Raw genomic sequence first — 57,671 nt, 5'->3', positions numbered from 1 at the left:
GAAGAAACTAGTGAAAAGGGTAAAAGATCATAAATTGATTCTTTACCCTTTTTTTTGCTAATCAGAAATTCTTATTCATAAATTCTGAAACCATAAGTAAAACGAGAGTATCCACCAACAGAACTTGGCAAAAACCAACTTTTTCTAATTAAATATAGTTTTAATACCAGCTCTTTTGTTAATAGATAGAGTATCGCTTTCTTAAAAAAGCCCCTAATAAGATTAATTTGAAACTTTTTTAGGACAAGAACGTATATACTATATATTGAGGATAAACAAAATTTAATTAGATAGGTGATTTATTTGGGTTCTGCGATTTTAGAAATTGGACGATATGTTTTTGAAATTTATTATTGGTTGATTTTAATATCTATTTTTGGTTCCTGGTTTCCTCAATTTCAAACATCAAAACTTGGTGCTTGGGTTTACAGGCTAGTCGAACCTTATTTAGGCCTCTTCAGAAGGTTTATTCCTCCACTTGGGCCAATAGATTTTTCACCGATTATTGCAATATTTGCTTTCCGTTATCTTAGGGGATTTGCTCTTGAGGGTTTGCGCCAGTCATTAAATGTTCTTGGAGTTTAAGCAGAAATTTACATTCTGTATAGTACATTGAAGAAGCCACGAAGGATGAACCTTTGTGGCTTTTTTGTATTAGTTTTAAAATCTATTATCAAAAGAAAATAAGCAGTTTTTTTCACCATGCTTTAATTTTTCGGAAGTTTCTGTGGAGCCATCAGGTAAATCTACATCCTTTTCACAAAATTGTATAACGTTCTTCCCTTTTCTTATTACTCCATAATAATAACTTGTTTGAGGTTCATCTTTGAAAACAACTTCATAATGACCATGATAAACAGCTTTATTGATTAAATAGCTTGGTTCGACATAATGCCCCGTTATCAATTCCTCGTCTTTAATCCCTTTTCCCTCTAAATACTTCGGTACATATTTATTAACCAAAAATTTTGTATAAGGGTTGCCATTGTTTAAAACATAAAGAATATCTAAAGGCAGCCCAAGAATAAAAAAGGTAAATAGGACAATAATGGTGACTCGAATTCTACTTTTCAATTTCATCTTCTCAAAAGGCCCCCTCGAAACTACAGTGTAAATTTACACTTATTATAACCTATTACCCCGACTAAATAATAAATTAAATTAAATTTTCTAAATGTATTTTTTTACGGGAGTCGAAATATTTTTCAACAGTTTATCGCGTTATCGTGTTATAATGGTAAAAGTTTTTTCAAAGAAAGGTAAGTGTTTCTACTCATGCAATCGCGTAATAATAAAGCTCTTGTCAGCTTGCTATTCGTTTCTATACTTTGGGGCTGCAATTACCCCGTCAGCGCCTATTTACTTAAAGGGTTCTCACCCGTAATTTTATCAACAGTCAGGATTTGTTTTACATCTTTATTTCTTGTCATTACTGCCCTCTTTCAAAAAGGTATGCGTCGCCCGACTGCCAGTGAGTGGAAGTTCCTGCTTGGAGTCGGGATTTTTGGAACATTGTTTAATCAAACCTTTTACTTTACAGGCTTACACCATACTACGCCTGCGAATGCATCATTAATTTTGGCACTCGCACCGATTGCAACTATTCTTCTTGAAAGAGTTGTCTTTAAAATTAAATTAACTGCCAAGAAATCCCTTGGAGCACTGATCAGCCTAGTAGGAGTCTTTTCAATTATCAGCTTAGGAAGCGGTGGCTCTTTCGGCATTTCATTAGGAGATTTTAATGTATTACTAGCCATGCTAAGCCTATCTGTCAGTCTGCTATTTATCCGTGGGTTATCAAAATCAATGCCCTCTTATACAGTTACGGTTTATGCAACTGTACTTGGTAGTATATTAATGATTCCTGCTGCCGGCGTAGAGTGGATGGTATCCGGCACGATTGTCAGCCATCATCTTTATATGTGGGTAATATTAATTTGTGCAGGGATTCTTGCTCAGGGCATTGCCGGTTTTTGGTGGAATAAAGGGGTTGCGGAGGTTGGGGCTGGAACTGCTTCTATGTTCATGAACCTGCAGCCGTTTGTGGCGATTATTGCCTCCCACTTTGTTTTAGGAAACGCCATACTACCCGCTCAAATTGGCGGAGGCGTTCTGGTACTGCTCGGTGTTTACATTGCTAATTTACCTACCAAACCTGCTTTAGCAGTGGATCCAAATAAAAGTGCTTAAATTTTAGAGTCCCAAAATTGGATTGGGACTCTATTTTTATGCTAAGTAAAAAAGGAATCCTCCCGGGGATTCCTTTTTATTGCCTCACCCGAATTGATAACCATCATTTCTAAATGCACGACGTACAGAGTCAGATTTTGCCTCGCACGAAGGAAAAGCTCTTGCTTTTCCGATGATGTCCTAGTCAGGCGAGATGAAGGCACAATCTCGAGTTTCTTTACCCTTTTACTAGGTAAACCCTTTCCGGGCGTCCAACTGTTCCATAGGCAAGGTCGGCTTCGATCTTTTCTTCTGTTATAAGGTGTTCCAGGTATCTTCTTGCAGTTGTCCGGCTTACACCCATTTCCTTTGCTACAAATTCGGCCGTTAGACCCATGTTCGTTCTCCCCAGTACCTCAAGTACCTTTTCCAAAGTTAATGGATCGATACCTTTTGGCAAATAGTTTTTTTCCTGAATGCTTCCTTCTATTTCTTTTCGCAACAGTTTATCTACTTGTTCCTGTGTAACCTGCAAGTCCCTTTCCCTAAAAAAGGTTAGCTTCCGATTATATTCCTGGTATCTTAAAAGAGCTACCTTGAATCTTTCAAAAATAACTGGCTTAAGAATATAATCGAAAACACCTATAGTGATGGCTTCCTGAACTTTATGCATTTCCTTTGTTGCTGTAATCATAATAACGTCCATTTGCTTCCCTCGTATCTTGGTCTCTTTCAATAGATCCAATCCGTTCATGTCAGGGAAATAAACATCCAGGAGAAGCAAGTCCGGTTCCATCACTTCAATGAAGCTTTTTGCTTCCAAATAACTCGCTGCAATACCAATCGTTTGAAATCCTGGAATTTGTTCGATAAACCGTTTTTGAATTTCTGCTACTCTAAGATCATCTTCAACAATTAAAACATCAATATCTTTTATTGTGCTCATCCGACCACCCCCTGTTTAGGAATTGCAACGGTAAAAATAGTTCCTTTACCGATATGTGAAGAAAAAGTAATAGAACCCCCTAATGTCTTTATTGCTTCTTTAACTAGACTCAGGCCTATTCCGGCATTAGTATTTTTATTTTTCGTTGTAAATCCTTCCTGGAAAATCCTATCGTCATTTCCCTCTGTAATCCCTTTTCCATTATCCTCGACCTCAATGATTAGTTCCTTCCCCAAATCACTTAAAAAGAGGGTTACTCTCTTTTCGGTATTATTATTCTCCAGAACTGCTTCAAAGGCATTGTTGATTAGGTTCCCGATAATAGTCACTAAAGAATCACGATTTATTGCAGAAGGAACATCTCTAAAGCTGCTTCCCCTATCTACAGTGAAATCAAGCTTCATTTCACTTGCTAGGCTGATTTTACCCAAAATAAAACCTGCAAGGATTGGATCTGGTATTTCGGACATTAAAAAGCGAATGAACCCTTGCGCCACATCCACTTCCTTTGAAATAAAATCAATCGCTTCTTTGTAAGAGCCCAGTTGTATCAGACCAAGAATCGTATATAGCCTGTTAGAATATTCATGCGTCTGTGCACGAAGACCTTCTGCATAGGCTTTAACATGGGACAGTTCCTGAAGAAGCTTTGAAAGTTCGGATTTACTTCGAAGGCTAGCAACTGCCCCAATCACTTCCCCTTTTATATTTAGAATTGGAACTCGATTAGCCAGGAATACATCACCATGTATCATTATTTCCTTGTCATATTCCGCAATTCCTGTCTTAACAACCTCCAGAAGATGAGTGTATTCAATTACATCTTCTATTCTTTTACCGCGAAGAAGAATATCATTAGGAATTTGAAGAATTTTATGGGCCGTTTCATTTACCACCGTCATTCTTCCGTTTGTATCAATTGCAATAATTCCCTCATGAATAGACTCTAATATTGCATGCTTTTCCTGATACATCCAGGCAATCTCTTTTGGTTCTAATCCAAAAATAGCTCTTTTAATATTTAGTGAGATTAATAGGGCTGAAAGCAAGCCGCCTAAAAGAATAATGAAAGTGGCTATAAAGATTTTTTTTCGGATCTTTGCAACCTCTTTTTCTATGTCCGTCTGAAGATATCCAACCGAAACAACACCGATTATTTTTCCACTCTCAATAATAGGGGCCTTTCCCCTCAGGGAAGGTCCAAGGGTACCCGTTGATTCAGAGATGACAGATTTTCCCTTAAACACTCGGCCATTATCTCCTCCAACCATCTTTTCGCCAATTCGTTTCGGGTTTGGATGAGAATATCGCACTTCATCCCGATTACCTACCACTATAAATTCTGCTCCGACCTGTTTTCTTATCTGTTCTACTATCGGCTGAATGATAGCGGAAGGATTTCTTTGATGAAAAGCGTCCTTAATGGCAGGCATATTAGTAATTGTCTGGGCAACTGATAGTGCCTTTGTACCCTTCTCATGTTTAAGGTTCTCTTCCATTATATTTTTAAAAGTATAATCAAAAATACCACCCATCAGGATGATAAGAACACATATTCCAAGCATTAACTTTGTATGTAACCGCATAAATCACACCTCTATATTTATCTTATTAAAAAAAACTCCTTAAAAAAAGGAGTTTCAAAAATAATCTGAATTTTTATTTTCTATGCTTCTTCGTTGATAATCACATTTTTACCTCTCATTTTCATTAAAACAGGTATTAGGAGCCATAAAACAGCCATTACGAGAAACGCTAATGAAATGGGACGGGTTACAAATGGCCCATAATCCCCGTTAGAAATCGTAAGCGCTCGCCTCAAATTATTTTCAAGCATCGGTCCCAAAACCAAACCTAATACAAGAGGGGCAATAGGATAATCATGTTTGTTTAAAAAATATCCCAACACGCCGCAGGCAAGCAGCAGTAAAAGGTCATTTGTGGATACCTGAACAGCATAAACCCCAAAAATAGAGATGGCTATAATAAGTGGAATCAAATACTTCTTTGGTGTTTGAATGATTTTTGCAAATATCTTTACAAGCGGAAGATTTAAGATTAACAGCATGATATTTCCAATAAACATACTTGCTATTAAGCCCCATGCAACCTGTGGATGATCCTCAAATAACAAGGGTCCAGGCTGAACATTGTACATCATTAATGCTCCCATTAAAATGGCAGTTGTTCCAGATCCGGGGATTCCCAAAGTTAATAAAGGAATCATGGCTCCGCCTGATGCAGCATTATTAGCGGATTCCGGTGCAGCAACACCGGCAATCGTTCCTGTTCCAAATTTGGACGGATTTTTTGATATCTTTTTTTCAAGAATGTAGGAAAAGAAGGATGCTAAAGTTGCCCCTGCTCCTGGAAGAATTCCAACAAAGAAACCAAGTATAGAACCCCTCGCAATCGGTCCGGCTGATTCCTTCAATTCCTCTTTTGACGGGAATAGATTATTAATTTTTGCTAGGTCTGTATCCTCCTCTTCATTTTCTATAATGGTCTTAAAAACTTCTCCCAGAGCAAAGAGACCCACGGCAATAGTTAGAAATTCAACTCCTTGATAAAGCCAAGGAACATTAAAGGTGAAACGGGCAATTCCAGAAACATTATCAATACCAATGGTTCCAAGTAATAAACCACTCACAGTCATAATTAACGCCTTTGTTACGGACTTTCCTGCCAGTCCGCTAACTGCCCCTAAACCTAGAAGCATGAGGGAGAAGTACTCGGCAGGACCGAACTTTAGTGCAATATTAGACAAGGGCTTGGCAAGCGCTATCAGTGCGATTAGCGTGACAATACCTGCAACAAAGGAGCCAATAGCGGCAATAGATAAGGCACTTCCTGCTCTTCCCTTTTTCGCCATTTGATAGCCATCAAGTGTCGTTACCACCGAAGAAGATTCTCCAGGGGTATTTAAAAGAATAGATGTAGTTGAGCCTCCATACATTGCTCCATAATAAACTCCTGCTAGCAAAATGAGCGCACTTGTGGCCGCCTGTTCTGGAGGAAGGGATCCAGTTACAGATGCCGTTACCGGGATCAGAAGAGCTACTCCGCTCATCGGCCCGATTCCGGGAAGCACCCCTACCGCCGTACCAATTAAAACTCCTATAAAAGCGAAAATCAGATTATACCAGACAAGAGCCGTTCCAAACCCTTGAAACAAATAATCTAGTGTACTCATATTCTGTTCTCCTTTCTTTGATCAAAACCAGATTGGCCAGCCCGGCAGCGTCCCTTTTAACACTTCTACAAATAAAAAATAAACAATTCCGGAAAAGCCTGCTGCAATTACAGCCGATTTAACCCATTTTGTACGCTCCATCGTTTGAAAGCATATAAACAGAAACAGGAAGGTTGTAATCACGTAACCAATCGTTTCTAAAGTCAATATATAAGCTAGTGTTGCAGCCAGGATTATCAGTAAGGGCTTGTATTGAAGTTTCTCACTTTTTGATGTTTGTTTTTTGCCTCCAAAGGTTTCATAAAATAAACGAATACTTAAGATAACTAGAATAATGCCTAGGAAAAAAGGAAATATATCTGGTCCAACCACACTGCCATAGGCAGAATGGGCAATACTCCTGCTTCCAGCTATAAATAGAACTCCTACCGCTAAAAATAAGACAGCTGCTATACGATCAAATTTGATATCCACACTATCACCCACCTTCTTTATTAGAAAAACTTGGCATTCGCCAAGTCCTTTTTGGCGGATGCTCTAGTTTTAATTATCACGCTCAAATCGGCACATCCTGTGCCTTTCGCCTGACTAGGACTTCCTGTCCGTCGTGCGTTCAGAATTTAGGGATATAAATTCTGATTAGCTAAGTAATGGGAAAGAGAGGATAAACAACTCTTTCCCACTTAATATTACTTCTGCATTCCTAGCGATTTTAATAGATCTTTAACCTGGCTTTCCTGATCAACAAGAAACTTTTTGAAATCAGAGCTGTTCCTATACTCCATTTCCCAGCCCTGCGTTTCTACTTCTGTCTTCCACTCTGGAGATTTGACTAGTTTATCAATCGTCTTTTCCCAATAAGACTTAGCCTCATCGCTCATTTTTTCAGCACCAAAGATGCCTCTCCAAATGGTAAACTCCGCATCTATACCCTGCTCTTTAGCTGTTGGAATATCTTTAAAATCTCCACCTAAACGTTCAGAAGCTGTAACTGCAAGAACCTTAACCTTTCCTGCCTTTAGAAATTCCTTAACACTGGAAGCATCTGTACCGATTACATCTGCATTTCCGCCAAGTAAAGCAGTAATTGCTTCTCCCCCTCCATCATAGGAAACGTATTTAATTTTTGTTGGATCGACGCCATATTTATAGGCTGGGAGAATGGATATTAGATGATCCATCGATCCTGGTGCCGAACCACCTGCAAAGGTCAATTTCTTCGGATCCTTTTTTACCACTTCCAAAACAGATTTTAAGTCAGTATATTTAGAATCTGCCTTTACAACAATGGCTCCAAAATCCTTGGTTAACTGAGCCAAAGGTGTTGTATTTTTGTAACCGTAAGGACTATTTCCTTCTTTTTTGAGATTGTTAATAATAATTGGCGGTGAGCTGACAAACAACATTTCATTATTTTGAACCTGCTGGGTGGCGTATTCAGCCATAAATACAGCTCCTCCGCCTCCTGGCTTATTTTCAACGGTAAGTGGCTGCTTAACTAGTCCAGTCTCTCCTAATACTTTGGCAAAAGAACGTGCCGTTAAATCCCATCCCCCACCGGCACCAGAAGGAGCCACAACTGTGATGGCTTTCTTTGGATAACCTGTACCTACCTCTTTTTTTCCTGCCCCTGATACTTCTTTACTTGGAGCATTGCTGCATGCACCGAGGCTAAGTGCCAAAGCCCCAGCAACTAAAACTGAAGAAAACTTTTTGATTGAAAACATCCTTTAAATCCCCCTTTGTAAACGTTTTCTTAATTTTACAAAAGTTTAATAAGAGTTAAAGTTTATATATTTAAAGAGCATTAAAAACTTAAAACCTATTTTGTTCATTTTGTTCACGTTTCTCATCAAATTTTAATTTTTCCTCATAAACTGTTGACACATTACTAGATCGATAAGATAATAAGTTAAGTGATAATGATTTTCATTTGCATTTAAGACTTCTTTTTACGCATAGTCTTTTGCAGATATTCAAACTACTTAAGCCATTGGAGGAATTACATATGAAAGTAAATAAAAATAAAACAATTATTGCTGTACTAGTCTCCACTTCTTTATTAATCCCTGCCCTTTCCGGCTGCAGTTCTAATTCAGAAAAAACAAATGGAGCTCAGAAATCCCCTGCTGCCTCTAAAAAGGCGGATAAAAATGATGTGAAAGCGATATCCTCTTCTTTAAAAGCTTCACTTAACTCTTTTACCAATGCCTTAAACAAAGAAGACAATGAAAATATTAAAAAGACAGCAAAAAACTTAAATACAGAGTGGCTTGCATTAGAAAATAATATTCGGGAGTCTCACCCTCTTCTCTATACGGAAATTGAGAAATACCTTTTGCCCCTTTATGCAGGAGCCTCTCAAGACAATCCTGATAAAGAAACGCTTAAAACGTTAGCTAGTTCTCTAGATGAGTCGTTAACAAAACTATCAAATGCCAAGAAAGCGGAAGAAAGTAATTCCGCATCTTTAAATCAAGCTGTCGAGCAATATAAAAAATATGTTAATGAGGAAACCAGCCAATTGGTCCTCTCCACTCAAGGATTCACTGATGCAGTTAAGTCAAAGGACATTCAAAAAGCAAAAGCACTTTATGCAGAGTCCCGGGCCCATTACGAACGAATTGAGCCCATTGCAGAAAGCTTTGGAGATCTCGACCCCAAAATTGATGCACGTGAAGGAGACGTTGATCCTTCTGAATGGGGCGGCTTCCACCGTATTGAAAAAGCCCTTTGGAACAACGAGTCCCTGGATGCAATGATCCCTGTTGCCGACCAACTTAACAAGGATGTCCTTTCCCTTCAAGAGAAAGTCAAAGCAGTTCAATTAAGGCCGACAGATGTAGTTGCCGGTGCCATGGAATTGATTAATGAAGCAGCAGTTTCAAAAATTACCGGTGAAGAAGAAAGGTATTCCCGTATAGATTTAATGGACCTGGGAGCTAATGTTGAAGGTTCACAGGAAATCTATAAAGATATCCTTCCTGCTTTAAATGAAAAGGATAAGGAGCTTGCTGCCAAGCTGAATGCCAAGTTTAAAGAGCTAACCCTAATCCTAAATTCTCATAAAAAGAACGGACAATATGTTTTATACACAGAGCTAACACAGGAACAAATTCGCGAATTGAGCCAGAAATTAGGGGTTTTATCCGAATTAATGGGCCAAACAGCAAAGATATTACAATAGTAAGGAGTAAGTAAAATGTCCTCTGAAATAAAACCAAACACAGTTTCACGAAGAAATCTTTTAAAAGCTTCTGCGATTGCCGGAGTAGGTATGGCAATTGGAGCAAGTGGATTTGGTGCTGTTACAGCTATGTCGGATGTGCTTGAACGACCTTCAAGCAAGGATAAAGCCATCAAAAGTACCATTCCGTTTTATGGTGAACACCAGGCAGGTATTGCTACCCCACAACAAGGTTTTGCGTACATTGCTGCCTTCAATCTGCTAACGGACCAAAAGCAGGAAGTCATAAAGCTTTTTAAAAACTGGAGCAGCCTCGGCTATGCCCTTAGCATAGGCCAGGCAAATAAAGAAACAGGCTCTAATGATTTCCTTCCGCCAGCTGACACCGGAGAATCTGAGGACCTTTCTCCTTCTAATATTACGATTACCTTTGGGCTTGGATCTTCCTTCTTCTTAAAAGACGGCAGGGACCGCTTCGGAATTGCATCAAAAAAACCAAAGCATTTACAGGATATCCCTGCCATGCCCCGAGATGCATTAAAGGACCCCTTTATTGGCGGAGATATATGTATTCAGGTTTGTGCCGATGACCAGCAAATTGCTTTTCATGGATTACGAAATTTAATGAAATCAGCAAATGGCATTGCAGAGATAAAATGGATTCACTCAGGTTTCCTTAGCAGCCCAGATGGTAAAACTCCCCGAAACCTGTTTGGTTTTAAAGATGGAACAGCCAATGCACAGCCTCGTGATGAATCTGCGATGAACAGGATTGTTTGGGCAGGAGCTGACGAACCAGACTGGATGAATGGCGGGTCTTACATGGCTGTGAGAAAAATTCAAATGATGCTGGAATCTTGGGACCGCTCCTCTTTAAAAAGCCAGGAGGATACGTTTGGCAGAAATAAAAAGACTGGAGCTGCATATGGCAAGGCGAAGGAACATGATTCAGTTGATTTAAGCCAGTTGCCGCGCGATTCCCATACCAGGGTTGCGAAAGAAACGGGACAGGAAATTTTCAGACGCGCCTATTCCTACACAGAAGGAATGGATCCGACAACAGGAAATATTAATGCTGGCCTCATGTTTATCAGCTACCAAAAGAATCCTGATACTCAGTTTCTTCCTATGCTTAAAAATCTTTCTCAAGTAGACCGCTTAAACGAATATACCAAACATATTGGCAGCGCTATGTTTGCTGTTCCGGGTGGCATTCGTAAAGGTGAGTATATAGCACAAAACCTATTAGAAGCTTAAAAATGGCCAGCATTCGTTTGAATGCTGGCTTTCTTTGGCTAATCCTTTTCTATCTGTTGTCAATTTTGTGGTACACTTTAGTAATGAATTGGATGTAAACAGAGGTGCTCAAAAAGTGAAAACAATATTAGTTATTGGCGGCGGAGCTGCTGGCCTTTCCGCTATGTATGAATTAAATAAATGGAAGAAAGAAAATCAATCCGATCTAAGACTTGTCCTTGCTGAGGCGTCATCCCAGCTTGGTGGAAAAATTCGAACCGTCAAGGAAGGCGGTTTTGTTATCGAGGCAGGGGCAGACTCCATTGTGGCCCGTAAAGCAATTGGTAAGAATTTCATCAAGGATCTTGGGCTGGAAGAAGAAATCGTTTATAACGCTGCAGGAAGGTCCTTCATTTTCGTTGATGGTGAACTAAAACTAATTCCAGCTGATTCTGTGTATGGTATTCCGGCCAGCATTGAATCTTTGGCCAAAAGCACACTTGTTTCTGCTGAAGGAAAGGTCGAGGCTTTAAAGGATTTTTACACGAAAAATGAACGCTTTACAAAGAAGGATTCAATTGGAGACTTTTTAGAGTACTTTCTTGGAAAAGAGCTTGTTGAAAAGCAAATTGCTCCCGTACTTTCCGGTGTCTATTCCGGAAACCTTAGTGACTTAACCATTGGAGATGTTCTTCCTCAGGTCTTTGATTACAAAGAAAAGTATGGCAGTATCATTAAAGGGTTCGAGGAAAATAAAAAAGTCTGGCAAAGCGGCGGAAGCAAATTTATATCCCTTAAAGGCGGACTTGGTGCTATCATTGAAGCTTATGAAGAGCATCTGGACAGTACGGAAATTTTAAAAAATACGAAAGCAACTCGGATTGAAAAAGAAGAAAATGGCCGGTACAAGGTTGTTTTTTCAAATGGTGAAATCATTGAAGCAGACCATATTGTACTCAGCATCCCCCATAATGCTGCGGAAGACTTGATTGTGGATGAGGAACTGGAAAAAGAATTTGCCAGCCTAAAAAACAGCTCTCTTATATCGGTTTATTTAGGATTCGATATACCTGACAGCGAGCTTCCTGCGGACGGAACTGGATTTATTACTGCAAATACAGATGAACTCTCCTGTAATGCCTGCACCTGGACAAGCAGGAAATGGAAGCACACTTCACAAAGCGGAAACCTGCTCGTAAGGTTATTTTATAAAAGCAGCCATCCGGCATTCGCATCCTTAAAAGAAAAGAGCGACGAGGACCTTCTCCAAACTGCTAAGAATGATATTGTAAAAAGTCTCGGGATTACAGCGGAGACTGCGGCATATGAAGTAACCAAATGGACTGAGAGCATGCCAAATTATTTAATCACTCACCCACAAACAGTAGCTGCCCTGGAAACTAAGCTAGCAAAGGATTATCCAGGAATTTGGCTTGCCGGCTGCTCCTATTATGGGGTTGGTATTCCAGACTGCCTTGAAAACGGGGCAAACACAGCTAAGAAAATCTTAGAGAATATGTAATAATACAAAAGAGATGCCACGCATCTCTTTTGTTTTTTATATTATTGCTTAGTTTTAAATTCAAAGATATTGCTTTCTCCCTGCTCCATGTCCCCTGTTTTCTTTAAAGTGAGCTTCTGGTCGGCTGTTAGGTTTGTAAATAAAACGGCAGTTGTGGTGGATGGTACCTTATCTTTTATGGCATCCAAGTCTGCCTTTAACAGCTTCTGTCCCTTCTTTACTTGATCTCCTTCATTCACAAAGCTTTCGAATCCCTGGCCATCAAGTTTTACGGTATCCACACCAACATGGATGAGAATTTCATGGCCTTCACTTGTTTTAATTCCAACTGCATGTTTCGAAGGAAATAACATCATAATTTCCCCAGCCACTGGTGCTGCCACTGTTCCTTCAGCTGGTTCTATCCCAAATCCATCTCCCATTGCTCTGCTGGAGAATGCCTCATCTGGAATCTCTTCAATTGGAATTACCCTCCCTTTCATAGGAAGAATAAAATCCTCGCCTTTCATGGTGTCACAAGGCTTGGCATCCTCCACTTTTTTTGGCTTTTGAGCAGAAGGTGCTTCTCCATTCTCCACCCTGCTTTTCATGGCATCCGCAACAAATTCAACATCTGTTCCGACAATAACCTGCAGGTTTGTTTTATTAACTTTTATGATACCCCTGGCTCCATGACGCTTCAGGGCATCCTCTTTGACTTCATTCATATTATCAATAGTTAAGCGCAAACGCGTTGTACAATTATCAATGGTATTGATATTTTCTCTTCCGCCAAGATCCTGGATAAAGTATTGGGCCATTGTGTCATATTTATCGCCCCCTGTGGCCATTTCCATACGGTCTGTTTCGGACGTCTCGTCATCTTCCACACGACCCGGTGTTTTAATATCCAGCCTCGTTATAAGGAAATAGAAAACGAAAAAGTAGATAATCGCATAAATAATCCCTATACCAAACAAAAGCCATGGCTTCGTAGCTAATCCAAGATTTAAGAAAAAGTCAATTGCACCTGCAGAAAAACCAAAACCATGATGAATGCCCAATAAGTAAGTGACCATCATGGAGCTTGCTGTTAATACAGCGTGAATTCCATATAAAAGCGGAGATAAAAACATAAAGGAAAATTCAAGCGGTTCGGTGATGCCCGTTAGAAATGAGGTTAGGGCTATACCAGCAAGCAAACCCGCTGTTTTTTTCCGCTGCTCAGGCTTAGAAGCAGCAATCATAGCAAAGCCTGCTGCCGGAAGACCAAACATCATAATAGGGAAGAAACCAGTCATAAAAATTCCCGCTGATGGATCCCCTGCAAAAAACCGGTTCAAGTCACCAGTAGCTCCTTTATATTCCCCGAATACAAACCAGACAAGACTGTTTAATACATGATGGAGACCTACAGGAATAAGCAGCCTGTTAAGGAGCCCATAAAGACCAACACCTATAGCCCCTGCACCAATTATCCAGTGGCCAAGAGCATTTATAGCCGATTGGATTGGCGGCCATATAAACCCGAAAATCCCTGCTAATATGACCATAGAAGCTGCGGTTATGATCGGAACAAATCGTTTACCGCCAAAGAAGCCCAGCCAATCAGGCAGCTTTATTTTGTAAAAACGATTATAAAGACTTCCTGCAACAATACCTGAAAGTATCCCGCCCAAAATTGCCATATTGATGTCTTTGTTGATTGCTTTTGTACCCTCTGTTAGAACTAGATACCCAATTGCACCCGCGAGACCTGCTGCCCCGCTTTGGTCCCTTGATAAGCCAATCGCTACCCCGATCGCAAAAATAAGGGCCAAATTAGCGAAAATGGCGTTTCCGGAAGCTGCTATAAAGGGAATATCAAATAAATCCTTTTGTCCAAGCCTAAGTAATAACGCTGCAGCCGGAAGTACAGCAATCGGAAGCATTAATGATTTACCGATTCTTTGCAAAAAACCAAGCATATGTACACTTCCCTCTCAAGTTATTCGTATTTTTAATTGCATAAGTCCAACCTCTTAAGACAAACATAAGCATTATTAAATTCAGTTTAAAATATGTAATTTATGCATATTTTTACAAAAACGAAGGAGAGCTTAAAAAATGAATAAATCCTTCCTTATAAAAGATGTAACGATTTATGGCGAAAATGGACCTTTTAAAAATGCTTTTCTGAAAGTTTCAGACGGCATTATTTCGGAAATGGGAGAGATAGAGACACTCCAGGAAAAGGATGCAGATTTTGAGGTCATTTCCTTTTCCGATCATTATTCTTTATTGCCTGGATTTATTGATGTCCATATTCACGGCGCAGGTGGAGCTGATACTATGGACGCAACACCAGATGCCTTGACAGTCATGGCTGAAACACTTCCCCGTGAAGGCACTACAAGCTTTCTTGCCACGACTATCACCCAAAGCAGTGATGCCATTGAAAAAGCACTTGAAAATGCCGCCCAATTTATTAAAAAAAATAATGAGCCAGGAAAAGCCGAGGTTTTAGGAATTCATCTTGAAGGTCCCTTTATCTCTCCTAACATGGCAGGGGCACAACCCAAGCAATTTATTACCAGCCCTGATACCGATACTTTTAAAAAGTGGCAGGAACTTGCGTCAGGTCATATCAGGCTCGTTACTCTAGCACCTGAACAAGAAGGCGGGATTGAATTAACAAAGTATCTAAAAGATTTAGGAGTTATCCCTTCCATTGGCCACTCGGAAGCTACCTACCGACAAGTGTTGGAAGCAGTTGAGGCTGGTGTGAGCCATGCCACCCACCTCTTTAACCAGATGCGCGGTTTGCATCACAGGGAACCCGGCGTTGTGGGTGCCGTTTATTTACGAGATGAAATAATGGCTGAATTAATTGCAGATACGATACATGTCAGTCCAGAAATGATCAACATCTCCTACCGTCTGCTTGGAAAAGAGCGGCTTGTCCTTATAACCGATGCCCTCCGTGCCAAATGCCTTAAAAATGGCATCTATGATCTTGGCGGGCAGGAAGTCACAGTCAGCGATGGAAAAGCTCAGTTGAAAGATGGCACCCTCGCCGGCAGTATTCTTAAAATGAATGAGGCCATTATCCATATGCTAAAATTCACCGATGCAAATCTTATCGATTTAGTCGAAATGACGTCTGGGAATCCTGCGAGAGAATTGAATATCTTTAACAGAAAGGGCAGCATTGCCAAAGGAAAGGATGCGGACTTAGTCATCCTTGATGAAAATTATGATGTCGTGCTTACGATGTGCAGAGGTAAAATAGCTTATCAAAAATAAGGAGGTGTCCAGTTTGGACGTCATAGAGGTTTCAAATTATGAAGAAATGAGTCAAAAGGCTGCTAATATTGTAATAGAAACTATTAAAGAAAATGTCCGAACCGTGTTGGGCTTGGCAACTGGGAGTACCCCTAAAGGAATGTATCAGGCCTTAATTGATGATCATGAAAAAAATAAAACCTCCTATCAAGAGGTTCGGACCGTTAACCTAGATGAGTATGTTGGTCTGGCTCCAACCGATCCTAACAGTTATCACTTTTTTATGAGAGAAAATCTGTTTGATTCCATCGATATCCCGGGTGGAAATAACCATATTCCGAATGGATTGGCAGAGGACCTGGAAAAGGAATGCAACAGATATGATTCTCTCATTTCACATTTAGGCGGTATAGATTTGCAAATTCTCGGAATTGGGGTTAATGGGCATATCGGTTTTAATGAACCAGGAACTACTTTTGATTCTAAGACCCATATTGTTTCTCTAACTGAATCTACCCGCCAGGCAAATGCCCGTTTTTTTCGAAGCATTGAGGAAGTGCCCACCAAGGCAATCACTATGGGAATTAACACCATCCTCCAGAGTAAAAAAATTATCCTGTTAGCATCGGGTGCCCAGAAGGCGGATGCAATTAAAAAGCTTCTTGAAGGTAAGGTGGATAAAGACTTCCCTGCTTCCGCCCTCTGCCCTCATTCCAACGTTACACTTATTGCAGACACAGAGGCATTATCAAAAGTAGAAGAAGTTAATTCATGTTAAGTGAAAAAGCATGCCGACTTAGGCATGCTTTAGCAATTTCAACATTTCACTCAAACAAGTTTAATTAAGATTATTTACTGTTAATATAGTTTTTACCTTTTTCTCTATTTCCTCGGTTAACAAACCTGGTTCACGTGATCCGCTTCTCTTTTTTAAAACTATCTGATTTACGGCTGCTTTTATTCCTAAGAAAAATGGTGTACTTGCGTTATAAATGCTCATGATTGGAATAAGTTCCTCATGTGCGCCAATTGCTTCTTCATAGTTGCCTTTCCGATAACTTTCATAAAGGCTGACTGATCTTTCAGGGGCAAAAATGGAGGAACCATTAATAGAACCGGCAGATCCTAACTGCAAACCAGGAAGCAAATGATCATCAAAAGCGGAAAATACTGCAAAATCAGGTCGTTCTTTAGTTACATCTTGGATTAGCTCTCTGATATGGCCGATATCGGATATCGTATCTTTAATTCCTGCGATATTCACTCTGGATTGAGCCAGTTTTTTTACAAGGGAGCTTGATAAAGATTGTCCCGTCAACTGAGGGATATTGTAAAGTAAAACAGGAATTTTAATGCTATCCGCTACAGCAAGATAATACTCAAATAATTGATTTTCATTAAAATACCAATAATAAGGACTTACAACCAAAACGCCATCTGCACCTGCAGATTCTGCCTGCTGTGAAAGGCGTACTGTGTCTTTAAGAGAGGTCGTTCCTGTACCTATCAATACAGGCACCCTTTTATTAACATAAGAAGTCATTTCACGAACGAAACCCTCTCGTTCCTCCATAGTCAAGCTGGAGAATTCTCCCGTACTTCCCATAAATAGAATTCCATGAATTCCCTTATTGATCAACCAATCAACAAGGTATTTATTTGCCTGCCAATCAATATCTCCTGATTCCTTAAATAAAGTTACAACAGGAGGTATAATGCCGTGGAATTTGAATATTTCAGCCAACTAAATCCCCCCCCCATTTTACTGCTTACAATGCTTGCATTAACATATCTTCCAAGTCCTTCGCATTAGGGACTCTTGGATTATTGCGGACTAGTCTTGAAATTCCCAAAGTTTTTTCTGCTATATCTTTGATATTTTCTTCCTTAATTCCAATATCACTAAGAGTGGTTGGCAGCCCTATATCCTCTAAAAGCTGTAAAACTGCTTTAGAAGCAGACTGATCTGCTTCCTTTCTACTCAATCCATTAACATTAATCCCAAATGCTTTAGCGATTGCTGTCATCTTATTTGGAGCTACACTTGCATTGTAAGACATTACATATGGAAGCATTAAACCTGTCACCTCACCGTGAGGGGACTTTACTAAACCGCCAATAGGATAGGCGAGTGCATGTGATAGGGCCGTTCCAGCATTTGAGAAAGCCATTCCAGCAAGTAAACTGGCCAGAAGCATATTTGTTCTCGCTTCAAGATTGCTTCCCTGCCTTACAGCCAGAGTTAAATTTTCAGCTACCAATTCAATGGCACGTAATGCAAGTGTATCACTTATGGGCAGAGAGCCCTGAAAGAGTAATTTTCCTTCGGCATCAATACTTGAATATGGTTTAGCTGTATAAGCTTCAACTGCATGTGCCAATGCATCAATACCTGTACAAGCTGTGATATAAGGCGGTAGTTTTAACGTTAGTTCAGGGTCTAAAAGAGCCACTGCAGGTCGCAGATAATTATCGGATATACCGACTTTCAGTTGGTTTTCTGTATCTGTAACAACTGCCACTGACGTCACTTCAGAGCCGGTTCCCGCTGTTGTCGGAATAGCAATAATTGGGGCAATCGGACCTGGAACCATATGCTCTCCAAAATAATCCTTGGGGGTTCCACCATGCGCCATAAGTAAGCCGGTAACTTTTGCAAGATCAATGCTGCTGCCGCCACCAAGTCCAATAATAATATCTGTATCCTGCTTTGACCTTGCAAACTCAAAAGTTTCCAAAGCCATCTCTACAGAAGGTTCAGGCTTTGTCTCTGCAAATATTTCAATTTTATAATCTTTCTTTCGCAACTCTGTAAGTAACTTATCAAGGATCCCAGCCTGTTTTATTCCAGGGTCTGTTATAACAAAAATTCTTTCGGCCTTATAATCAGCTAAAATATCATTTAACTGACAAAGGGAACCTGGACCAAAAACGACTCTCTGGGTTGAATTAAATTCCCAAATGTTCCGCATGCTCTTCTCTCCTTTTTATAAGTTAATCACAATTATTCGTTCATCTGTCATTTCCTGTACAGCAAACCGAGGACCTTCTTTTCCTATACCGCTGTCCTTCACTCCTCCATATGGCATAACATCTGCACGGAAGGAAGATACATCGTTAATAATAACACCGCCAAAATTTAATTTATGGCTGGCTTCCATTGCAATATTTAAATTGGATGTAAATACCCCAGCCTGTAATCCATACGGAGTATCATTTGCCCTTTCAAAAGCCTCTTCAATCGTTTCGTATGGAGTAATACCAATAACAGGGGCAAAAACTTCCTCACAAATGACACGCATATCTTTTCTGACATTGGTTACAATGGCCGGATGCAAGATAGCTCCGTTCCTTTCCCCTCCAAAAACACTGGCACCACTGTCTTTTGCCTCCTGAAGCCATTCCTCAACCCTAATCGCCTCTTTTTCGCTAATCAAAGGACCAATATCAGTTTCAGGATCCTTTGGATCGCCAACTTTTAGTGTTCCTGTCAGTTGGATCGCTTTATCAACGAATGCATGGTAAATATCCTTATGGACATAGACACGCTGAACAGATATGCATGCCTGTCCTGCATTTGAAAATCCTCTCGTTACACAAAGTTCCACTGCCCTGTCCAAATCTGCTACATCATGATGAACAATATTAGGTGAATTATTTCCAAGCTCCAGTGTAACTTTACGAATGCCAGTATTGTTTTTTATCTGCCGTCCTACAAGCGGGCTACCTGTAAAGGTATACATAGCAATTCGTTCATCTTCCAGCAAATACTGTCCGGTAGTGTGTCCGTTTCCATTAATTAGATTAACAAACCCTTTAGGCAGGCCAGCTTCCATTAAAATTTCAACAAGTAAACAAGATATAATCGGTGTTTTTTCTGCCGGTTTCAATACAACCGTGTTCCCTGCGGCAATAGCAGGTCCAATTTTATGTACAACCAGGTTAAAAGGAAAATTAAATGGAGTAATAGCGCCAATAACTCCCACAGGCACACGTATAGTAAAGGCAATTTTATTATCATTTCCTGGTTGTCCTAGAGGAATCCCCTGACCGGTAATCCTCTTTGCTTCTTCAGCTGATGCAATTAGGGTTTGTACTCCTCTGTCAATTTCACTCCTTGCATCTTTTAAAGCTTTACCAGATTCCTTGACAATGGTTAAAGCTAATTCTTCCTTCCTTTGTTTAACAATCTCGACCGTTTTCAATAAAATTTCGTATCTTTGCATCGGTGAGAGTTTGATAGCTTGAAAGGTTTCATAGGCATTTTTAACAGCTTCCCTAACTTCTTCCTTAGAAGCTATAGCGATTGTTGCTATTTCTTCCCCATTATATTTATCCAAAACGGTTAAACTTTCGTTTGATTCCTTCCATGTTCCATTAATAAAATTGCCATAGTAAAGTGTTTTGCTAGTCTGAGACTGTTCCATTTGATTTGTCCTCCTACTGTAGTACGTTTTTAAGTTCTCCAATTGGTTCAATAGAGATAACCATTTCATCTCCTGGCTGAAGCCACTTCTGTTTTTCTTTTTCATATCCAAGAATAACACCATCAGGGGTCCCGGTAAAAATAATATCACCAGGCTTTAATGTCATATACTTAGAAGCATAGCTAATAATAGCAGCACAATTAAAAATCATGTCTTTAGTATTGCCCTTTTGCCGTACTTCACCGTTAATTCTGCATTCCACAGTTAAATTATTTGGATCAATTTCATCGCTTGTGACTAAATATGGGCCAATTGGCGCAAAACCATCAGGGCTTTTTCCAAGTAACCATTGATTCGTTTTGAACTGTAAATCCCTTGCAGAAACGTCATTTCCTATACTGTATCCAAAAACATAGGATAGAGCTTCTTCCTCAGAAACATTCTGTGCTGTTTTTCCAATAACGAGAACAAGCTCTGCTTCATAATCCATTTGCTCTGCTGACTGCGGAATTTTTACTTTTTCTCCATGAGCTGCTAAGGCGTTATTAAACTTACTAAATAAAATTGGAGAAGTAGGTATATCCATTTTTGATTCTTTTGCATGGTTAATATAATTTAAACCCACACAAATAATCTTCTCAGGATCAGTAATAACCGGAGCAAAGTTCAGTTCTCCCTCGGATATAAAATTATCTTTACTTCCTTCGTTAACTGCTCTTTGTAGGACTGCATTAACTGCTTGAAGGCCATCTTCCCTCAGAAGAATTAAATCGTGCATATTTTCAGGCACTTGCAGCTCGAATTTACCGGCAGCCTCTTTTAAATCTAATACACCTAATTCTGTTTTTACTCCCAGGTGAACTTCATTATTTTTTTTAAATTGTACAAGCTTCATCACAATCTCTCCTTTACGTTTACCTTTACTTATATTTTTCGAAGAATTATAATCAGTTTTTATTTAAAACAGTTTTATTTACTAGATTGTAAGGTGCTCTCCATTTAAAACACTGCATACTGTTTTAGCGGCTTTTTCATGCACAAGTGCAACACACTCAACTGATTTATAAGATATGTGAGGTAACTATAACATTATCAAAACCAATGCCCTACCTTACTATTACCTTACATTTTTTCAACTGACTAATTACATTGGCAGTCACTTGCTGTCTCCTTTATTTAAGAGCCTTTCCCTTCCAATATTTAGATTAATAGAAGGAAAAGGATTCTTTATACTGGAAAGTGTAAAATAGTTTTGTTAAACCGTTAAGGACTGTTCAAACTCTCGAATTACTTTTTCTTCCAATTTAAAATTTTTAGCCATAGTTACCAATTCTTCGAAAACTGTGTTAGGTAAGTTAATTCCTGCTTCTTTGTTCTTTGCTTTATTAAGATGCTCAATCTCTCCCGGAAGATAAATTCCATTTGCTCCCTCTGCTAATGGTGTATCCTTAATAAAATTCACATACTTGCCAATAGCTTGATAGAATAGCTGTGGATTAATAAAAGCATCAATTCTGATAGCCATAAAGAAATGGCTTATACCGTTTGGTTTATCAAGATCGTTATACATCGAGTTAATTTCTTTTCCAATGGCTCCACCGCTTAATAGTGCTGATAAAACATCAACAATTACCGCAAGTGCGTACCCTTTTGGACCTCCAACAGGGAATAAAAACCCTCCATTCACCACTTCATCCGGATCGGTTGTCGGTCTTCCCTGGGAATCAACTGCCCAGCCCTCTGGGATAGATTCGCCTTTACTTTTTGCATTTAATATTTTTCCAAGAGGCACTGTACTTGTAGCCATGTCTACCACTATAGGCTTGGAATTACCTGTAGGAACCACAATGGAGATAGGATTATTACCTACTCTTGCTGCTGCGCCTCCTGGAGGGGGCATCAGGGGTTCAACATTGCTGAGAGAAAAGCCAATCATATCATGTTCTTGAATTTTGGAAGCCCAGTACGCTGCTGCACCAAAGTGATTGCTGTTTCTTACGGCCACTGCGCTAATGGGACTTTTTTCTGCTTTCTCTAGCAAAATATCAATCGCCCTTTGGGAAACCACTTGCCCTAATCCATTATGACCATCTAAAACAGCTGTACTATCTGTCTCACGGACAATCTCTAACGCGGATTCGGGAGGAGTTACCCCGTTTGAAAGTCTGTTAAGATAATTTGAGAGCCTAATTACACCATGGCTGCTTACTCCCCTAAGATCAGCATCAACAAGTGAGGAAGATACAAATTCCGCTTCTTCGAACGGAACATTATTTTTTTGAAGTATTCCTGAACAAATTTTCCCAAGAATATCTGCTTGTACATTATGGAAATTACTCATTTGGCCAAACCTCCAGCAACTTTAATATTTGGTTCAATTTTTTCATCCCTAAGAAGAACAATATACAGAATAACTGATAGACCTCCAATAGCACCCGCTACCACTAGGGCTGCAATGAAACTATGTAATTGATCGGCCAGAAAACCAGTTAAAATGGGGGCAATCCAACCTGAAAGATTGCCAATAAAGTTTTGCATCCCTGCAAGGGTACCTACCATACCTTTTGGTGCAATATCGGCAACTACCGCCCAAGAACCACCATTTGCAAACATCATTCCACCCAAAGAAACTGCGATTAAGCCTAACGCCATATAAACATTTGTAACAAAAGCAGCAGGTATAATTGCTAACGAAAAGATCATTCCACTTGTCATAATCATCCTTCGTCCAATAATCGGTGCCCATCCATTTTTTATAAGCCTGTCAGATAAATAACCACCCAAAATGGCACCAATCGATGCAGCAATCCAAGGAATCATTGAATTAAATCCCGCTTTTAATAAAGACATATGCCTTTCTACAACAAGATAAGTCGGAAGCCATGTTAGCATGAGATAAAGCAAATAATCTTGAGCGAAAAGCCCAAATAAAATTCCCCACACATTTCGATACCTCAAAAGTTGATACCACTTTAAACCACTTGCTGGTGCTTCCATTCCACTTGCTGTTTGCCCATCAAGAATATATTCCAATTCAGCTTTATTAACTTTAGGATCATCAGCAGGATTATTTTTGAAGCCAATAATCCAGAATATCACCCATATTATTCCAAGGGCTCCTGTTACTAGAAATGAAGCTCTCCATCCGAAACTTTCAACAATCCAGGCAACAATAGGAGTCGTTAATCCTGCACCAACCGCAATCCCCATTGTAAATAACCCGTTTGCAATTCCCCTCTCCTTAGCTGGAAGCCAATCAGAGATTACTTTAGTATTTGTTGGAAAAGCAGGTGATTCACCAATACCCATTAATGCTCGAATTCCGATAAGTCCTCCTACTGAACGACCGAAAGCTGTAAAAGCACTGAATATGGACCACCAAATAATAGCGACTCCATAAGTAACTCTAGGACCCAGTTTATCTACAATACTACCAACTGGAATCTGCATTAAAGCATAAGTCCAGAAAAAAGCAGATCCAAGCAGACCGAATTCTGTTTTTGTTAATCCAATATCTTTCATCATGCCAGGACCAGCTATTCCAAAGTTTGCTCTATCCAGGTAATTAATAGAAGTAGCTAGAAAAATAAGGATTACAATTGTCCATCTCTTATTTGTCTTTTTCATAATTTCATCTCCTTTTAACAACATAATTAAGTTAATTTGTTAGGAAACGCTTACATTTTATAAATACAAGGGTAATTAGCTCTGATTAAAGTGATTTATGAATGAAAAAAAATTAAACTTTTGTTACAATAACATAATAGGGATTAATACTAAGCCTTTTTGCGCTGGTTTTATCCTTTCCCTGGCATGACCAGGAAACTTCCGAGAGTAATGTGTGGGTCGCCAAACCAATAACACATTGCTCTTTTTTTACGCTTTTAAACTATTGCTTCCAACCTCTTTATACATCTCGATAAATGACTCTTTAGTCTCGTCAAGATGCGATTTCAGGTGAACCTTTGCTGTTCCATCCTTCAAACCCTCAATTATCCGCCTGTGCTCATCAATCACTTCTTCTCTTCTCGATTTTCTATTTAAGACCCGTATTCCCACCCGAAGCATCATATCTGAGATTTGTTCAGAAAAAGCTCTAATTCGGCTGTTGTCTGTTAAATCATAAAGCAGACTATGAAATTCTCTATCAAGGGACATAAAATCAAAATCTGATTGGTCCTTTTCTTCTTTACTCATTTTGTTCAGAATAATTTCCAACTGTCTTGCTGTTTCTTGTTCTTTCCCAGTCTCGATAAGGAGCTCAATTATTCCAGGCTCAATGATCTTCCGAAGCTGGAACAATTCATCAATATCTTTTAATGTTACTGGTTTTACATAAGTTCCTTTATATTGGATTGTATATACCCAGCCTTCCGACTCCAGTATTTGAATTGCCTCCCGAAATGGTGTACGACTTATTTTGAACCTTTCGAGAACCAGTCTTTCGGTAATGGCATCATCATCTTTAAATGCACCAGTAATAATTGCTCTTTTAACAATATTATAGGCCTGCATTTTTAATGGAGCAGGAACAGAAAAGTCAATATTCATTCTCTCACCTCCTTATCAGAAATTTATAACAAAGTAATATATAATACTTAATATTCAAAATATTATATATCATATATAATATATTAGTATCAATCTTATTAAAAAGCAAATATTAAATATACTATATTTTTCGAATTATTTAATTTTAAAATTATTACTCTCCAGTACCTTCATCATTGAAAAAGACCCCTAATAAGGAGTCTTTTAACTAATTGTTCACTTTGTAATATCGTTTCAATAACCTAAGAAAATCTCATCATCCCGGTGATAACCGCCATATCCCATTCCTGGATATCCTCCGGTTCCCATGCCAGGAAACCCGCCGTGGCCTAATCCTAACCCTGGAAAGCCTCCATGTCCCATGCCGTAACCTGGATAGCCTCCATGTCCCATGCCGTAACCTGGATAACCTCCATGTCCCATGCCGTAGCCTGGATAACCTCCATGTCCCATGCCGTAACCTGGATAACCTCCATGTCCCATGCCGTAACCTGGATAGCCTCCTGCTCCCATGCCGTAGCCTGGATAGCCTCCTGCTCCCATGCCGTAGCCTGGATAGCCTCCTGCTCCCATGCCTGGATAACCACCATGGCTCATGCCATACCCTGGGTAGCCTCCACCCATAGCTGATGAAAAGCCGCTTGATTCAATGCCAGTACCGGGGTAACCGCCTGTGCCCATACCCATATTCCCAAATTGTCTATCCATTTTTAATCTCTCCTCCTCAGATAATTACAAAGTAGTGTATGTGTCCATATCCAAAAAGGAATGGTTATTCGCCCATATGAAATGTTTAGAGGTTTATTTATTACCCCTAAATATTTATGTTAAGATTTTAATAGCTTATATATAAAGGGAGGACAGGATGATGAATATAATTGATTTACATTGTGATGCGCTGATGAAATTGCAGGATGCTAAAGGAACTTTAAGTTTTTTAGACTCTCCGGAATTGGAAACAAATAAAACAAGATTGCAAAAGGGAAATGTTAAGGTTCAGTGCTTTGCCATTTTTATCGAGCCCGATATCCCTTCTGATCAAAAATTTCAAGCCGCATTAGGACAGGTGGATTATTTTTATAAGGAAGTATTGGGGGAAAATCCTGATATGGTCCATATAAAGGACTGGTCTGACTTTGATCATTTAAAAATTGGCCAAATTGGCGCTATGTTAACGCTTGAGGGTGTTGATGCCATCGGGAATGACATTTCTAAATTACATATTCTTTATCAGCTTGGGGTTCGATCTGTCGGACTTACCTGGAATAATGCAAACTTGGCTGCTGATGGAGCGGGAGAGCCACGTGGTGCTGGCCTTACCCTTTTTGGGAAAGAAATTGTTCAATTTCATAATGAACATCAAATATTAACAGACGTATCCCATTTATGTGATAAAGCGTTTTGGGATGTAATGGTTATAGCCAAATACCCAATTGCCAGTCATTCCAACTCTCGAGCACTATGTAACCACCGCCGCAATTTAACCGATGAACAAGCTAGAGCTATGTTTCAACAACGCGGACTCGTCCACGTTGTTTTTAATCCCCCTTTTATAACTGAAAATGGGAAAGCTGGAATTTCTGATTTAATTAGGCATATTGATCATTTCTGTTCGCTAGGCGGAGTGAAACAAATTGGACTTGGTTCCGATTTTGACGGTATTTCTACATTTATTACCCATCTGGAGGATGCTTCTAAAAACCAAAACCTTATTAATGAGCTTCTAAAGTTTTATAAGGAAGAAGAGGTTCGTGGCTTTGCCTATCAAAACTTCCTAGATCTCCGACCAGGCTTTGGCAGATGAAGATTCGAAATAATGGCAGAATAATCGGGCTGCTTGAAACTGGTTCAAAAAATTGTATTACTGATGTTAAAGGCGTTGCTGTTGGCCATGTGACACTTGATTATCCACTTGATGAAGCAGGAAATGAATACGCCTGTACAGGTGTTACAGCCGTTTTGCCACATGACGGGAACCTATTTAAAGAAAAAGTTACAGCTGCCAGCTATGTTCTCAATGGTTTTGGTAAAACAACTGGGCTGGTCCAACTGAATGAACTGGGTGTCCTGGAGTCCCCTATTATGCTGACAAATACCTTTGGTGTCCCTGCTGTTACCCAGGGAGTACTTGAATATATGCTTAAGGAGAATGCGGAGATTGGTGATACTACTGGAACTATTAATATTGTCGTTGGGGAGTGCAATGACGGTTATTTAAATTCCATCCGGCAGTTTCCTGTTAAACCTCAGCATGCAATGGAAGCGATCAATAAAGCTTCTGACGGTCAGGTAATAGAAGGAGCTGTCGGGGCAGGAAAAGGAATGGTATGCTTTGGCTATAAAGGCGGCATCGGCACCGCGTCCCGGAAGGTGGAAGACTTCACAATTGGCTGTCTCGTTTTAACCAATTTCGGAAAAAAAGAAGAGTTTTTCAGCTTTCAAATAGTGGAAGGTAATGGGATAGCTGAAGCCTCTGATGGATCCATTATTATGGTCCTTGCGACCGATGCTCCATTAAGTGACCGGCAGCTTCAGCGGGTTGCTAAACGCTGCGGAATTGGTCTTGGAAGAACAGGAAGCCACTTAAGCCATGGAAGTGGTGATATTGTTATTGCCTTTTCTACCGCCCACAAGATTCCTCACTTTTCAGAGGATAAAGCTGAAACCCGAGTACAGCTTAGGGAGGACCATCCTATTATGAACCAGCTTTTTACAGGAGCAGCTGAAGCAGCTCAGGAGGCAATTTTGAATTCTTTATCCCAGGCTGAAACAACAAAAGGAAGAAACGGCCGGGTTGTTGAAAGAATTTCATTTTAAAAAATAGCAACTAGTGTTATTGAGAACTCCTTCTGCTGAGAATCAATTTATTCGTTCTCAAGATTTCCTTTGAAGCACTTTTCGACTGATAATTTGATTGTGTTTGTTCTCAAGCCAGCGGTTTTTAGCTTTGCCAACCGTATTTTGAATCACTTTATGCACATTTTTAGACAACTTTCTCTTCTGCTGAGATTAAATCGATCCTGCTCACGAATGACTATTAAACACTTTGATTGGTTTTGTTCCTTTTTTATAAACGCGAAAGAAATTAGTGAAATTTTTATAATCAAAATGAGCATAATAAAAACGATTAAATTTTGAAAGTGAGATGATGACGGTTGTCAAATCAAGGCAGACAAAATAAGGATCAAACGAGAGAACAAATCGAGAAACAGGATAATAGAAATGACATTGAATTAGGAAGTGACTTTCAAATAGGGAACTCGAAGTCACAGAGTCAGAAAAAAAGTGGGCGTCAGGCTAATAAAAAATAGAACTTTAAGCGGGATAATAAGAAAGCTAGGCCCAATGTCCTCATAAGTCATAATTGTTAACAATTAAAGATTCAACATTAAAGAAAAAGCATGCCAACCCGGCATGCTTTTTCGCGTATTATGGTAATTTTACAAAATTCTTTAGGAAGTCACGTGCTGACGATGTGTCGAGACGGAAAATAACATTTGTCGACTTGCACATAGAGTCGCCAGTAATTGTAATACCTGCAACCATATCCGTTTCCTCGTCCCCTGAGCCAAGGAAGTTCGGTCCGCCAGAATCTCCATAACAGGTACCTGAATCACCGGCTGCGTCATTTTGAGAGAGGCGAAGCCAGGTTTTATTCAGTGCACTAAATTGGGAAACAGAGACTCTCTTCAAGCCATCATATGGGAATTCTGCACCGCCGGGCTGGTTAACAGGGTCTTGTACCCCATACCCAACTGCTGTAAAAGTTTGATCATTCATTTGCCCTTTTGCAGCCATTTGATCAAATAGACCTGCGGCAGGAAGTTTTGCAGGCATAATACCTTTTATTGGTTTAACTAATTGAACAACTGCAATATCACCAGTATCCGATTGAGCCTGATTATATGCTGGGTTTGTTATTGCATGTCCGGCATAAAGTGTTTGATTTGTTATAGGATCAACATCTTCATCAAAGCTAATCCAAACAGTGTTATTGTCAGGCAGATCAGCGGTACAGTGGGAAGCAGTTAAAAATGTATCTGAATCAATTAGAGTTCCTGTACAAATGTGACGCTTCTCTCCATTTTCCTCCACTATTAAAGCTCCAACATTTTTATGCTTGCCGTTGTCAGGCTCTCCATAAGTAATGGCACCTGCAGACTGGGCAAATAATGTAACTGCCAGCCCAACTGCAGATAATAAAGTAAACACCTTCTTCTTTTCTTTCATCTTCCAACCTCCTTATAAATATGTAAATTTCGATTTACTGAGACTCATTTAAAGCCTCAAAATCCCGTTTGGATATTCCTAATATTTACATAATATAATATTTTAAGAGGAAAAGGAAAATATTTCTTAAAATAGTTCTCTTGACCCATTTGATGTTTATTTCAAAAAGTTTTCGATCAATGAAATTTGATTCTCTGTATTTAAAGCGGGAGCATGACCCAGCTTTGGTAGTGTCACCAGTTGACAGTTCTCTTTCTTTTCCATTTTTTCAGCTACGTCAAGCGGCAGTACATCTGAAATTTCTCCACGTATTAGAAGAGTTTGTGATTGGATGGCTTCCCAATGGTTCCAGAGATTTAAATCTTCTGTATGCTGAAATTGCAAGGAAATATTGGGATCATAATCAGGACTAATGCCTCCTCCATCCCTTCGTCTGCATGAAAATTGGGTAAAATCAACCCACTCCTGCTCACTTGAAAGGCCAAAGGTAACATATATCGTTTGATAATATTTCACTAGCTCTGAAAAAGTATTAAATTGGGGCGGAGAACCTACATAACTGATAATCCGTTTAATCCCTTCGATATCCTCGACAGCATTTTCAGAAGCCCCGGCTCCTATGTCATTCAATACTAAATGGCTAATACGGTTTTGATATTCTGGGGTTCCGGCAATACGTATACCAATGGCTCCGCCCATTGACGTACCGACCCAGCGAACTTGCTGGATTCCTAGGTGGTCTAGCAATCCAATTGCCAAATTGCTGTATTTTTCAAAACTATAATCCTTTTCTGGAGATGAACTCCACTGGCTCAATCCCCGCCCGATTGTATCAGGGCAAATGACATGATACTCCTCTGCTAAATGCCGGGCAAGAATATCAAAATCCCGCCCGTTTCTGGTTAATCCGTGCCAGCAAACAACAGTTGGTTTTTCTGTATCTCCCCATTCTGAAAAATGAACTTCCATTCCATTAATTGTGGCAAATCTCGACTTAGGAAATAGCAATTTACAAACCTCCTATATTTTGTTCTGATTAATAATTCGCCTAAGAAATTTATATACCTTCATTGCTAAAAAAAAAGAACTGCCCAAGGCAGTTAGTTTGCTTTTAGAACAATGGAAATTCCCCGGAATTCCAGAGGAACGGTTATTAAAAATAATAAAGAGGTGAAATTGTAATTATGATGAAACAAGTAAACTATTTTTACCTATAAAGATTAAGAACATATTTGTCATTAAAGCTGGAAAGAGTATAAACCAACATTTGTTCATCACAAATTGGAGACCATTTTTGGACTGAAAAGTCTAATTAAATCATCATCAGAAACATGAGCGAAAACGGAACACAGAAGAACTGCAAAAATAAAAAAGAGTGGGTCGTTTCGTTTTAAGGTCAACTTATGATTCCCCACTACTTTACCTTTCTATTTTTCAATAACCTCTTAATCATTCGAATTTGACCGCGGTGATTTATTTCGTCCTCGATAACATGGAACCACATCCAGTAGTGGTTATATGGAAGGCCATTTTCCCAATTCTTTGTTTCCGTGAGCCACTGGTCGTCCTGAGTTTTTAACAATGATAAGGTATTGTCCCTGATAGATGCTAAACGATTAAAGTAGTAATCAAGTGAATGTCCTCGAAACTTTTCTCTTGCCAGATTTCCAAGCTCGAGAGCTGTTCCCCATTCTATACGTTCTACTTCGTTAATATCTCTGTCTTCAACAGAAATAATTTGATGTACAAATTCAATAGAGGCAATATGCATTAAAAGCGATCCAATAGTGTTTGAACTTTCATCGGGCAGATAATCCAGGTCTTCCTTAGTTAATCCTTGGAGGTCACTTAAAGTAACTGCCCTTGTGTGCTCCAACATGGAAACTAGGTCGCCAATTTTCTCTGTATAACCCGGTATATGCTTTATACAATAGTTAATCATTCTTCCTTCCACCCCCTATTCTCCATTTAACCTTAAATCAGTATGGAGAAATAGGCTGATATTTATTGGATATATATGGTATAATTAAATTGACTTTAGAAAAACTTGGCATTCCCCAAGTCTCTTTGGCGGAGGCCCTAGTTTTACTTATCACGCTTAAATCGGCACATCCCTGTCCTTTCGCCTGACTAGGACTTCCTCGGAAAAGCATGTGCTTTTCCTTCGTGCGATGATAATGCTGCCGAAGCCTTCCTTGTCCCGTCCGTCGTGCGTTCAGAATTTAGGGATATAAATTCTGTTAGCTAAAAGAAAAGCAAAACCATTTCGGTTTTGCCCTTTTTTCCGTATTTCACCTTCCAAATATTTCTCATTTGACAATCCGCTCCTGCCCATATCTCTTCTGCCCTCTTTGCATATGGTATAAAGACCCATATGAAAGGTGGTGTTGTATATGTTCTATGGTGGTTATGGATACGGCGGATACGGCTGTGGAGGCTGTGGTTTCGGCGGCGGTTTCGCATTGATTGTAGTACTTTTCATCCTTTTAATTATCGTTGGCTGCTCTTGTTTTTACTAAGCCAGAATTGAAAGCGCTGAGCAAAACTCAGCGCTTATTTTATTTTCAGTTTAGAAAAATAACTCATGATATCACTTGTAATCCAACACAATTGATGTTATTCTTAAAAAGAATTATTTTTGTTCGGTGTAAAGGATAGTATAAGTACAAACTTTTCGTCTTAATGATCACTGAGAGCAAGGATAGTAACACATTGTGTGTGAAACACACTAGGAGGCAACAAAAATGGAAAATGGTAAAGTAAAATGGTTTAACAGCGAAAAAGGATTCGGATTCATCGAGCGCGAAGGTGGAGAAGATGTATTCGTTCATTTCTCAGCGATCCAAGGCGAAGGGTTCAAAACTTTAGAAGAAGGTCAATCAGTGACTTTTGATGTTGAGCAAGGTCAACGTGGCGCGCAAGCAGCTAACGTTCGTAAAGCTTAATCTAATTTCAACCATTATAAAAGACTCTTTTTTAGAGTCTTTTTTTATTATGAAAAAAGCACTCATAATTTTATGAGTGCTTTTTTGCGTTACTCTGCCTTGCTAAAGATAGCTTGTTGTACATTGCCGAAAGTTTTTAATGATGAAAAGTCGATACCAGCATTTACAATTAATGTCGCCAGGTCTGGGCGGATACCTGTAAACATAGACTCTACACCTAAAAGATTTAATACACGGTGGATCTTAAAAATTAAACCTGCCACTTCCTCATCAATTGTCAGCATTCCTGAGAAATCAATGATCAAACACTCTATTTTTTGTTGACTTATCTTAGGAATTACACGATTCATAATATGATCACTGCGATCTAAATCCAACTCCCCGATTAAAGGCAGAATGGCAATACCATTTTGAATCGGAACAATCGGTGATGATAGCTCAGTAATAACCTTTTGACTCTTTTGCTTAGATTCTTTCGATAAACGTTCCCTTTCAATAATCGTCTGAGTGATACTCAAATCAAGAAAATAACTAGTACGGCTATTCACAAATACTACTTCTTCTGTGGCCAGGCCTTGCTCAATAGAAATCTTTGTAATCATCTTTATAAGCTGCAGCCGTGATGCGGCATAAGGCTTAATTAAAGCTGAGATGTCATCCATTTGAAAATTAACTTCTGCTTGAGTTTGCTGCTGATTTTTTTTGTGCCATTCCAAAAAACTTACTGCTGCTGTTTCTTCGTTTAACTCTAAAGTATTGCCAAGGAACTCCAAAAATTCAGCATTGGTCGTCACAGCTCTTTCGACAACTTCATCAGGAAGATTTATCTCTAATTTACCAACATTATAATCAACTATTTTTCTGCTAATGGCTGCGGCATTTTGTACTAAATATTCTGCAAATTTTTCTAATGGTTGCACTGTTACGCTCCCCCGTATTTCAATATTTCTTAATCATTCCCTCACATGATTATATCATATTTACCTAGCACCATATATTTAACAACTCTAAGTAATTAAAGTACAAAATAACAATACAGCATAAAAACCCCGCTCATAAATGAGCGGGGAAGTTAAATTAAAAGATTATTAAAGACTGCCTATATAATTTAAAGAATTTAAATCCTCAGTATCTTTTTCTCCATCCAGGATTTTTTGGACATCTCTTAGTGCATCTTTAAGTTCTACTGACTCCCCTTTTTTTCCGGTAAAAGCTTCGGCCACATAAAACGGCTGGGTCAAGTAGGCTTCCAGTCTTTCGCCCCGGTTATAAGTCTGAAGCTCTGAAGCTGGGATGCCGTTTAGCCCTTTTACATTAACTAAGGACCTTAATTCCCGATAGCGCCGTAATAATTTTTGAGCTCTTTGCTGGACGGAAAGGTGCTGCTGTTCGAGACTTGCCCCCTCCAGAACTGAAGAAGTAGAATAAATGGGGTTTACGGCAGGAAATTTTTTTCTGGCTGCGAGGTCTGCATCAAATTGCCAAAGGGTCTCTAGCGGGCCGTAAGGAAGTTCTTCATCCACGGACTCTCCCTTTAAGTCAAGAAGAAAGGTTGTTACGGATTGAATGTTAGCATTTTGAATTTGTTCCTGAAGATTATAAATTTCACCCGTAAGAACATGGGAACGATCTGCAGTAAAAATAATATCCTTTGTAGCACCGAAATCTGAGATTTTCTCAAAGGCTTCATTAATGGAATTTACTACAACATCTGTTTCATCTTTAATATCATCCAGTTCAGGGTGTTTATCCTGAGGCTGAAGCAAAATCACTGCGTAGCCTTCTTTCTTGAGCCTATGGAATAATTCAGCTAGAATAACAAGCTGCCCCATTCCATATCTGGCAATTAAACCAACAGTCCCTCCCTTCACAATAGGAGCGAACAAATCCAGCGTTTTAATTTTAGTTTCAATCATCTCCACACTCTCCCCTCTTAATACGAGCTCATCCAAACTGCATTGTGCCAATTCTGCAAGTGCAGCTAAAGTCCGAACTTCCGCACGGCCTAGGGGAATTTTTCCTGTACATAAATTGGAAACTGTGGCAGGACGCAATCCTACTGATCTGGCGGCACTCGTTAGGTTTGGCACCTTTTTTCTTAATAAAGAAACATTTAATCTCAATTTTTCCATAATTTCACCTCCTCTTACTTTTAAAGGTAATATATTTTACTCTAAAATGCAATAGTTTTACTTTGAAAAATTTTTTTATTACTCTTGAAAGTATTTTTAAGATTTATTCACTTCGTTTTTTCCATTGCTGTACATTTTTATAACCTAAACTGGAAAAAGTAATCCTATCATCAAAAAGGGGGGATTACACCGTGCCGAAAATATATGAAGAGATTCTCGGAATTAGCATTAGAGCGCGTCATCGAGAAGAAATAGGCATACAAGAAACAGAAGATCTTTTTAAAAGACCCATCCTGCATAGGCAGATCTCGGGAAACAAGGTCTATACACCTTTTAAACTTTGGGAAGAATAATCGAAACAGGAAAGAAGGTTTATAATGGCAGAAGTGAGAAAAGATCTCCAATCAGCAGATCGAAATAATAAGGATATGGATGGCGGTCCGATTGGGGGCCAATTGAATAGCGACAACTCATTTAGTGATACTGGGCTTGAAAACGCAAGAAAGCTTGAGGATGCAACAAATAAAGAAACTAAATAAACAAACATTAAAAGACCTTCCCATTATGGAAAGGTCTTTTCTAATTTACGCAGGAACAGCCTCTTTTTGCCTCTGGACTAAAAATGCCGTAAGCAGAGCAAAAATACTTCCTATAAAGCCGAAAATAAATATATGATGGATTCCAACAATGAAACTGGAGCCTGCTGTTAAAAGTGCTCCCATTACGGTCACTCCTATAGCTGTACCCATGTTTCGGCAGAACATAAAGAATGAAGTCGAAATCCCTTTTTCATGCCCTCCTACCAGCTGCTGAACGCCAATGACGCCCACTGTTGTCAGTAAGCCGAAAGCCAGACCCTGAACGATCATAACTGCGAACACAAACCAGAAACCGTGACCTTCATTTAATAGAGTTAGTAAGATCCCGGACAGGAACAACAGTGCATTACCGATTATTAATAAAATACGATACCCATATTTTAAAATCCACTTTCCTGCAGGCACTGCAGCAGCCATCCAGCCTATCGCAGTTCCCAGTAACGCTACACCGCTCATAAATAAAGAAAGATGTTTTACATTTTGCAAAAATAATGGAATGAAACTTGAAGTTCCGAATAATGCAACCGTGCCTATAAAGGCGTTCAAGTTGATTCGCGATATCATTTTATTTTTAAACATGGTAAGCGGAACAATTGGTGAGACTTGTTTTTTCTCATAAAAGTAAAAAATCACAAGAATAACCACTCCGATTATGAAGAATAAAACTCGATTTTCTTTTATTACTGTATCTAAGAGAAGGAAGGTAACGCCTGCCGCAAAAAGAATTGCACCAAGATAATCGACACTCGCTTTTTTTGGCTCGTAATGTTCCTGGTATGGCATTAGTGTTAAAAAGGCAACTAAGCATACCGGTAAATTAACAAAGAAAATCCATCTCCATGTCATATATTCGACGAAGAAAGAACCAAGCAGCGGAGCAAGAACGGCAGAAAGCCCCCACATTGCTGTGAATAAGGCCTGAATTTTCCCTCTCTTTTCTACTGGGAATAAGTCACCAGCAATTATAGCCGGGAATGGCATCATGAATCCTGCTCCTATCCCCTGAATGGCCCGGAAAACAACTAGCTGGACCATGCTTCCGGAGAGGCCACATAAAAGTGAGCCGAATAAAAATAAAATAATTCCTGAAGCGAACACTTTCTTCCTTCCAAATAAATCCGAAAGCCTTCCTGCTACGGGTGAAAGAATAGTGCTTGTAATCATATAGGAAGCAAATGACCATGCATATAAATCAAATCTCCCCAGTTCTTTTGCAATAACTGGCATTGTGGTGTTCATGATAGTTGTATCAATTGATGCCACCAGCATTGCAAGCACAATACTGAACATTACTGAAACCCTGTTTTTCATTTCTCTATAATCCCCCTCTTACAATCAAAACTAAATTGTACTTTATTGTTGTCGTTTAGAGAAGTAAAATGTCTTTTATTATGTGGGAATTTTTCTCTTTCCTTTTTTTACGTTGCTAGTGATTAGAATAAAAGGCTGACACCTGTACAAAACTACAAAAAAGGAGGTTATACGTTATGCGTCATGCATTAGCAATTGCGATAAAATTTATTGCAACTCTTTCCGTTCTGGGCCTAATTCTTGGCTTGTTCTACAATATGAGTTTTGGTGATATTTTAACTGCAACGATCATTCTAGGACTCGTGGGCTATGTATTGGGTGACTTATTTATTTTACAAAGATCCACGAACCTAATGGCAACTATCGCAGACTTTGTATTAGCCTTTGTCGTTGTCTGGTTTGTTGCTGCGAATATGACCACAATCGATAACATATTTTCCGCTTCGCTTATTTCAGCACTCGGCGTGGCAGTTTTTGAATACTTCTTCCACCGTTTTGTTCCCGATATTGATATGAAGCAAGCTTCTGAGCAACGGAATCAAGGACCAAAACAAATGCGTCCTCAATATCAGACAGAAGTCTCCCGGGAATTAAGACCTGTAAGTCTAAAAAAGGAACCACTTCATAATGAAATTCAAAATTATCACCAAGGATCAGAAAACTTATCCTATCAAACCGAAGCTTCTGGTGATTTAACACCATTAAATTTATATAATAAAAAGGACAGCCAGCAAAACATCGGACAAGGACAAGGTAATCAGCAACATCAACCAAATGCTTCTGACGTCTTCAAACCTGCTGGCCTGGAATATAGCAGTGGGCTGAGCCAAGACCCTGGGCAAGGTGAAATGAATTCGAAGTATCAAAATGAAGTTTCAAGTGAAATCCAACCTAAAAATTCCAATTTACAAAGTAAGAATAGTAACAATGCTAATAACAGCAGTGAGAATAGTAATAGTGCTAATAACAACAGCGAGAATAACTTAACAGAAGGACTACAGAATCAGGATTACCCAACTGCAGCTCCATACGCCTATACACCTATCCTGTCGGACGCAAATGGACAAAGTTCTATGGATATTCAATACCAGCCAGGTGTTTCTAATCTTTTAACCCCTGTTAAACCAGATGTTAGAAGCGATGAGAAAAACCAGGATCAGGAAAAATAATCATTCGCCAAGTCCTTATTGGCTGATGCCTAGTTTGTCTTATCACGTTCAAAAGGCATTTCCTGTACCTTTCGCCTGACTAGGACTTCCTAAGAAAAGCTAATGCTTTTCTTTCATGCGATCATATTGCTGACGAAGCCTTTCTTCTCCTGTCCGTGGTGAGTTCAGTTTTAAAAGAGGGAGGATCTTTATTACGATCTCTCCCTTTTACTGTTATGTATGGTTTGCCGGCTGTTTTGTTGTTTAATGAAACACCACTCTTTGCAGCTTGCCTCTACCTTTTTTCGTAGTTGCCCCTAAGCAGTATAAATTAAATTTCTTCTGCTAAATCATAAAAAATCTTCCCTATCATTTTTTCATAATGTTCTTTTATCTTTTTTTCATCTATCGTCAATACTTTTCGATCATACATAATCCACTTACCTTCAACCATCACATGCTTTATGGATTCTTTTTGTATATTGGTTAAGAGGTTATGTAGATAGTTCGAGAAGTTCCCCTTCTTAACTAAAGGATACAGCGAAGGATCCTTTTTTATAAAGACAAGGTCTGCTTTATTACCGTCTTGAATGGAGCCGATTTCACCATCAAGTCCATATGCTTTTGCTCCGTTTAATGTCGCCATTTGAAAAATATCCTCCGCAGAAAACTCAGTTACTTCAGTATTTAGCTTTAGCAAATAATAGGCCATACGCATGACTTCCCACATATCTGTATGTGCGTAATCTGTGCCCAGGCACACATTCACCTTTTGCCTCAGCATTTCCTTTACATTTGCCTGCCCTGCTCCGGACCAAAGATTCGAAATAGGACAGTGGACAACCGAGCTGCGTTTCTCAGCTACATGCCTTATATCTTTTTCCGACATGTGGACACCATGGTAAAGAACTGTTTTGTCATCCAGTAGTCCACGCTCAAAATAAAGCTCTACACTGGACTTTCCGAAGTTGGAATATACTATCTCTTTTCTCCACCCGTTTTCCATACAATGCGTTAATAAAATTTCAGAAGGATATTCCTCCTTTAATTTTTCCAGTGCAGCCAAACTTTCCTCTGTTATATCTTCTTCCTCAAGTAAATGAGCGCCATAAGAAACATTGCGATTTACTTTCCCGGCATAATTAGCAATCTTTCCATGAGTATCCACTATTCCGCGAATCCCCAATTCATTTATTCCGTCAGCCAACATTTCCGGATAATCCCCTGGATCTCCGTCACTTACAAAGGTCACCCCATTTTTGACCATTTCAATATAACTATGCTGTCCAATTAACACAAACTCTTCTTTTGTTGTTTTAGTATCCAAGTAATTGAAAAGGTGATTTTGAAGCTCACCCTGCTCGCTGTCATTGCACCATTCCTGAATGGGCATTTCCCTCATCAAACCCTTTGCAAGGGACGAATAGCTATGAAAATGGGCATTCACTAACCCTGGAATAACAAGATAATCGCTGCAATCCATTACCGTTTCATAATTTTCCTCAACCGCAGCGATATTAATTTTTCCTCCGTCTATTCCTAAGCTTCCCTTTTCAAAATGAAAGCTTCTATTTAAATACGTAATATTTTTTAAAAACATCCATTTTCCTCCTTTACTTCCTCACTGTTCCTATTTTTCCAGTTAAAGAGGGAATTGTCTATTTCTTTTTGGGCAATCTACTTGACATAAACATAAATAGGAGTAGAATTAAAAAAGTCAAATATTAGTTACCTAGGGTAACTATTTGATCATTTGGATCAGGAGGGTTGCTATGCAAGGCTTTTTTCAGCGTTTTCTAATGTTATACCGGCCATTAATCAGTAAATTAAATGAATTGCTTTATGATTATGACCTATCCTATTCTTTATGGCAGGTTATTTTTTATGTGAAAAATAACGGTCCTTCAACACTCGTGGATATTTCAGCACACTATAATGTCGAAAAACCAACCATAACAAGAAACGTTCAGCGCTTGCAGCAAAAGCAATTGGTAGAGGTAATCCCAGGTAAGGATAAAAGGGAAAAAATTATCAGGCTGACATTATTAGGCGAAGAAACATATATGACCTGCCGTGAAAAAATAACGGAGCTTGAGTACAAAGTAATGATGGATATTACGAAAGAGGAACAGAAAGCTGCTTTTGATGTTCTTCCAAAAATCAGAAAAAATCTTATCAACATTGAGGGAGGAAATCATGAATAAACCTAAATTGTGGTCCAAAGACTTCTTAATTATTTCCACAGCCAACTTTTTTCTTTATTTTACTTTTTATTTATTAATGGTAGCCATTACCGTTTTTGCTACTGAAAAATTCCATGCAACGCCAAGCCAGGCAGGTCTTGCATCCGGTATTTTCGTTATAGGTACACTGTTGGCACGGCTGTTTGTCGGTAAATCAATTGACCGAATCGGCTGGAAAAAAACATTGTATATTGGATTTATTCTATTTTTAATAACCACTTGTTTGTATTTTCTCGTAAACAGTATGGCCTTCCTTTATGTAAACCGCTTTTTAAATGGTGCAGCTCTTGGAGTGGCTTCTACAGCTACAGGAACCATTGTTGCAAAAATCATTCCTAATGAACGCCGCGGTGAAGGTACAGGCTATTATGCATTAAGTGTTACTCTTGCCGCAGCTATCGGCCCATTCCTTGGAATGTATGTCGGGGAGCACGCTGGATTTAATATGAACTTTACTATTTGTACAGTTTTATTAGCCTTTAGTTTTGTAGCGATTTTCTTTGTAAAGGTTCCGAAATTAGAAATAACTGAAGAACAGCTTGCAAAAATGCAAAGTTTATCGCTATATAGTTTCTTTGAAGCAAAGGCTATCCCTATTTCAGTTATTGCCTTTTTTATTGCACTGGGTTATTCAAGTATTCTTTCCTTCCTTACTTCCTATGCGAAAGAAATTAACCTGGTCGATGTCGGAAGCTTTTTCTTTATTGTATATGCTGTCTTTATTCTTGTATCAAGACCTTTTACCGGCCGTTTGTTTGACACAAACGGTGAAAATGTGGTTATGTATCCATCCTTCTTGTTCTTTGCAGTTGCTTTGGCTGTGCTTAGCCAGGCACACGAAGGCTGGGTATTATTGCTTGCAGGAGCACTTGTTGGCCTTGGATACGGAACTTTTTCATCCAGTGCACAGGCCATTTCGATCAAGGTCTCTCCAAAAAACCGTATTGGCTTAGCGACCTCTACATTTTATATATTTTTGGATGCAGGCATTGGGGTTGGACCTTTTATATTAGGCTTTCTTATCCCCCATATGGGCTTTAGAGGAATGTATTTATTTATGGCTGCTGTAATATTTATCTGTCTATTCCTCTACTACTTCCTGCACGGAAGAAAAGCAGGAAAATTGAACGGAGCTTCTCAACCCAGCCAGGCTTAGAGTAAACAAAAAGGACCCCCAGGGTCCTTTTTTGCTTTATATCCGCTTTGTGGAAACCAGGCCTCATAATATACAGCAGGATTGAAAAGCAGCTAAGCTGTAAGGGTTGACAAGGTAATAAAAGACAAAGCAGTCATATTTACTTAAAAGTTACTCTCTGTCTATGATTAGTACACAATTAGTTGGAAGTGAAACGATTGTAAAGCAATCTGTGCCACCTGTCAAAAAGGATTTAGCCTCTCCTCGTTTATGCCTCACTGTGGTTGACAGCTCATTTTCCCAAGGGAATTGAACTAGTATCCTTTAAATAAACACAGACAGAAGTAAAAACAAAATAGGCAATAAAATGAACAGATTGGGCTCTTAACATACCCGCCTAAACCCACCCATCCTCTTGATTACTTGCATATGTTATTAGTACAAAATATAAGAGGGAGGAACTCGTACAATGGGTTTATTTATTAATAACAATGAGCACCCCACTGTATTTAAAAATCCCCAATTTCTCAAAGAACCCAATCAGGAAGTGGAAAGAATAGATTATTTATCACAATTCATCCAACAGCAGCAGGAAGCAAACTCTGCCATTAGTCATTCATTTGAACATTTAAAGAATCATAATATGGAGCAAGAGTTTTTACAGGCCAGCCAGTGGAGAGAAATAAGTGATAAGCTAAACGAGCTTAAGAACAAAAGCAGCCAGCATACTGAGTTTGAAGCTCAAATGCTGGAATGGTTAAAGTCGATTGAAGAAAAAAATATATTGCTTCATAGCCTCTTAAAAGAGGAAAGTAAATTTAAGGAGAATGTCTCCGGGCAGCTGACTGTTCAAAAAGAGGCAACTGATGAGATTTCTACTCGGCTTGAAAAACAGGAAGCAATGCAAAATATCATTTCTGAACAACTTAAAGAGCAAACTGTTGTTCAAAAACAAATGGCAGAGAATCTTTCAAAACAGGAAGAATTTCAAACCGATGTCCTTGTACGGCTGGAAAAACAAGAAGCCTTAAGCGAGAAAATTTTCAGGCAACTCAATACCATTCGTTCTATTCTTTATGAGAGAACGAATTATCTTGCTGAAAAAATTACGGAAGGCTGTAAGGTCACTTCCTCCTATGTATATAAAGTCATGACTGGCTCAGATGAGCCCTATACCTTCTTTCTAAAAAACAAAAAGAATGAGGAAGACAAAATTAACAAGACTGGTTCTTCACACGAATAACAAGCCCTTCTTTTAGGGTAATCGCCGTTAATTCACTATATGGCAAGAATAAAAAGTTGCTTTTCTCTCTCGCACCTGTCAAGCTAATAAGGGTATATTGAAAATCAATGAATGTGCAGGTGAAGAAAATGATTGAAATTAAAACTTCCAAACTTAGTGATGGTGAATTTAATAGAGGTGTATTTGCAACCAGGGATATTAAAAAAGGTGAATTGATTCATGAAGCACCAGTAATTGCTTATCCAAACGAACAGCATGAACATATTGAAAAGACTCTATTGGCCGATTATGCTTTCGAGTATGGTATTAACCATACAGCAATGCTGCTCGGCTATGGAATGCTGTTTAACCATTCTTATACTCCAAATGCAGTTTACGATATTAACTTCGATAACCATACCTTCGACTTTTTTGCTTTTAAGGATATTAAAGCCGGTGAAGAAATCCTTATCAACTATAACGGCGAAGTCGATAATAATGACCCGCTCTGGTTTAACAAAGAGGAAGAAGAATAAGATCCATATCAGCGGAATTCCAAGCCTGGGATTCCGTTATTTTTTTAAAAGTAATTTAGTAAGAGAGTAAAGGGCTTATTTTTGGGTATATATAAATAACTTTTTCTTCGTATAGTACCTGGCGCTGAGTTTTCTTTGTTCTATTGAATAAGGGGAGCTTTGTGGGAGGTGATTATATGAGGAAGGTCTATGGTGTTAAAAAATTAATCGCTTATCTTACATCTGTTGATTATCCCCTTACGGAGGCGGATATCCACGATCATGTGCTAAAGAAGGACATACCTCATCTTAGTCTTATCAACAATATGCTTGTCTTTGATTTAGACCACATTGATTGGTGGATTGGCCAACAGCGGTTAAAGCCATAGATAAACCCTGCCTTTTGGGCAGGGTTTTTTCATTGTTTAAACTTTTAACTCTTTCACTGCTTCCCTTTGCGGTATAGCCAGGCTGGCAACAATAAAACCAGCAAAGGATAACATAATTGGAATGACTACCGTATGCAGACCAAAGGCATTTGGATAAAAACGATCTAATAAAATGTACGAGCCCATCCCCAAAATCATGGAAGTAATGGCTCCATTCTTATTTCCTTTGCTCCAATACAATCCAAAAATAACGGGCCATATAAAGACTGATTCAAGGCCCCCAAATGAAAAGAGGTTCAGCCAAATAATTAAATCTGGGGGGCTCAAGGCAAGCAAAATTACAAGAATACCAATGATTGCTGTCACACTAAAGCTCACCTTTTTCACTTGCTGGTCTCCGGCATTAGGCTTGATGTAATTTAAGTAAATATCCTTTACAAGCGCGGAGCTTACCAAAATCAATAAGGCATCAACGGTAGACATAATCGCTGCCATTGGTGCAGCAAGGACAATTCCCGCGACAACAGGCGGCAAGACCTTCATTGAAAGTAATGGCATGACCGTATCGCCAACCTTCACTCCAGGAAGGACTGGCCGGGCAAAGACACCTATTAGATGCATCCCCAGCATAATAAAACCCACCACAATGGTACCAATAATAATTGCATTATGCATAGCTTTGGAATTTTTATAGGACATCGCACGAACAGTAATTTGAGGAAGCCCGACAACACCAACACCCACTAATATCCAAAAGGAAGATACGTAGGAAGGTGTCAGTGTCCTTCCTGCTCCAAAAGGGCTGATTAAATTAGGATTTTCAGCTGCCAGGTCTGAGATAATTTTTGAAACTCCCCCTCCTGCTTTGATTGTCGCAATAAGCAGGATCAGTGTTCCTATAAACATAACGACACCCTGAATAGTATCTGTCAGGGCAACCGCACGAAAGCCGCCTACAATAACAAAGACCAGGACAGAAAAAGCAAATATTAGAAGCGCCGTCGTATAAGGCATCCCAGTCAGACTTTCCACCAGGCGGGCACCGCCGATCCACTGTGCTGTCATAGATGAAAATAGAAAGATAATAATACTGGCCGCCGATATTATTACGACTGCTTTACTGTGATAACGCTCTTTAAGAAAATCGATGAGAGTAATTGCTTTATATTGACGGGCAATGATCGCAAATTTCTTTCCTAATACCATTAATACGAAATATCCGGTTGCAAGCTGTGCCATCGCAAGAAGCACCCAGCCGAGCCCCTGATTATAGGCTACTCCTGGCCCTCCTATAAAACTGCTGGCACTTCCATAAGTAGCAACCATTGTCATTGCTAAAATAAAGCCGCCCATTTGGCGTTCTCCCAGAAAATATTCCTCTAGAAACGAATTAGTTGTCAGAACAGATTTATTAGACCAAAGTCCAACAGCAAAGATGATAATTAAAAAAACAATTAATGGTGTAATAACAGCCCAGTTCACTTGCTTCCTCCCTCTTCCTCTACAAAGGGAACTTCTTTAAATAGAAATTTAACTGTAAAAATAACAATAATGACCATTAAGACAAAGCCTGCAATACAGCTATAAAAAAACCAAGCTGGCAATCCAAAAACATATGTATAGTCCTCCACTTTTTTAGAACCAAGGCCATAGGCGAAGCCATACCACCATATAAAGTTGAAGATAACAAGTATAACTCCGATCAAAGCTTCCCTGTGGGCAATCTTAAACCGCTTGTCCAGTTGAAGGTTTTGTTTCTTCACTGTGCTCCTCCTCTTTCTCAAACTACCTTTTCTCTTCCTCTTATTCTAACCAAAAAGTATGACTTCCATATTTTAACGAATAGATATTAATAAATCCAGAATAATACCTCATAGAGTGTTGCAAAAAGCTTGTCGTCAAGATGGGGATTTGTTGTAATTTTTTATCTTCTAGTGTGGATGATCCTTGGTCTTTTCATGGAATGGATTACAATAAAAACTGGGGTATTTCACTATAATCGGGTGTCATACTCTCTTGTATTCCCTTCCTATACTATTGTTTTAAGTATGCATCTTTTTGTTTGCTCTTTTCGTAACCATTGTTGCTCTTTCTTAATCTGTTGCCCATTCGGACAGCTTAGGAAAACTGGAGGGACTTTCTGTCTGAATCCGTGGTTCATTCAGACTGTTTAGGAAAACCAGTGGTACTTCTTGTCCGAATGGGTGGTTCATTCGGCCTGTTTAGGGAAACCGAAGTGCCTTTCTGTCCGAATCGGCGGTTCATTCGGAGAGTCTAGCGAAACCGAAGTGTCTTTCTGTCCGAATCAGCGGTTCAATCTTTATAAAGCTTTTAATATACCAAGAACAGCATTATTTGCGAAGACAGCCTTTTGTTTATAAGCTTCTTTTTTCATATCTTTGTTAATCTTGCCTGTGGATTTCCGCTCCCGGTGCTCGTTTTCCGCGAGATTCTCTCGCCTTTTGCTTCAATCAGCTTAAGGCAAAATCACCAATGAGCTTTAACAGCGCCTTTTTAAAAACAAGAGCAACAAACAGCTGAACTAAAAAAGAAAAAGCGATACTTCAATTTGAGAAGTATCGCTTGAATTTTTCTAATGAATTGCCTTCTTTTTAAATCTGCCTCCCCGAACCTCAGCAATATCAGCTATAGCCAAGAAGGCTGAGGGATCGATATCATCGATAACACTTATTAGCTTGGACTCCTCCAAACGAGTAATAACGCAAAAGACCACTTTTGTGTTATCCCCGGAATAGGCACCTTCACCTTCCAGATAGGTAACTCCACGACCTAATCTGGAAAGGATCGCTTCGCCGATCTCTCTATTTTTTTCACTTATAACCCAAACGGATTTGGACTGCTCTAATCCATCTACAACCGTATCAATCGTTTTTGCTGCAATAACATAGGCTAGAATGGAATACATTGCCCGGTCCCAGGAAAACACAAACCCAGCAGCACCAAGAATAAAAATGTTCATAAACATTACAATCTCACCAACAGAAAAAGGAAGCTTCTTGTTTACAACGATTGCCAAGATTTCTGTACCGTCCAGTGCTCCGCCATAACGGATAACAAGGCCAACTCCGACCCCTAAAATCATTCCGCCAAAAATGGTTGCTAACAGAATATCATCTGTAAATGCAGGAATAGGATAAAAAAGTGAGGTGAAAAAAGATAGGACAATAATGCCGCATATCGTAGATAAAGCGAAGGTTTTGCCGATTTGTTTATACCCCAAATAGAAAAAAGGCAAGTTAAGAATGAAAATGAATAAACCAAGCGGCAGGCCGAATATATGTGCCAGCATTATGGAAATACCTGTAATGCCTCCGTCAATAACGCTATTCGGTACAAGAAAAATTTCTAACCCGGTTGCCATCAAAACAGCGCCAATAAATATGAAAATCGCCCGCTGAAGTATTCTTGTTTTTGGTAATCTTTTGTGGTTGGTTTTTGTATCTACCACCCAATCTCCCCCTTGTATTTAAATTGTTTTATATATTTCCTCCCTAAAAAGGAGTTTATAAATTAAGTCAGTCTGTCAGAAGTTTTGCTAAAGAGCCTGTAGGAAAAAACTAATACTAACCCCATTAATCAAGCCCAAATTGGAACGATACTTATTATCATTTATATTATACCATTAGGGGGTATTAAAAGGTTGAAATAAGCTTGCAAGATTGCAATTTAGTTAGGAATGGTAGTTTTATAAAATTAAAAGCAGGAGAATATCCTCCCTTTCCGCTCCTCACTCGTTCCTCTGTATGGCGTATTGCCAGTCCGTTTTTCCGCAAAATGTCCAAGAGTCTCTGTAGTCAACTATTGGTTAAAATTATAAACAAAAAAAGACTAGCCCCTCTAGCAGGGTAGTCTCATTAAATTATTTTTTGGTTAATGAAGTATAAGCATTTGCATCACCAAAGCCAAATAGTGCGTCCTGACCTTTTTTACCTAAATCAAGAGCTGTTTGTTTTATAACTGCTTTTACTTGGGATGGAGAATATTCAGGATGTTGTGCCTTTATTACACCTGCGATACCAGCAACCTTTGGTGAAGCCATAGATGTACCGTGCAGATAGGCATATCCCCTATTATTAACCATCGTACTATATCGATTCAAGTAGGTTGGCCAAGTTGATAATGCGCGGAATGTGAAGTCACGCTTATTTAAATAGTTACCCGCAGGATTTTGACGGTATAATGAATCATATTCGGGGCCATTATCACCGCCTGGTGCTGAAACATCGATAAAGCTATTTCCGTAGTTAGAATAGAATGCTAATCCATCTGTTGACCACTTGTTAGAAGAAGAAACCGTAATGACACCAGGTTGTCCTCCAGGAGTCTCTATGGCAACACCTTTATACACTAGGCCAGGAAAGGCATATGCTTCATTCATATAATCCGTTAAAGATTTTTTGTCATCATAATTAAGCGACTCGTTTCCTGCGGAAGCTACTACCGTTACGTTATTCTTAACTGCATATTGAACTGCACGTTTCCACAGCAATACATCCGCGATGTCGCTATAACGTGTTCCCTCATAATAGTATTTCAGGTTGTCAAAACCGCCGATTGACATGTTGATAACATCTACATTGTCCTTGGCTGCATCAACAATTGCCTCTACTATTGGTGCTGTCGGCGCACTTCCGCTAGCATCAAAAATACGGTAGGAGCGAATGCCTAGATCTGGCCCTACCCCTTTAATTTTTCCGTTGCCTGCAATAGAACCGGCAACATGGGTACCATGTCCGTTTGTATCTATTACATTGGCTTCCTCTCCTGTCTCCTCAGGAACGCCGCCATTATAACCGCCTTTTGGAACATAATTTTTGCCACCAACAAAGTTTGCTTTTAAATCAGGATGGTAGGCATCAATACCTGAATCAATAATACCTACAACGGCTTTATGGATAACTTTTCCTCCTGCCTCTGTTCCTCCTGTTTCTATTCCGTATGAATCTTTGTTATGAGTCAGTTTTTTCATATCCCATTGTTGACTCCAGTATGTTCCGTCCTGATCTTGCGTAACATCAACTCGTTGTCCATCTGCTCCTGTAGGATCTGTATCTAACTTATATGTTTTTTCAACATTGGCAGCGGAAATATTTGTTACCTTTCCAAGCTTGTCCAGAAAACCTGGATCAGTTGAGCTAACCTCTACACCTCCTATTTCAGGAACGGCAGAAATTACAGTACCCCCAGCATTTTTAATTGCTTTTTCATAATCTTTTGGCAGTGAAGATTGACTGTATGCAATCAAGTATTTCTTTACAGTATTTTCTGCATGCACTGTTGTCATAGCATTTTTAGGAATTGCAGCTAAAGATAATGCAAGAAGACTGCTAGCTACAATGGCCAAACCTTTTTTCGTTTTCTTCATCTAAAAACCTCCTAATATTTTTGCTCACTCTATTATCATATAAGAATAGTTAGAATATTAGAACAGAAGGTCTTCGATAAAGTTCGACGGATTTGGAAAGAAATCTGTCTAATAAAGAACAAATGGCGGAAGCGTCCTAATTAGATGATGAAAGACTACAATCGCCATGTCCAATGGCACTGTCTTTCTGAACCACAACCTGTGGGTCTTCGAAAGGCTAAGACGAATCACGCAGTCATCCTCTGATAAGCTAAAGCTTTTCCATCGTGCGATGTGGATGCTTCCGCAGGGTTCCTTGTCATGATTTCTTGAGAGGTTTGGCTTATGACCCCGAGCTGTTTAAATCATCACCTATCAGAGGTCATGACATCTCACAAGATATTCACAGAAGCATATTCCCTTGGAAAAAAGACTGGACGCTGAAGCTAGATTCCAATCACTATGTTTGTGTAAAAACACAAGTTTAAAATCTATCGTTTCATTAACAATAAAAAAATCCATCAGCATAGCTGTTGGACTCGTTTTTTGTATTATACTACCATCCCATTCTTTCTTTAAGAGATGTGATATGTGCCAGATGGTGTCGTCCATGCCAGGCATAAAGGCCGATATTCATGCCTAGTTTGATTTCTCCCGAGTCTGGATGCCTAAATGTTTTCTCTAGATCAGAAGGTTTTAATGACTTTAGAAGTACAACCCATCTGCTATGCAAAGCTTCCAGCATGCTTAGAGAAACCTCAATAGGAAGATTAGAATCAGGAAGTTCAGCCCACTTATCTTCCGCATATGGTTTTATAATTGGATTATCCTCTGTTAGGGCGAGTTTAAACCTAATGTAACTATTAATATGGCTGTCTGGTATATGATGAACAACCTGCCTAATGGTCCACCCTCCAGGACGATATGCAGAATCGAGCTGTTCGTCACTTAAGCCCTTTACTGCTTCTCTTACTTTAGACGGAAGAGCCTCAATCTCGTTAATCCACTCTTCAATTACATCCACCTTATAAGTGCCTTTAACATCGAACTCACCAACTGGATACCTTAAATCTTCCATTTAACCTTCCCCCTTATGACCACTCATTCTTAAGCAAAGAGTAACAGCGCTGATCCTGGAATTCTCCATGAAAAGAGGCATATCCTCTTAAAATACCATTCTCTTTAACCCCCATTTTAGTGAGAAAACCCATGGATGGAAGAGCATCCATGTTTGTAAAAGCTTCAATACTGTGCAGCCGCATTGTATCGAAGCCAAAGTCTAACAATGCCTTTATTGTTACAGAGGCGTATCCTTTTCTCCAATACTCGCTTCCAAGGTCATAAGCAATTTCGCCACGTGGGCCCCGATTAACTTCCTAGGCATTATAGCCACAAGTACCGATAAATTTGTTATCCTCTTTACGAATAATCCTAGCCGAAAAGCCTGATTGTTTTCAAAAAAATTATTCATAAAATTGATAACGCCTTCAGCCTGTTCGACATTGGTAAATGGTGACTCTCCCGTATCTTTTACTACCAAAGGATCTGAAAGTATTTCGAATAGCTCTGGCGCATCCTATAGTGTCATTTTTCTTAAATAGAGACGCTCTGTTTCTAATTCCGGGTATGTATCAAAATGCATGAGAGATTTTTCCCTTTTTCTTTATCTGCTTATTTTTTTAAACTCCATTCCCTTTACTTTCATCAAAAATTGAAGTGCTTGTTTAAAAGATAGGAAGGTATTTAATTCTGATATCATTTTTAGCCCTGAGTTAACAAGGTTTTGAGTTACAATGGGAGTAAATCCAGTATACATTACTCTTACTCCGAGCAGGTTTAAGGTATCTGTCATGTTTTGAATATAATGGCCGAAAACATCTAAATCGCCAATTTCCATTTCTGAAATTGACGTGAAATCTAATATAATGGTATCTATATCAGAAAATGGAGTACTAATTATTTTTGAAATCATCATTTCAAAGCGTTCCTGAGATAACTTTCCTGTAATCGGCACTAGGATCGTTTCTGGGATTATAGAAGGTATAATTGGAACAGATATTTCTTTTATCAATTGCTCGCTTTCTTTAAGCTTTTCAGTTAATTCTTTTACTTCTTCTCTAAGTAGTTCTAATTCTGTTTTCTCCATATATCCTCCGCAGTTAAACCGTTGTATTTAGATTTTACCATTTAACATTTAAAAAACATATAAAACGTGAATAGGAATCCTCCTGGAGAAGAATTCACACATGTGGTTTCTTTGATTGGTAAAAGGTTTCCAAATTATCATTTACCCTTTTAAATTACTTTAAAACTTCTTCGGAAATTGTTTTGCTATTCCTCCAGACAAAATATCTGCAAGATGCAGCATATGCTCTTCATTAACATCAACGGTTTTAATTTCAGCATCCCAATCCTTCTTCAAACGACAAACAACCTGATCATTAATCAATTTTAAATGCGTATATAACATATCCTTTAATACGTTTTCATTCCAGTAGGGGTTTGCCTTGCTAAGGTATCTGGCAATATCATCGGCATTTCTATGCCATTGCTTATTAAGTTTTACTGCTGCTGGCTGATTTCCAGTCTTTGCGGCTTCCACCAACTGTCCAGCAATAATAATATGTTCTCTTAGCAGAGCTGCCACTTTATTGCCTGCAGCTTCTCCGTAATAAGGCTTGTATGCATTCCCGATATCATCCTGATTTTTTAATAATCGTTCCAATACTCTTTGCTGCTCCGGCAGTCCAGCAATGGCACTCATAATATAGTTGCCAGTCCAAATCGTATTATCAATCCAAAGCTTCCGTAACTCCCGATTAAGTTCAAAATAAGGTTTGCTAATGGTTTGCTGTTGAACTGGTCTTACTTGGGCACTAGTGCTTACTGGCGAAAAAATGAACCCAAGGGTAAGAACAAAAAATGAAATTCCTGCAATTCCTCTTTTCAAAACAATCAACTCCTTTTTAAGTAAAAAATAGAACCTTGATTATTATTTGTTAATTATTCATTTTTCACTCAAAAAAAAGCCAGTTAATCCATTAAAAGGATAACTGGCCTTTAGTATTTTTATCAGCATAATGACAGGAAACAATATGGTCGTTCACCATTCCTGTTGCCTGCATAAAGGCATAACAAATGGTAGTGCCCACAAACTTGAATCCGCGTTTCTTTAAATCCTTGCTTAAACGCTCACTAATCTCGGTAGAAGCGGGCACATCCTTCATTTCTCTGAAATAATTTTGTATTGGTTTGCCATCGACAAAGGACCATATATAGTTACTAAAGGAACCAAATTCTTTTACAACCTCAAAATACGCTTTTGCGTTGGTGATCACCGCATTGACCTTAAGCCTGTTTCTTACAATCCCTTCATTACTCAAAAGCTCCTTGATTTTTTCATCATCATAATGAATGATTTTTGCTGGTTCAAAATTATCAAAAGCTTTTCGGTAATTCTCTCTTTTCTTTAAAATGGTATACCAGCTTAATCCCGCCTGAGCTCCTTCCAAATTTAAATACTCGAAAAGCAGCCTGTCGTCGTAAACCGGAACACCCCATTCATGGTCATGATAGTCAATATACAGCGGATCCTGATTAACCCAGCCACATCTCTCCATTCCCTTGCCCCCACACTATTTGCTTTTATATTTAAATCGTTCATTATCCAGTACAAGGCTGCTGTCAAAAAAACGGTCAACAATATGCCTTTGTTTTTCCAGGGCCATACCGTCGATATGAACCCTATCCATCATGGCATATTCCTGAGTAAAGGACAAATATGCATTTGGTCCTACTGAACAAAAAATCTTAAATCCAAGGGTTTCAAGATATTTAAACTTTGGATCATTGGGTAGAACGCTACTCCCAAAAGGATAAATATATATGTTAGTAGACCCTGTCAAAGGTTCGACTTCTTTTTTCCATCTGTCAGCATCTCTTTTTAGATTGCTTAAACTAATTGTGTTGGCGGCCAAGTGGCCGTATCCATGGGAGGCAAATTCCCATCCCTCTTCCTTGAGCTTTGCAATAATAGTTTTTGCTTCCTCCCTTTCACTTTCCGCAGCCGGCTGGTTGGTTCGGTAGCCGAGAACTCCTTCATATCCGGTTAAAGCTAAAATGCCTTTTGCTCCATTAAGTGAAAAGTCAGGATGGATATCTACAAAACTATTTAGAAGTGGAACGATTTCATTTTCTTCTGAAATGACTTCCTTCCCCTCAGGATCTTTTGAGTAAGAAGCAATTTTACCATCTTTATTAATAAAAAGCTTATAGACATTCCCATTTTGCAGCATGTAAGGATAGTAGTTAATATCATCCACTGAAAGTATTAATGGCTTCTTTCCTGCTGGGAGCTTAAGCTGCCTTTTTACTAATTGCATTTCCCCATTATTCTCTTTTTCTTCGAAAAGATCACTCATTTTAATCAGAATATAATTCCGTTCATAAAGCGATTCTACAATTTTATTAAACTCACTGACAGTGACAAACCAATCATCATAGCCTTTAGACATTGTATCTCCATCAAATGCCAGCTGGGGATAAACAACCAGAGGATGGAAAAAAATATGTTCTATTGGTCCATTATACGGAACCAGTTCTACTTGGGGAATCTCAGCCTTTTCTTCCTCTTTTTTTGGAGGCAAAGAAACTGGCTTTTGATTTTCTGCCTTTTTTATAACCCTGTCGTTAACCTTTGCTGTTTCTTGTTCTGAACTGGTGCACCCTGCGAGGCAGAAACAAATAATTAATAGAACAAGTAATCTTTTCAAAAAGATCAGTCCTTATCCTTGGATTTACCTTATATAAATATATGACTGATTAAGATCGTTTTAGTTTCAAAATATTCATTTAATTATTATGGCTCTACCCAGAAAAAACAGTGGTAAACTCATTTGTGTGCCAATAGCATAGGTGTCTGTTAAATTTAGCTGTGATTTTCGTTCACTGCGCTCACTTTCCACGGGCAAACTAATAGCCTCTTCGCTCGTATCCTCGCTGAAGGAGTTCGCTGACTCGTTTTTTCCGCAGCACCTTTAAATAGCAAACTCGGATAAACACCGTACGAATGAAAAGAAAATACCTTTTCTAGGAGCATCACGGATTTTAGCATTACATTTGGAGTTAAAAGCACCATTAAAATTTAACAGTTGCTTAATATAATAAAGAGTTGTATTAACAGCACAGTTATTTGAATTAGTAACAAGGACATATTCTCGATAGGAGTATTTAATTTGATTCATGAAGTTCGCAGAGTTATGCTTTTAGAATGGAAATGAACGGAGGCAGATAAAATGACTTTAACTTCCTTATTTTTAAAACGGATTGGCATGCCCGAAACAGAAAAAATCACTTTTCAGATGCTAGATGAGCTTCTCGAAAAAACAGCGCTGACTATCCCTTTCGAAAATCTTTGTATTATCAATAAATATACCTCTGAAATTAACCAGGAAAATCTTACAGAAAAAATTCTAATTAAGAATGAAGGCGGGGTTTGTTATGAGCTCAATACACTGCTTTTCTTTGTCCTGAAGGAAAGTGAATTTCAGGTTGAATTAGTGCGTGGTGTTGTATATGACCACCAGTCACAGGATTTTACAGCTGTTGGGCGCACGCATGTCATTAATCTTTTAAGTCATGAAGGTCACAAGTATATCGTGGACACTGGCTTTGGCGGCAATCTTGCTTTAAAGCCGATACCTTTAAGCGGGGAAACGGTTTCCTCTTTCAATGGAGAATTCCGGATCCGAAAGGAAGAAAGCCATTATGGCGGTCATCTACTTGAGATGAAGCTTAAACATAAAGATGCAGATTGGAGAAAAGGCTATGCATTTGATCCAAATCAGCCAATATCAGATATGAATGAATTAAATGAGGTCCAATCAATTATTAATGTGCACCCTTTGTCCTCCTTTAATAAAGGGCGGCTTATTACCCGGCTTACTGAACAGGGAAGTATTACTTTAACCGATACAACCTTAACAGAATGGGCGAATGGCAGTACAATCAAAAAGGAAATTAATCCCAGTAAGTTCAGCGATTTTGCAAGGGAACATTTTCGAATGAAGCTATAATCTTTTAGCGTTAGTGAAATCTCACCCGAATTTTTTAAGAAAGAAGCTGGACAATTGCTGACTGAATACTACTTCAAGCCGGCTGCCCTTTACAGCTGGAATGAAAAAATCGAGCGGGTAACCGGTGAAAAATTAAATCCTTCCCATTTTGTAGACCTGTATTGTAAAACTTTGAATCACCAAGCCTAAACTCCTTATAATATTAAAGCAATCGGACAAAATAATTCCGATTACTAATGAAGGAGGCTTAAGCATGACAAACAAGAATGACAACCGTGAGCGTCAAAACAAATATCCAAACAACAAAAAACAGGATACTGAATTTGGCCAGGAAGCCAATATCAGAAGCGAAATCACACAAAGAGATTTGAAAAACAAAAACCAATAATCCTGGAAAAAAGAGTAGTGCATTCGCAGCACTGCTCTTTTTACTATTTAATAGGCAAATCCTTATTTTTTCTGTTTTTTACTTCTTCCATTTTCGCAAAAAAGCTTGTCTCTAAATCGATATCAAAGTAGTTATAGAACTTTAGGAGATATGCCAGGCAGTCTGCAAGTTCTTTTCCGATATCTTTTTTTACAGCTTCCTTCGCAAGACGGACTGCCTCTTCCTCCTCCATGCCCTCTTGAACCTTTGCGGTTGTTAAATTGAATGATTTTCTAAGCTCTTCCCCTACTTCTGCTACCTCCGTAGTTAATAGCATATAATTTGTTAAAAGGCCGTCCCTGCTTTCAGAATAACTGCTTCCGCTTATTTCCCAGTTCATTTCTTTATGGTATTTCCTCATAAAATGCTGTAATTCTATTAAAACATTTTTCTGCATTGTAAATCCTCCGCTAAGTTTTACTTGGTAGTAATATTATAACAAAAAGAAAAAGCACCCAATCAGGGTGCATGTCCGTTTTATTAAACAGCTTCTTCTTTAACAGCTTCCTCAGCCTCATGGATGATTTGCTCGTTTCCAATCAATGTAATTTCACTGAAAAGATTTGATGAACCTACCACAGCATTGGCTTCAATTACGGTATTACAGCCGACAACTACCCTATTTACCACTGCATTGGCTTCAATGACAGTGCCAGGTAAAATAACTGAATCCTTAACGACAGCGCCTTTGCCAATCTTTACGCCAGTAAATAGAATAGAATTTTCCACCTTACCGTAAATCTTGCAGCCTTCACTAACAATGGATTGCTTTAAGGATGCTCTTGTATCTAAATACATTGGCGGCTGGAAGGTTCCCTCTGTATAAACCATCCATTCTTCGTTTTGCATAATTGGATTGGTATTTTCAGAAAGAAGATCCATGTTTGCTTCCCAGAAGCTTTGAACTGTGCCGACATCCTTCCAGTAACCCTTAAAACGGTATGCATGTAAATGGCACTGGTCATTAATCATTGCCGGGATAATATCTTTTCCAAAATCCCGTGAAGAATCAGGATTTAGTTCTTCTTTTTCCAAATAATCCCTTAGAACGGACCAATTAAATATATATATACCCATAGATGCCAGGTTGGATTTTGGCTTCTCAGGCTTTTCCTCAAATTCAACGATTTCACCGGTTGAAGAATCAACATTCATAATGCCAAATCTGTTTGCTTCACTCCATGGAACATTTATGACAGAAATCGTAGCATCCGCTCCGGATTCTTTGTGTTCTTCAAGCATTTTGCTATAATCCATTTTATAAATATGGTCACCTGAAATGACTAAAACGTATTCTGGATTGTGACTCTCAATGTATCTCATGTTTTGATAGATCGCGTGTGCTGTTCCTTCATACCATTTTTGGCCGTCCTCACATTGGTATGGAGGAAGAAGGGTAACACCGCCCTCTCTTCGGTTCAAATCCCAATGCTTGCCGTCGCCTATATAATCTTGAAGAATATGTGGCTGATATTGTGTTAAAACACCTACAGTATCAATTCCTGAGTTGCTGCAGTTGCTCAAAGTAAAATCGATGATACGATACTTTCCTGCAAAGGGAACCGCTGGCTTGGCAATCTCTTCCGTTAATTCTTTTAATCTGCTTCCTCTGCCGCCTGCTAACAGCATAGCGATTACTTCTTTCTTTTTCATTGATGTTCCGCCCCTTTTTCTTGATTTTAATTATGAATCTATTAAAAAATTATTTTTCTCTATTTTTAGTCATACATTCTTTACAATTACCACCATTAATTTGAAGTCAAACTTGTCTATTAAAATATTTTTATTGATTTCGAGAAGTCAGGAATAAAGACCTAGGTGTTCTATCTTTTCCAATCAAAAAAGAGCCAGGATACTCTCCTAGCTCTCCGTGTTGCCATTATTTCTTCTCCAGTTCACTTTCTATTACCCATTTATGATTTTTAACTTTAGGGCCGCCGGTTGTCGGTGTATAATTAACCATATAAACTGTGGTTGGTTCGACAGATACAATCGTTGCTTTTGCACCCTTCATCCCTTTCATATGATCGGCCTCCAGGTTCACTGGAGTTCCAGGTTTTAATGTCTCGCTGCCGGCTTCCTTTATCTCCTCTTGGATTACCCATTTATGGTTCTTAACCTCGGGCCCGCCTGATGTTGGTTTGTAGTCAACTACGTATGCGTTCGTGTTGAATGCACCAACAATTTCAGCCTCGGCACCCTTCATTCCTGGCATATGGTCAGCCTTAAGTTTGGCCATATCACCAATCTTAAACGCGGGGTTTTTCGCCTTTTTAAGACTTTTTGGAACTTCTGCACTTGAACCGCTTTTCTCCATGTTAATCTTTTTCTGAGTGCTTTGGTCCATTTTTTGGTGTGTGGAATTTTTACTAGTGGAAGGAACTACATCATTATCATCATTTCCACATCCACTTAATCCGATAATGGCTGTTGCGCTAAGACTTAATAAGAAAAATTTGCTTTTCATTTTGCTGCTGCACTCCCTTGTTTTATTGTCTAAGAATTTTATACCCTTAACGGTTTAAGCCAAAACGATAAATTCAATTCGGGTTATGACGGTAAACAAGTGAGATAAAAAGGAGGATATGTATGTAGAGATTTAATGTTCACATGGAAGCATTTAATGAGGATAGAAACATAGAGTCATTTGGCTAAAAAGCTATATGAATGAGGCCCAATGTTTTTAACGAACATGAGGCGGCTGGCGGAAAAGATAAAATACCAAATGTTAGGTTCAATGTTTTATCTTTTTTTCTATCTTAAAATCGAAATTTTAAAGTAGAAATTCCTAAACTTCACCCCCTTTTCGAAAATCTTCTACCTCTTATTCCGAAACTTTACCTTCTTTTTGAAAATGTTCTACTTCTTGTTCCTAAACTTCACCTCCTTTTCGAAAATCTTCTACCTCTTATTCCGAAACTTCACCTCCTTTTCGAAAATCTTCTACCTCTTATTCCGAAACTTCACCTCCTTATTGAAAATCTTCTACTTCTTATTCCGAAACTTTACCTCCTTTTTGAAAATCTTCTACTTCTTATTCCTAAACTTCACCCCCTTTTTGAAAACCTTCTACTTCTTATTCCGAAACTTTACCTCCTTTTTGAATATCTTCTACTTCTTATTCCTAAACTTCACCTCCTTTTTGAAAATCTTCTACCTCTTATTCCGAAACTTCACCTCCTTACTTCTTATTCCAAACTTCTACCTGATTTTATAAAACTTCTGCCTTTGTCGTTCTGCAGGCACTTCCTCAATTTAAAAAAGAGCGCCCCTTTATGATATATACCCCTTAATTCGGACAGTCATATAAAAAGAGCCTATATTGCTAATAGGTGGCCCCGGTATTGTACCGGGGTCATTTTGTTTAAACCCCATTGATAACGAAGATTGTTGTAATGATAGATAACACGATCTACTTCTGCTTTTACTTCCATTAAAGTTGTACAAGATTTATATTCTGCC

Annotated in this window: 58 protein-coding genes (1 of these 58 running past the window's edge); 22 read left to right on the top strand and 36 right to left on the bottom strand. The window is 38.9% G+C overall.

Features of this window, described 5'->3' with window-relative positions; genetic code table 11:
- A protein-coding gene (locus AC3WR0_RS08450; protein ID WP_492551891.1) for a vWA domain-containing protein crosses the window boundary here: on the top strand, nt 1–11 show its 3' end. It extends 1,252 nt beyond the left edge of the window; the window shows 11 of its 1,263 coding nt (coding positions 1,253–1,263); its start codon lies beyond the left edge, outside the window; the stop codon is at nt 9–11.
- Between the two features lie 292 nt (nt 12–303).
- Nucleotides 304–585, top strand: coding sequence for a YggT family protein (locus tag AC3WR0_RS08445; RefSeq protein ID WP_035442503.1), 282 nt, complete (start codon nt 304–306; stop codon nt 583–585).
- A gap of 75 nt (nt 586–660) precedes the next feature.
- On the opposite strand, the gene AC3WR0_RS08440 is transcribed toward AC3WR0_RS08445, so the two are convergent.
- Nucleotides 661–1,080, bottom strand: a complete 420-nt coding sequence (locus tag AC3WR0_RS08440; protein ID WP_492551890.1) for a DUF3139 domain-containing protein — start codon at nt 1,078–1,080, stop codon at nt 661–663.
- A gap of 195 nt (nt 1,081–1,275) precedes the next feature.
- On the opposite strand from AC3WR0_RS08440, the gene AC3WR0_RS08435 reads away from it, so the two are divergent.
- Entirely contained in the window at nt 1,276–2,190 is a 915-nt protein-coding gene (locus tag AC3WR0_RS08435) for a DMT family transporter (protein WP_492551889.1), read from the top strand.
- Between the two features lie 217 nt (nt 2,191–2,407).
- Here the strand turns inward: AC3WR0_RS08435 and AC3WR0_RS08430 are convergent, their stop codons facing one another.
- The 5 genes from AC3WR0_RS08430 to AC3WR0_RS08410 form a co-directional block, all read right to left on the bottom strand.
- On the bottom strand, nt 2,408–3,115 hold the full coding sequence (locus AC3WR0_RS08430; RefSeq protein ID WP_492551888.1) for a response regulator: 708 nt from the start codon (nt 3,113–3,115) through the stop codon (nt 2,408–2,410).
- Nucleotides 3,112–4,701, bottom strand: a complete 1,590-nt coding sequence (locus tag AC3WR0_RS08425; protein ID WP_492551887.1) for an ATP-binding protein — start codon at nt 4,699–4,701, stop codon at nt 3,112–3,114. The genes AC3WR0_RS08430 and AC3WR0_RS08425 overlap by 4 nt, the downstream gene beginning before the upstream one ends.
- Nucleotides 4,702–4,781: 80 nt before the next feature.
- Nucleotides 4,782–6,308, bottom strand: coding sequence for a tripartite tricarboxylate transporter permease (locus AC3WR0_RS08420; RefSeq protein WP_492551886.1), 1,527 nt, complete (start codon nt 6,306–6,308; stop codon nt 4,782–4,784).
- A gap of 21 nt (nt 6,309–6,329) precedes the next feature.
- Nucleotides 6,330–6,782, bottom strand: a complete 453-nt coding sequence (locus AC3WR0_RS08415; RefSeq protein ID WP_492551885.1) for a tripartite tricarboxylate transporter TctB family protein — start codon at nt 6,780–6,782, stop codon at nt 6,330–6,332.
- A gap of 215 nt (nt 6,783–6,997) precedes the next feature.
- Nucleotides 6,998–8,035, bottom strand: a complete 1,038-nt coding sequence (locus AC3WR0_RS08410; protein WP_492551884.1) for a Bug family tripartite tricarboxylate transporter substrate binding protein — start codon at nt 8,033–8,035, stop codon at nt 6,998–7,000.
- Nucleotides 8,036–8,316: 281 nt separating this feature from the next.
- Between AC3WR0_RS08410 and efeO the strand changes: the two genes are divergently transcribed.
- The 3 genes from efeO to hemG all read left to right on the top strand — a co-directional run bounded on the left by efeO (nt 8,317) and on the right by hemG (nt 12,253).
- Entirely contained in the window at nt 8,317–9,495 is a 1,179-nt protein-coding gene (gene efeO, locus AC3WR0_RS08405; protein WP_492551883.1) for an iron uptake system protein EfeO, read from the top strand.
- A gap of 15 nt (nt 9,496–9,510) precedes the next feature.
- Nucleotides 9,511–10,752: an iron uptake transporter deferrochelatase/peroxidase subunit gene (gene efeB, locus AC3WR0_RS08400; RefSeq protein WP_492551882.1), complete on the top strand. Its 1,242-nt coding sequence runs from the start codon at nt 9,511–9,513 to the stop codon at nt 10,750–10,752.
- 115 nt (nt 10,753–10,867) lie between these two features.
- Complete coding sequence (hemG, locus tag AC3WR0_RS08395) at nt 10,868–12,253, top strand: protoporphyrinogen oxidase (RefSeq protein WP_492551881.1); 1,386 nt, start codon at nt 10,868–10,870, stop codon at nt 12,251–12,253.
- A 41-nt stretch (nt 12,254–12,294) separates the two neighbouring features.
- Here the strand turns inward: hemG and nagE are convergent, their stop codons facing one another.
- On the bottom strand, nt 12,295–14,199 hold the full coding sequence (gene nagE, locus AC3WR0_RS08390; protein ID WP_492551880.1) for an N-acetylglucosamine-specific PTS transporter subunit IIBC: 1,905 nt from the start codon (nt 14,197–14,199) through the stop codon (nt 12,295–12,297).
- Between the two features lie 139 nt (nt 14,200–14,338).
- Between nagE and nagA the strand changes: the two genes are divergently transcribed.
- Together nagA and nagB are read left to right on the top strand one after the other, a co-directional pair.
- On the top strand, nt 14,339–15,517 hold the full coding sequence (gene nagA / locus AC3WR0_RS08385) for an N-acetylglucosamine-6-phosphate deacetylase (protein ID WP_492551879.1): 1,179 nt from the start codon (nt 14,339–14,341) through the stop codon (nt 15,515–15,517).
- Nucleotides 15,518–15,530: 13 nt separating this feature from the next.
- The gene (gene nagB / locus AC3WR0_RS08380) at nt 15,531–16,274 is read left to right on the top strand and encodes a glucosamine-6-phosphate deaminase (RefSeq protein WP_492551878.1); all 744 of its coding nucleotides are present in this window, start codon (nt 15,531–15,533) and stop codon (nt 16,272–16,274) included.
- 60 nt (nt 16,275–16,334) lie between these two features.
- On the opposite strand, the gene AC3WR0_RS08375 is transcribed toward nagB, so the two are convergent.
- The 8 genes from AC3WR0_RS08375 to AC3WR0_RS08340 form a co-directional block, all read right to left on the bottom strand.
- Nucleotides 16,335–17,240 (bottom strand): dihydrodipicolinate synthase family protein, encoded by a 906-nt coding sequence (locus tag AC3WR0_RS08375; protein ID WP_492551877.1) that lies wholly within the window; start codon nt 17,238–17,240, stop codon nt 16,335–16,337.
- A gap of 25 nt (nt 17,241–17,265) precedes the next feature.
- Nucleotides 17,266–18,468, bottom strand: coding sequence for a hydroxyacid-oxoacid transhydrogenase (locus tag AC3WR0_RS08370; protein WP_492551876.1), 1,203 nt, complete (start codon nt 18,466–18,468; stop codon nt 17,266–17,268).
- Nucleotides 18,469–18,483: 15 nt separating this feature from the next.
- Nucleotides 18,484–19,923 (bottom strand): aldehyde dehydrogenase family protein, encoded by a 1,440-nt coding sequence (locus tag AC3WR0_RS08365; protein WP_492551875.1) that lies wholly within the window; start codon nt 19,921–19,923, stop codon nt 18,484–18,486.
- Nucleotides 19,924–19,936: 13 nt separating this feature from the next.
- Nucleotides 19,937–20,818, bottom strand: coding sequence for a fumarylacetoacetate hydrolase family protein (locus AC3WR0_RS08360; RefSeq protein WP_492551874.1), 882 nt, complete (start codon nt 20,816–20,818; stop codon nt 19,937–19,939).
- A 360-nt stretch (nt 20,819–21,178) separates the two neighbouring features.
- The gene (locus AC3WR0_RS08355) at nt 21,179–22,264 is read right to left on the bottom strand and encodes an Ldh family oxidoreductase (RefSeq protein WP_492551873.1); all 1,086 of its coding nucleotides are present in this window, start codon (nt 22,262–22,264) and stop codon (nt 21,179–21,181) included.
- Complete coding sequence (locus AC3WR0_RS08350) at nt 22,261–23,550, bottom strand: MFS transporter (RefSeq protein WP_492551872.1); 1,290 nt, start codon at nt 23,548–23,550, stop codon at nt 22,261–22,263. The genes AC3WR0_RS08355 and AC3WR0_RS08350 overlap by 4 nt, the downstream gene beginning before the upstream one ends.
- Before the next feature lie 249 nt (nt 23,551–23,799).
- Nucleotides 23,800–24,474: a GntR family transcriptional regulator gene (locus AC3WR0_RS08345; protein ID WP_492551871.1), complete on the bottom strand. Its 675-nt coding sequence runs from the start codon at nt 24,472–24,474 to the stop codon at nt 23,800–23,802.
- Between the two features lie 234 nt (nt 24,475–24,708).
- A complete protein-coding gene (locus tag AC3WR0_RS08340) occupies nt 24,709–25,182 on the bottom strand; it encodes a hypothetical protein (protein WP_492551870.1) in 474 nt (157 codons plus the stop codon).
- Nucleotides 25,183–25,342: 160 nt separating this feature from the next.
- Between AC3WR0_RS08340 and AC3WR0_RS08335 the strand changes: the two genes are divergently transcribed.
- Nucleotides 25,343–26,278 (top strand): dipeptidase, encoded by a 936-nt coding sequence (locus tag AC3WR0_RS08335; RefSeq protein ID WP_492551987.1) that lies wholly within the window; start codon nt 25,343–25,345, stop codon nt 26,276–26,278.
- Nucleotides 26,275–27,291: a DmpA family aminopeptidase gene (locus tag AC3WR0_RS08330; protein ID WP_492551869.1), complete on the top strand. Its 1,017-nt coding sequence runs from the start codon at nt 26,275–26,277 to the stop codon at nt 27,289–27,291. The genes AC3WR0_RS08335 and AC3WR0_RS08330 overlap by 4 nt, the downstream gene beginning before the upstream one ends.
- 612 nt (nt 27,292–27,903) lie before the next feature.
- On the opposite strand, the gene AC3WR0_RS08325 is transcribed toward AC3WR0_RS08330, so the two are convergent.
- The 3 genes from AC3WR0_RS08325 to AC3WR0_RS08315 all read right to left on the bottom strand — a co-directional run bounded on the left by AC3WR0_RS08325 (nt 27,904) and on the right by AC3WR0_RS08315 (nt 30,646).
- A complete protein-coding gene (locus AC3WR0_RS08325) occupies nt 27,904–28,704 on the bottom strand; it encodes a S1 family peptidase (RefSeq protein WP_492551868.1) in 801 nt (266 codons plus the stop codon).
- A 156-nt stretch (nt 28,705–28,860) separates the two neighbouring features.
- The gene (locus AC3WR0_RS08320; RefSeq protein WP_492551867.1) at nt 28,861–29,712 is read right to left on the bottom strand and encodes an alpha/beta fold hydrolase; all 852 of its coding nucleotides are present in this window, start codon (nt 29,710–29,712) and stop codon (nt 28,861–28,863) included.
- A 406-nt stretch (nt 29,713–30,118) separates the two neighbouring features.
- Nucleotides 30,119–30,646, bottom strand: coding sequence for a DinB family protein (locus AC3WR0_RS08315; protein WP_492551866.1), 528 nt, complete (start codon nt 30,644–30,646; stop codon nt 30,119–30,121).
- 451 nt (nt 30,647–31,097) lie between these two features.
- Here AC3WR0_RS08315 and AC3WR0_RS08310 point away from each other — a divergent pair, with 451 nt between their 5' ends.
- Complete coding sequence (locus tag AC3WR0_RS08310; protein ID WP_492551865.1) at nt 31,098–31,223, top strand: YjcZ family sporulation protein; 126 nt, start codon at nt 31,098–31,100, stop codon at nt 31,221–31,223.
- 225 nt (nt 31,224–31,448) lie between these two features.
- The gene (locus tag AC3WR0_RS08305) at nt 31,449–31,649 is read left to right on the top strand and encodes a cold-shock protein (protein WP_160723702.1); all 201 of its coding nucleotides are present in this window, start codon (nt 31,449–31,451) and stop codon (nt 31,647–31,649) included.
- Nucleotides 31,650–31,738: 89 nt separating this feature from the next.
- Here AC3WR0_RS08305 and AC3WR0_RS08300 read toward each other — a convergent pair whose 3' ends face one another.
- Nucleotides 31,739–32,569, bottom strand: a complete 831-nt coding sequence (locus AC3WR0_RS08300; RefSeq protein WP_492551864.1) for an STAS domain-containing protein — start codon at nt 32,567–32,569, stop codon at nt 31,739–31,741.
- A 168-nt stretch (nt 32,570–32,737) separates the two neighbouring features.
- Nucleotides 32,738–33,781: a P-loop NTPase family protein gene (locus AC3WR0_RS08295; protein WP_492551863.1), complete on the bottom strand. Its 1,044-nt coding sequence runs from the start codon at nt 33,779–33,781 to the stop codon at nt 32,738–32,740.
- A 191-nt stretch (nt 33,782–33,972) separates the two neighbouring features.
- Between AC3WR0_RS08295 and AC3WR0_RS08290 the strand changes: the two genes are divergently transcribed.
- Together AC3WR0_RS08290 and AC3WR0_RS08285 are read left to right on the top strand one after the other, a co-directional pair.
- Complete coding sequence (locus AC3WR0_RS08290) at nt 33,973–34,134, top strand: hypothetical protein (protein WP_492551862.1); 162 nt, start codon at nt 33,973–33,975, stop codon at nt 34,132–34,134.
- Nucleotides 34,135–34,158: 24 nt separating this feature from the next.
- Nucleotides 34,159–34,320 carry a hypothetical protein gene (locus AC3WR0_RS08285; protein WP_492551861.1) on the top strand — a complete coding sequence of 54 codons (162 nt, stop codon included), beginning with the start codon at nt 34,159–34,161 and terminating at the stop codon, nt 34,318–34,320.
- A 45-nt stretch (nt 34,321–34,365) separates the two neighbouring features.
- Here AC3WR0_RS08285 and AC3WR0_RS08280 read toward each other — a convergent pair whose 3' ends face one another.
- Nucleotides 34,366–35,691: an MFS transporter gene (locus tag AC3WR0_RS08280; RefSeq protein WP_492551860.1), complete on the bottom strand. Its 1,326-nt coding sequence runs from the start codon at nt 35,689–35,691 to the stop codon at nt 34,366–34,368.
- Nucleotides 35,692–35,867: 176 nt separating this feature from the next.
- Between AC3WR0_RS08280 and AC3WR0_RS08275 the strand changes: the two genes are divergently transcribed.
- Complete coding sequence (locus tag AC3WR0_RS08275) at nt 35,868–36,860, top strand: YndM family protein (RefSeq protein WP_492551859.1); 993 nt, start codon at nt 35,868–35,870, stop codon at nt 36,858–36,860.
- A gap of 310 nt (nt 36,861–37,170) precedes the next feature.
- On the opposite strand, the gene AC3WR0_RS08270 is transcribed toward AC3WR0_RS08275, so the two are convergent.
- Nucleotides 37,171–38,439: an amidohydrolase family protein gene (locus AC3WR0_RS08270; RefSeq protein WP_492551858.1), complete on the bottom strand. Its 1,269-nt coding sequence runs from the start codon at nt 38,437–38,439 to the stop codon at nt 37,171–37,173.
- 172 nt (nt 38,440–38,611) lie between these two features.
- Here AC3WR0_RS08270 and AC3WR0_RS08265 point away from each other — a divergent pair, with 172 nt between their 5' ends.
- The 5 genes from AC3WR0_RS08265 (at nt 38,612) to AC3WR0_RS08245 (ending at nt 42,343) form a co-directional block, all read left to right on the top strand.
- Complete coding sequence (locus tag AC3WR0_RS08265) at nt 38,612–39,043, top strand: MarR family winged helix-turn-helix transcriptional regulator (protein WP_492551857.1); 432 nt, start codon at nt 38,612–38,614, stop codon at nt 39,041–39,043.
- On the top strand, nt 39,036–40,238 hold the full coding sequence (locus AC3WR0_RS08260) for an MFS transporter (RefSeq protein WP_492551856.1): 1,203 nt from the start codon (nt 39,036–39,038) through the stop codon (nt 40,236–40,238). The genes AC3WR0_RS08265 and AC3WR0_RS08260 overlap by 8 nt, the downstream gene beginning before the upstream one ends.
- Before the next feature lie 448 nt (nt 40,239–40,686).
- Nucleotides 40,687–41,460: a hypothetical protein gene (locus tag AC3WR0_RS08255; RefSeq protein WP_492551855.1), complete on the top strand. Its 774-nt coding sequence runs from the start codon at nt 40,687–40,689 to the stop codon at nt 41,458–41,460.
- Between the two features lie 128 nt (nt 41,461–41,588).
- On the top strand, nt 41,589–41,975 hold the full coding sequence (locus AC3WR0_RS08250; RefSeq protein WP_027322754.1) for an SET domain-containing protein: 387 nt from the start codon (nt 41,589–41,591) through the stop codon (nt 41,973–41,975).
- A gap of 176 nt (nt 41,976–42,151) precedes the next feature.
- Nucleotides 42,152–42,343 (top strand): hypothetical protein, encoded by a 192-nt coding sequence (locus AC3WR0_RS08245; RefSeq protein WP_027322753.1) that lies wholly within the window; start codon nt 42,152–42,154, stop codon nt 42,341–42,343.
- A 36-nt stretch (nt 42,344–42,379) separates the two neighbouring features.
- On the opposite strand, the gene panF is transcribed toward AC3WR0_RS08245, so the two are convergent.
- From panF to AC3WR0_RS08195, 10 genes are all read right to left on the bottom strand, one after another.
- Nucleotides 42,380–43,825: a sodium/pantothenate symporter gene (panF, locus tag AC3WR0_RS08240; protein ID WP_492551854.1), complete on the bottom strand. Its 1,446-nt coding sequence runs from the start codon at nt 43,823–43,825 to the stop codon at nt 42,380–42,382.
- Nucleotides 43,822–44,106, bottom strand: a complete 285-nt coding sequence (locus AC3WR0_RS08235; protein WP_492551853.1) for a YhdT family protein — start codon at nt 44,104–44,106, stop codon at nt 43,822–43,824. The genes panF and AC3WR0_RS08235 overlap by 4 nt, the downstream gene beginning before the upstream one ends.
- Before the next feature lie 830 nt (nt 44,107–44,936).
- Nucleotides 44,937–45,812 carry a YitT family protein gene (locus tag AC3WR0_RS08230; protein ID WP_492551852.1) on the bottom strand — a complete coding sequence of 292 codons (876 nt, stop codon included), beginning with the start codon at nt 45,810–45,812 and terminating at the stop codon, nt 44,937–44,939.
- 411 nt (nt 45,813–46,223) lie between these two features.
- Entirely contained in the window at nt 46,224–47,729 is a 1,506-nt protein-coding gene (locus tag AC3WR0_RS08225; RefSeq protein WP_492551851.1) for a S8 family serine peptidase, read from the bottom strand.
- 535 nt (nt 47,730–48,264) lie between these two features.
- Nucleotides 48,265–48,786, bottom strand: coding sequence for a YfiT family bacillithiol transferase (locus AC3WR0_RS08220; protein ID WP_492551850.1), 522 nt, complete (start codon nt 48,784–48,786; stop codon nt 48,265–48,267).
- Nucleotides 48,787–48,799: 13 nt separating this feature from the next.
- Entirely contained in the window at nt 48,800–49,057 is a 258-nt protein-coding gene (locus tag AC3WR0_RS08215) for a GNAT family N-acetyltransferase (RefSeq protein WP_492551986.1), read from the bottom strand.
- A 314-nt stretch (nt 49,058–49,371) separates the two neighbouring features.
- On the bottom strand, nt 49,372–49,854 hold the full coding sequence (locus AC3WR0_RS08210; RefSeq protein WP_492551849.1) for an STAS domain-containing protein: 483 nt from the start codon (nt 49,852–49,854) through the stop codon (nt 49,372–49,374).
- Nucleotides 49,855–50,013: 159 nt separating this feature from the next.
- The gene (locus AC3WR0_RS08205; RefSeq protein ID WP_492551848.1) at nt 50,014–50,658 is read right to left on the bottom strand and encodes a glycosyltransferase; all 645 of its coding nucleotides are present in this window, start codon (nt 50,656–50,658) and stop codon (nt 50,014–50,016) included.
- 91 nt (nt 50,659–50,749) lie between these two features.
- Complete coding sequence (locus AC3WR0_RS08200) at nt 50,750–51,328, bottom strand: DNA-3-methyladenine glycosylase I (protein ID WP_492551847.1); 579 nt, start codon at nt 51,326–51,328, stop codon at nt 50,750–50,752.
- Nucleotides 51,329–51,343: 15 nt separating this feature from the next.
- Entirely contained in the window at nt 51,344–52,480 is a 1,137-nt protein-coding gene (locus tag AC3WR0_RS08195; RefSeq protein WP_492551846.1) for a polysaccharide deacetylase family protein, read from the bottom strand.
- A gap of 522 nt (nt 52,481–53,002) precedes the next feature.
- Between AC3WR0_RS08195 and AC3WR0_RS08190 the strand changes: the two genes are divergently transcribed.
- Together AC3WR0_RS08190 and AC3WR0_RS08185 are read left to right on the top strand one after the other, a co-directional pair.
- Complete coding sequence (locus AC3WR0_RS08190; protein WP_492551845.1) at nt 53,003–53,782, top strand: arylamine N-acetyltransferase family protein; 780 nt, start codon at nt 53,003–53,005, stop codon at nt 53,780–53,782.
- A gap of 253 nt (nt 53,783–54,035) precedes the next feature.
- Nucleotides 54,036–54,170 (top strand): hypothetical protein, encoded by a 135-nt coding sequence (locus AC3WR0_RS08185; protein ID WP_492551844.1) that lies wholly within the window; start codon nt 54,036–54,038, stop codon nt 54,168–54,170.
- A gap of 43 nt (nt 54,171–54,213) precedes the next feature.
- Here AC3WR0_RS08185 and AC3WR0_RS08180 read toward each other — a convergent pair whose 3' ends face one another.
- The 4 genes from AC3WR0_RS08180 to AC3WR0_RS08165 all read right to left on the bottom strand — a co-directional run.
- On the bottom strand, nt 54,214–54,606 hold the full coding sequence (locus AC3WR0_RS08180; RefSeq protein ID WP_492551843.1) for a hypothetical protein: 393 nt from the start codon (nt 54,604–54,606) through the stop codon (nt 54,214–54,216).
- A gap of 83 nt (nt 54,607–54,689) precedes the next feature.
- Nucleotides 54,690–55,862 (bottom strand): glucose-1-phosphate adenylyltransferase, encoded by a 1,173-nt coding sequence (locus AC3WR0_RS08175; RefSeq protein ID WP_492551842.1) that lies wholly within the window; start codon nt 55,860–55,862, stop codon nt 54,690–54,692.
- A 226-nt stretch (nt 55,863–56,088) separates the two neighbouring features.
- On the bottom strand, nt 56,089–56,676 hold the full coding sequence (locus AC3WR0_RS08170) for a YdhK family protein (RefSeq protein WP_492551841.1): 588 nt from the start codon (nt 56,674–56,676) through the stop codon (nt 56,089–56,091).
- Nucleotides 56,677–57,526: 850 nt separating this feature from the next.
- The coding region (locus AC3WR0_RS08165; RefSeq protein WP_492551985.1) for an IS3 family transposase at nt 57,527–57,671 on the bottom strand (145 nt) is incomplete at its 5' end.

This window comes from Neobacillus sp. FW104-15D2 (assembly GCF_058790155.1).
This window is presented reverse-complemented; position numbering and strand designations above follow the sequence as displayed.

What these genes read in the sequence shown, in the direction of transcription:
- AC3WR0_RS08430 (WP_492551888.1), bottom strand. Translation starts at nt 3,115, where the DNA reads ATGAGCACAATAAAAGATATTGATGTTTTAATTGTTGAAGATGATCTT.
- AC3WR0_RS08420 (WP_492551886.1), bottom strand. Translation starts at nt 6,308, where the DNA reads ATGAGTACACTAGATTATTTGTTTCAAGGGTTTGGAACGGCTCTTGTC.
- AC3WR0_RS08185 (WP_492551844.1), top strand. Translation starts at nt 54,036, where the DNA reads ATGACAAACAAGAATGACAACCGTGAGCGTCAAAACAAATATCCAAAC.
- AC3WR0_RS08410 (WP_492551884.1), bottom strand. Translation starts at nt 8,035, where the DNA reads ATGTTTTCAATCAAAAAGTTTTCTTCAGTTTTAGTTGCTGGGGCTTTG.
- AC3WR0_RS08370 (WP_492551876.1), bottom strand. Translation starts at nt 18,468, where the DNA reads ATGCGGAACATTTGGGAATTTAATTCAACCCAGAGAGTCGTTTTTGGT.
- AC3WR0_RS08275 (WP_492551859.1), top strand. Translation starts at nt 35,868, where the DNA reads ATGCGTCATGCATTAGCAATTGCGATAAAATTTATTGCAACTCTTTCC.
- AC3WR0_RS08175 (WP_492551842.1), bottom strand. Translation starts at nt 55,862, where the DNA reads ATGAAAAAGAAAGAAGTAATCGCTATGCTGTTAGCAGGCGGCAGAGGA.
- AC3WR0_RS08440 (WP_492551890.1), bottom strand. Translation starts at nt 1,080, where the DNA reads ATGAAATTGAAAAGTAGAATTCGAGTCACCATTATTGTCCTATTTACC.
- AC3WR0_RS08190 (WP_492551845.1), top strand. Translation starts at nt 53,003, where the DNA reads ATGACTTTAACTTCCTTATTTTTAAAACGGATTGGCATGCCCGAAACA.
- AC3WR0_RS08325 (WP_492551868.1), bottom strand. Translation starts at nt 28,704, where the DNA reads ATGAAAGAAAAGAAGAAGGTGTTTACTTTATTATCTGCAGTTGGGCTG.
- AC3WR0_RS08250 (WP_027322754.1), top strand. Translation starts at nt 41,589, where the DNA reads ATGATTGAAATTAAAACTTCCAAACTTAGTGATGGTGAATTTAATAGA.
- AC3WR0_RS08200 (WP_492551847.1), bottom strand. Translation starts at nt 51,328, where the DNA reads ATGGAGAGATGTGGCTGGGTTAATCAGGATCCGCTGTATATTGACTAT.
- AC3WR0_RS08435 (WP_492551889.1), top strand. Translation starts at nt 1,276, where the DNA reads ATGCAATCGCGTAATAATAAAGCTCTTGTCAGCTTGCTATTCGTTTCT.
- AC3WR0_RS08310 (WP_492551865.1), top strand. Translation starts at nt 31,098, where the DNA reads ATGTTCTATGGTGGTTATGGATACGGCGGATACGGCTGTGGAGGCTGT.
- nagE (WP_492551880.1), bottom strand. Translation starts at nt 14,199, where the DNA reads ATGCTTGGTTTTTTGCAAAGAATCGGTAAATCATTAATGCTTCCGATT.
- AC3WR0_RS08245 (WP_027322753.1), top strand. Translation starts at nt 42,152, where the DNA reads ATGAGGAAGGTCTATGGTGTTAAAAAATTAATCGCTTATCTTACATCT.
- AC3WR0_RS08330 (WP_492551869.1), top strand. Translation starts at nt 26,275, where the DNA reads ATGAAGATTCGAAATAATGGCAGAATAATCGGGCTGCTTGAAACTGGT.
- AC3WR0_RS08210 (WP_492551849.1), bottom strand. Translation starts at nt 49,854, where the DNA reads ATGGAGAAAACAGAATTAGAACTACTTAGAGAAGAAGTAAAAGAATTA.
- efeB (WP_492551882.1), top strand. Translation starts at nt 9,511, where the DNA reads ATGTCCTCTGAAATAAAACCAAACACAGTTTCACGAAGAAATCTTTTA.
- AC3WR0_RS08345 (WP_492551871.1), bottom strand. Translation starts at nt 24,474, where the DNA reads ATGAATATTGACTTTTCTGTTCCTGCTCCATTAAAAATGCAGGCCTAT.
- AC3WR0_RS08425 (WP_492551887.1), bottom strand. Translation starts at nt 4,701, where the DNA reads ATGCGGTTACATACAAAGTTAATGCTTGGAATATGTGTTCTTATCATC.
- AC3WR0_RS08265 (WP_492551857.1), top strand. Translation starts at nt 38,612, where the DNA reads ATGCAAGGCTTTTTTCAGCGTTTTCTAATGTTATACCGGCCATTAATC.
- AC3WR0_RS08350 (WP_492551872.1), bottom strand. Translation starts at nt 23,550, where the DNA reads ATGAAAAAGACAAATAAGAGATGGACAATTGTAATCCTTATTTTTCTA.
- nagA (WP_492551879.1), top strand. Translation starts at nt 14,339, where the DNA reads ATGAATAAATCCTTCCTTATAAAAGATGTAACGATTTATGGCGAAAAT.
- AC3WR0_RS08255 (WP_492551855.1), top strand. Translation starts at nt 40,687, where the DNA reads ATGGGTTTATTTATTAATAACAATGAGCACCCCACTGTATTTAAAAAT.
- AC3WR0_RS08285 (WP_492551861.1), top strand. Translation starts at nt 34,159, where the DNA reads ATGGCAGAAGTGAGAAAAGATCTCCAATCAGCAGATCGAAATAATAAG.
- AC3WR0_RS08315 (WP_492551866.1), bottom strand. Translation starts at nt 30,646, where the DNA reads ATGATTAACTATTGTATAAAGCATATACCGGGTTATACAGAGAAAATT.
- AC3WR0_RS08270 (WP_492551858.1), bottom strand. Translation starts at nt 38,439, where the DNA reads ATGTTTTTAAAAAATATTACGTATTTAAATAGAAGCTTTCATTTTGAA.
- AC3WR0_RS08180 (WP_492551843.1), bottom strand. Translation starts at nt 54,606, where the DNA reads ATGCAGAAAAATGTTTTAATAGAATTACAGCATTTTATGAGGAAATAC.
- AC3WR0_RS08355 (WP_492551873.1), bottom strand. Translation starts at nt 22,264, where the DNA reads ATGAGTAATTTCCATAATGTACAAGCAGATATTCTTGGGAAAATTTGT.
- AC3WR0_RS08365 (WP_492551875.1), bottom strand. Translation starts at nt 19,923, where the DNA reads ATGGAACAGTCTCAGACTAGCAAAACACTTTACTATGGCAATTTTATT.
- AC3WR0_RS08225 (WP_492551851.1), bottom strand. Translation starts at nt 47,729, where the DNA reads ATGAAGAAAACGAAAAAAGGTTTGGCCATTGTAGCTAGCAGTCTTCTT.
- AC3WR0_RS08305 (WP_160723702.1), top strand. Translation starts at nt 31,449, where the DNA reads ATGGAAAATGGTAAAGTAAAATGGTTTAACAGCGAAAAAGGATTCGGA.
- AC3WR0_RS08220 (WP_492551850.1), bottom strand. Translation starts at nt 48,786, where the DNA reads ATGGAAGATTTAAGGTATCCAGTTGGTGAGTTCGATGTTAAAGGCACT.
- efeO (WP_492551883.1), top strand. Translation starts at nt 8,317, where the DNA reads ATGAAAGTAAATAAAAATAAAACAATTATTGCTGTACTAGTCTCCACT.
- AC3WR0_RS08280 (WP_492551860.1), bottom strand. Translation starts at nt 35,691, where the DNA reads ATGAAAAACAGGGTTTCAGTAATGTTCAGTATTGTGCTTGCAATGCTG.
- AC3WR0_RS08260 (WP_492551856.1), top strand. Translation starts at nt 39,036, where the DNA reads ATGAATAAACCTAAATTGTGGTCCAAAGACTTCTTAATTATTTCCACA.
- AC3WR0_RS08170 (WP_492551841.1), bottom strand. Translation starts at nt 56,676, where the DNA reads ATGAAAAGCAAATTTTTCTTATTAAGTCTTAGCGCAACAGCCATTATC.
- AC3WR0_RS08360 (WP_492551874.1), bottom strand. Translation starts at nt 20,818, where the DNA reads ATGAAGCTTGTACAATTTAAAAAAAATAATGAAGTTCACCTGGGAGTA.
- AC3WR0_RS08335 (WP_492551987.1), top strand. Translation starts at nt 25,343, where the DNA reads ATGAATATAATTGATTTACATTGTGATGCGCTGATGAAATTGCAGGAT.
- AC3WR0_RS08295 (WP_492551863.1), bottom strand. Translation starts at nt 33,781, where the DNA reads ATGGAAAAATTGAGATTAAATGTTTCTTTATTAAGAAAAAAGGTGCCA.
- AC3WR0_RS08340 (WP_492551870.1), bottom strand. Translation starts at nt 25,182, where the DNA reads ATGGATAGACAATTTGGGAATATGGGTATGGGCACAGGCGGTTACCCC.